This is a genomic window from Kitasatospora sp. NPDC002227, from assembly GCF_040296285.1.
Taxonomy (GTDB): domain Bacteria; phylum Actinomycetota; class Actinomycetes; order Streptomycetales; family Streptomycetaceae; genus Kitasatospora.
Map to the genome: position 1 here is coordinate 1 of NZ_JBEOWY010000063.1, position 42,664 is coordinate 42,664.

Here is a 42,664-nt window from a genome sequence, read left to right on the forward strand (position 1 = left end):
ATCCCGTGACAAAGAAGTGACGAGGCCGTCCTCGGAAGGGTGACCCCTGATCGGGGGAACCCACCGCCGCACAGCTCGAAGCTGTCCAGATAAACCACGTAGATGCGGTCGCGCCACTGCGGGGCGGAGAGGTTGTCGCCGTCGCCGATGTGCGCCGAGTTGAGGCTCGCGACCTGGTGCTGGAGGCCGAGGTCGCTCATCGCCGAGACGAACGCGCGGAAGAGCTTCCACCGCATGACGAAGTCGGGGACGTTCTCGAGGATGACGAACTTGAAGCTGCCGGCGCGGGCCTCCACGGCCCTGACGGTGCACCAGGCGGTGACTCGGGTCTTCTCGAACGCTTCCTTCGGGAGCTGCTTGAAGCCGTGCTCGTCCTCGCCGAAGAGGTCGAGCTGGTTGTTGTCCGGCGGTTCGGTGGCGTTGCCACCGGCGGGGCTGAGCTCCGTACAGATGGGGCTGGCCCACAAGCCGTCTGCCTTGGGCAGGTAGCGCATGCGCATGTCGGCGACGTCGCTGAGGAGGTGGTCGGCTTTGGGGTGGTTGGCGGCGTGGGTCTGCAACGCCAGGCTCCAGTGGTTCACTCCGAGCAGCAGTTCCATGCCGGATTCCACGAGGCCGGTGCTGCTGCCACCGGCGCCGCACAGGAAGTCGATGACGGTCAGGGACATTGGGTTCTCTCTCCAAGAGGCCATGGGTGCCCGGCCCGCGAGGGCCGGGCGGGGTGGTTCAGCGGGGGTGGCCGGTTCGCCGGCTTCGGCGCTCTGCGACGGCGTCGCCGATGGCCAGGGCCGTCCAGGCGAGCGCACTGAGCGCGGCCACCGTGAGTAAGGCCAGGTCGGTGGTCACGGCTGCTCCGCGTTGGCCGGGCAACTCCTGGCGCCGGTGAGGCGGCTCAGGTTGATCAGCAGACCTGTGGTGTCGCTGGTGCGGCGGGCTTCCGTGATGGCGGCTACGGCCTCGTCGCGCTCGGCGTTGGTGGTCGGGTGGGCGACGAGGCCGTGGCATCGGCGCGCCTGGGGCTCGGGCTCAGCCATGGTCGGTGTCCGCGCCGGTGGCGAACTCGGTGGCGGTGACGCCGAGGAGGAGCAGGCTGTCGCCGCGCCGCCACATGCTCCGGGGCCAGTCGCGGCTGGGGTGCGCCCAGATCCGGTGCCAGCCCTCCTTGTAGGCGCTCTCGTGCTCCACGGTGTAGGCGTGCGTGGCGTACTCGCGTCCGACGTACGGGCGCAGCGAGGGGGTGCGGGGCGTTCCGTCGTCGGTGATGTGTTGGCGCTTGACGACGGCGGGCTGGATGGTGCTGCGCCACGACTCGGTCAGTCCGCGCACTCCCAGGTAGCCGTCGATGGCCGCGAAGAGCGGGGAGCGGAGCTGGCGGTTGAGGCAGTCACTGCCGGTGAGGGTCGAGTCGTAGATGACGTCGGAGATGGTCGGGTTGTCGTCGTGGTGGCGGCGGACGTGCCAGCCCTTGACCTGACTCGGGTCGCTCGGCAGGTCTTCGTCACTGGCGATCACCAGGTGGCTGCCGTCGGGCAGGGCGACCTCGATGAGGTTGTTTCCTCCGCAGACCTCGAAGTCGGTGACGAGGCCGCGCTCACGCAGGGGCCGGATGATGTGGCCGTAGGCGTTGAAGAGGCGGAGCCAGTCAGGGTCGTCGACGCGGCGGTGGTCGGGCATGGGGGCGAGGCTCACGGTGTTCTCCAAGAGGTTTTGATCCGAGATATTCATTGAGTTGTCGCCTACTTTCTGGCGGCTGGATCCACTTCCGGGCAGGCCGGCGGGCACCGCCTCGGCGGAACCGCTCCCCGCCCGGCGGGGCACCGTTCCGGCCGACGGGCCCGACAGTGATCCAGCGAGCGAGACCCTCTCGCTTATGTCTTAATTTTATATGCTCAAGGTCATCCACTCCACCTGTTTCGAGAACTTCACAAAGTTGTTACCTACTTTTGTGAGCGGCTTCGCGCTTCCGCTGCCACCGCGCGCGCCCGCTGCTTGGCCGCTTGGAGGGCCTGGGCGCCCTTCTCCGCCTGGTCCCGCCGCGCATCGGCCTCGGAGTGCCACCTCTCCCAGAACTGCCCCTCCTGGGCCCTCTCGGCGTCCTTGCGTTCGGCTTCCTGCTTCGCGCGCTGGGCTCTCGGGCTGGTGCCGCACGCCCGGCAGTTCTTCGCTGTCTTCCGGTGCGTCGGGCAGCCGTTCGGTTTCGCAGCAGGAGGACCGATCGTGTCGTCAGCTGCGGGAGCGGGCTCCCCCGTGGCGCCAGCCGCGGGGGTAGGGGGGTGAGGAAGAGCAGAGGAAGGAACAGGAAAGGACAGGGTTCCACCGGTGGAACGTGCTGGGTTCCGCGCGTGGAACTCGTTGGGTTCCACCGGTGGAACATCCGCTTCGTCACCTGGTGGGTTCCCGTGGTGGAACCCACCAGGTTCGGGGTGCTCGGCGCGAGCTGCCGCCTTGCGAGCCTCAACGTCCGCATAGGTGCGGGCCGGCGCGGACGGGGCCGCCCGCTTCACGCCCTTCCGTGCCTTGGCGGCGTTCTTGGGTGCCGCGTCCGCAGCTGCCTGCCGGGCCTTGAGCTCCTCCGTGCTGGGGATGCTGGGCAAGCCCAGCGGGAACACCCGGAAGAGCGCGGCCCGGCCGGGCCGCCCGAGCTCCACCCGCTCGACCAGCCCCTTCTCCACCAGCTCGGTGACGATGGTGGTGGCCCGCGTGCGACCGACCCCGGTCCACGCTCGGAGCCGGACCATGCCCGGCCGGGCAAGTCGCGACTCGTCGTCGGCGCTGTCGCAGATCTTCATCAGCGCCAGCTTCTGGGTCGGGTTGACGACGTCCTCCGGCAGGTACGCGGCGACGATCATCAGGTGGATGCTCAACAGGTCCCCTCAGCAGTTCGAACGTGCACTTCCCCGGTCCCCGGGAGGGGTCACTCGCGGAAGGGGACGATGCGGATGGTGCGGGGACTGCGGCGGCTGGTCTCGCGCATCGGTACGGCCAGGCCCGCGGCGGTGAGGATCTTCACCATCTTCGCTTCGTCCGGCATCTGGGGGATGGCCAGACCGGCATCGTCGAACTGCTCGATCATCTTCGCCAGGTCCGGCTTCTCCACCGGGTTCCCACCGCTCCACTTGAGGACGTTCGGCCCGTACCGGCCTTCGGCGGACGCGTCGACCATCTTGCGCACCAGGTCCTTCACCCGCTTGCTGGCGGAGAACGGCCCGTGCGCTTCGACGTAGTCGACCAGGGCCTGCTCCACGTCCTTGTCGTCGTGGATCAGCGTGGTCTGTACCGGCCGCCCCGGTGCTGGCAGGCCCCAGCAGGCCGAGGCGAACGGGCAGAAGTCGCACACCGTATCCAGACCGGGCCCGTTGAAGTCCCGGCGGCCGTCCTCCGGGCTCTTCGTCTCCGCGACGCGGTCCAGCCACCAGCGGGCCTCTTCGGCGCGCTGCGGGTCGAAGTCGATCTCCTGGACGTGCTCCTCGCCGTTGTCACGGCAGATGAACCGCAGGCGGATCTGGCGGACGTCGACCGGTCCGAGCCGGGCGAGGACCCGCTGCCCGTCCCGGTCCTCGAAGCCCTGGGTCCGCACAAGGTCGGCGTACAGGTGGACTTGGCGCAGCTCCGCTTCGGTGGCTTCGTAGCGCAGTACGTCGTCCCACTTCCAGACGGTCTTCGTCTTGATGTCCTCGACGGTGACGGCGTCGGCGGGTGCCTTCGGGCGCAGGCGCGTGGGCAGCTTGCGGGCGGTCGCGCCGTCGAGCTGGACGATGTCGACGCTGCCGCTCACGGCGGTATCGGCGACCTTGCGCTCGACGAGCCAGCCGAACTCCTGCTTCGCGGCGGCGGTCAGACCGGCGTGGATGTAGGTGCCGAGGATCGCGGCGGGGCTGACGACATGGTCGGTGCGCGGGTGGCCGTGGAGGATATAGGCGGCACGGCGCTCGCACACGGTGTCACTGGCGCCGAGCCGGGTCTGGCGCGATCGCGGCCGGCGGGAGTCGGCCAGGTCGGCGGCTGTCCAGATGGACGGCGCTGAGTGGGCAGGCGAAAGGATCATGAGTCTCTTCTCCAAGAGGTCGAGGATCCCGGCCGCTCGGGCGGCCGGGCCCCTGGGGGTCAGCCGTCGGCGGGTTCGTCGCCCGCGAACTCGGCGTCCGCCGCACGCTGGGCGGCAGCGCGCAGCTTCTCGGCGTCGCCGGGAGGCTGGTCGTCGAGTTCACGCTGCGGCTCGGCGAGCTTGCTGACGCGCCGCCTGATGGCGGCTGCGACGGTGCTCGCTTCCTGCTCGGTAAGGCCGGACTTGTCCGGGCGCAGGTCGCGCCACAGCTCGGCGAGCACGTCCTTGTCCTTGGCGGCCTCGACCTTGGCAAGCCACGGCTTGGTGCGGTCTCCTGCGAGCTCGGGCATGACGCGCGGCTGGGACTCCACCGAGCAGCCCATCCGGTTGAACACGAGGTCTTCGATGCTGAACTCGGGGATCTGGAGAGGGCGGCGCGGGTTGACGGCCATGCGCAGCGAGCGGACCTTGACGACCTCGGTCTCCTGGCCACGGCGCATCCGCACCCACACGGTGCAGTCGAAGCCGAGGTCCTTGTGACCGACGACCTTCCACTCCTTGCGGCCTGTGATCGGGTTGCCGTTGTCGTCCACCGCGCTCACCTGCTTGCCGCGCGCGAGGACGATCACGATGCCGGGGAAGGTCCGCAGGTAGTACATGACGGCCGACCACCGGTCCACGGCGTCGTTCCACAGGTTCATCGCGACGTCCACGGCCGCGTCGGGGTCGGTGGCCAGTGCCTGGCTGTTCTTGCGGGTGCGCCGGGCTCGTTCCTGGGTCCAGTTGGTGAGCATCCGCCACAGGGCGCTGACCGAGTCGATCGTCAGGACCACCGGCGACTTGCGCTTGGTGGCGGCTTCACGGGCCTCGTAGTAGACGGCCTGGATCTGTTCGAGGATGTCCCGGTAGGTGCCGTCGTGCTCGATGATCTCGTAGTTTGCACCGGGGATGGCCGCGTACTCGTCGGCGCTGCCCTCGTCGAGGTCGATCCAGTACATCTGGCCGATGAGCTCGGAGGCGCTGAACTGGGCGGCGCTGTAGGTCTTGCCGGCGCCTTCCTCGCCTTCGATCAGGACGAGAGGGAAGGGCACGATGCCGGTGGGCTTCCTGCTCTTAAGTTTGGGTGGCACGGTTCTCTCTCCAAGAGGTCGTGTCGCTTCAGGCCGCGCGTAGGGCGCGGGTTTCGAACAGCGGCTCCCAGTTCGGGTGCCGCTCCAGCAGCAGCCGGACGTAGCGGCTGCGCCAGTTGTTGTTCAGGCGGAACTCGTCGCCGCGGGTGGCCTGGCCGTAGCGGTATCGCAGGAGCTCGAAGAGCATCCCGATACTGATTCGCTGCCAGCCGTTGTCGACGCACTCGGCGGTCCGGCGCTCCAGCTCGCGCAGCACCCACGGGTTCAGCGCATGGAAAGCCTCGAAGCGGGTCTGGATGGACGCGTTCGGCTCGTGGTCGGGGAAGACCAGGTGCTCGATGTCCTCGAGGCCGGGTAGGCGTGGCTGCTGGTTGCCGGGCATGACGATTCCCCCTCAGAAGGTGCACAACCTTGCGCTAAGTTGTCACCTATCTTTGACGCAAAAGGTGGGATTGATCAAGGCGTATCAGCCACACCCGCCCTCCGCAGGGCCGCCGTGGGGCAGTCGTCGGGGTGATGAAGAGCGCCACAGCTGCACAGCAACTTGGGTATCTGCGGCTCGACTTGGCGCAGTTCGCCAAGGAGGGCAGAGGCACGCCGGCGCACCCCCTCGCCCTCCTTGGCGTGACTGTCGAGCGCGTCGATCACCACGCGGAGGTCTCGCCCCCTGATGGTGACAACAGGACCGATGCCCGGCCGGAAGTTGATGCGCACAGCCACCTCCATACAGCGAGACCCTCTCGCGTTATGGCTTAATTCTATGCGCCTTTGTTGGAGTTGTCCACTGCCCTACTCGCCCGGGGCAGCCTTCTTGGCGGCCTTGCCGCGCGGGAGGATCTTGGAGCCCGGCCCCTCATAGGTGCCCTCTCGGAGCTCCTTCACCACCGTCATGTCCGGCTTCCACACGCGAGCGAGCGGCTTGTGCCGCACCCGCTCCAGCTCGGCCGACGCCCAGGGCCTCGCCGTCGGATCGTCGGCCACGAGCTCGGCTGCGGCAAGAACCGTGTCGAGGAGCCACAGGTGCGAGCCGGACAGATGCCAGTCCCCCGCCGGCCAGGCGCCGCGCTTCTGCGCCTGGTCCACGAGCGTCCCGTGCTCCAGTCCGAAGATCGCCATGACCTCCTGCTGGCCGGCCAGGGCCGGCAGCTTCGCCACCTCCGACTCCCACTTGGCCGGTTGCTGCGACGCCACGAGAGCATCGAGAGCGGCCTCGTCGACCGGCTTCGAGCGGGTGGTCGTCTCGCCGAACCTCCGGACGAAGTCGAGCAGCCAGTAGGGCGAACCGGAGATGATCCGCGCGTGCGAGTAGTCCAGAACGCCGCGGGTCACCCACTCGGACACCCGCGCCGCCGTCACCCCGTAGACGGCTCCGAACTCGCTCTTCCCTGCCAGCAGAGGCTTCACGCCACGCACCGTCCCGTCGTCAGCACAGCAAGCTACAGCTTGATTCTATGCGCAACGCAGGGCCATGAGATTGGAGCGCGGGCTGGTAGCCTGGAGTTCTCCAAGAGGTCAGGCCCCCACCCGGTGACGGATGGGGGCCTAACCCTCTTCTGCGGGCGGCTACATGAGCTTGCGACCCCTTTCGGCGCGCCCTCTGCATCGAGGGCGGGTTACTCGTGGGCGACGCAGCCGCTGCACTGCCTGGCCCGGGTACGCCGTGCCTTCGCCCCCGGGAAGGCAGAGGTCAGCGTGTGGGCGGAAGCTCGGCCTTGTCCTGCGGGTACTGCGGTGGCCGGGCGTAGCCGAGCAGCCAGCCCCACCCCGGGGACAGGTGCACTTCGGCGAAGCGGAACACGCTGTAGTAGACGAACCCGGCGAGCGGGGCGAGGACGCCGGCCAGCGCGGCCGGGTCGAGGTCGAGGCCGATCCGGGCCGCGAGGACCACGAGCCAGCCGACCAGCGCCGGGATGCCGGTGCGGATGAGGGAGACGTACACGGGTGCCCTTCGGTTGTCAGGGCCTGGCCGTCGGCGACGGCCAGGGCGAGCGGGTGGAGCCAGGGGTGAAGCTCGCGCCCAGGTCAGGTGATGGGTGCCGTCCACGCGACGGCCCAGGTCACGGGCCCCACAACGCCGTCCTGCTCCAGCCCCTTGTCGGCCTGGAACTCGCGGACGATCCGCTCCGACTGCGGGCCGTACTCGCCGTCGACCGTGATCGTCCACCCACGCTCGGACAGGCGTCCCTGGATGGTCCGGACGTCGCCGCCTTCGGTGTAGTTGCGCAGGTACCGTCCCGGCCAGGCCGGGTAGGACTGCGGCGGAGCCGGAGCCGGGCCGGTACCGCCCGGGCGCGGCGCCCCGGCCTGCACCCACCGGTAGAGCGGGCCGCCCGGGCAGTCCGTGGCGTAGCCGTCCCGGTGGCCCCGGATCTCCTCGCCAGCACCGCCGTCGCGGCGCAGCCACTCGATCGCGTCACGGACACCGCCCAGCTGGGCGTCCGTCGGGATGGTCAGACCCTCATCGCCGACCATCGCACACACCGAGTAGTGCTGGGAGTTGAGGCCGGGCCCGTTGGCCGCCTGGAGGTGGTGCACGCCACGGCCCTCGAAGACGAAGCCGTGCGGGCAGACCGCCGCCGAGTAGGCGATGTCGATGTACTTCTCCTGCTCGTTGGCCTGATGGGATACCTGGAGGTCCCGCATCCGACCGGCGCACCGGCCGTGCTGGTCGGCCCCCGCGAGGTCGGCCGGCACGGGAGTGCCCTCGTAGTGGACCTTCACCCCCTGAGTGCCACTGATCGGGGTGAAGTCGTCCTTCGGCGGGTGTGCTCCCCACTGGGAGCGGGTGACGAACTGCAAGGCTGCGCGTCCTGCTTCTCCCCCGCGCCTGCCTGGGATGGAACGAACTGCTGGGCGCTCCTACGGAGCAGCGCCCTTCGAGATGAGCCAGACCTGAACAGCGGCGACGGCCAGCGGGGCGACGAACGCCCCGACCGCCCAACGCCGTTGGACCACAGCTCGAGCCTCGGTCTCCTCCCGGAGATGGGTCTCGGCTGCGAGGTCCCGCTCGACCACGCTGACGCGCTGCTCCAGCACACGTCGGTCGGCGAGGTAGACGTCCTTGGTCACGACCTGGTCGAACCGGACCGCGAGGTCACGGAGTTCGCCGCGTAGGTCATCACGGAGCGCGGTGATCGCGTCGCGCTGGTCTTCGCGCATCCGCTCCAGCCCACGCTGCAACTCCCACAGGGTGGGCTCGGAGCTCGGCGGGACGGTCACGGGCGTTCTCCTGCTCGACGGCCCCGCGCCGCTGCAACGATCTTACGGCCAGAGCCGTCCCGGGCGAAAGGGAGGCGGTACGTCGTCACAGCTGAGCAACCAGGCGCAGCTTCAACCGCCTTGACGTGATCACGGTGTAAGCGATCGGTAAGGGGGTTCCTCCAAGCTAAGCGGCGCGGCCCAGGCATTCGGCCAGGGCCGCGAGAGGCGAATCAGCCACCGGAAGGACCATACAGATGAAGAAGCTCGCCATAACAGCGCGCGTCGTCACCGCCCTCGCGATCGCCGCTGGCGCATCTCTTGCCGGTGTCAGTTCCGCCAGCGCCTCCACTGGCGGCGGCTGCCGCGCCTGGGCCGTTCCCGTCGCCAACGTCGGCGTTCAGCCCTGCATCAGCGCCAGCGGCACCAACATCAACGCGAGCCTCTACCTTTCCGGTAGCCGCCCCCTCTACTCGGCCTGGATCGACCTGTACGTGTTGAACCCGCAGAACAAGTGGATCTTCGTGGCCGAGAAGAACGAGTACTGCCACGGCGGCGCCGCTGGTAACTGCTCTGACCTGAACAACGTCACCTTCGGCTACCAGCCTCCCGGCGCGTACCTCGTGGAGGAGGGCTTCCACACCTCCGACGGTCTCCAGTCCGGAGGCTTGCAGAGCCCCATCCAGTACCTGAACTGAGCCACCGGCAAGCGCCGACCGCCGGGTTGCGCCGCACGGCGACAGCGCCGGCACAGCCGCCGATGAGCCGGGCCCGGCGAGAGCGGTCGGGGACTGTCAGTTCACACAGGACCAGTGGGTGCTGCCGAAACCGACAGGCGCCGACCGCTCCGCTGGCGTCGCCGGGCCTCCCGGGCAGCTACCGCCGGGAGGTCAGGCGCCGATCAGCGGCGTGCCGTCTCATCTGGAGCGTCTGCCGACGGTCAGTCGATACATGACCAGTGGGTGCTCCCGAAGGACACCCAGCCGCCCACCGGCGCGGTGGAACCCCAGAGTTCGATGTTGCCGTTCGGGTTGATGAAGAGCTGCGCTCCGACTGCCTTACTGGTGGCCACCGCGAAGAGCTCCCCCATCTTCGGTCGGCACGCCGGGTCGGGGATGGTGCCGAGCACGCCGGTTGCAAGCGTGGCCGGCACTGAGACGATGCCGCGCAGTGAGACTGTGCCGTCCGGCATGCGCCGGTAGCTGACGGTCTGCCAACCACCGAGCTGGGTGATGCCGCTGGCGAGGCTGACCGGCTTCCAGGCGCTCACCGTGAGCGCCTTGTCGGTGAGGGTGTATGTGGTGGCTCCGTTGCCGTCGGCGGGGTAGAGGGTGAGCTGGATGTTGCGGGAGTCGCCGCCGATCCAGACGTTCGGGGCGTAGGCGTCTCCGGTGCCCATCTCGATGTGGCCGCGTCCCGAGGAGGTCGGCGAGTTCAGGTCGAGGTAGGCGGTGCCGCCGGAGAACGTGGGGCTCTTCAGCTGGAGCCGCCCGGCCTTCGGCTCGGCGAAGATCGTGCCCGGGCTGGTCTCGGCCGCCATGCCGGTGTAGAGCAGGACCGCGGGCATCTTCGTGCCGCTGATCGACGAGATGTCGGGGTTGACGACGACCCGGGCGCCGGAGATGCCGGTCTGGACGATCCCACCGGTCACGGTGCCGCCGGAGATCGTGACGCCGGTGATGGTCTTCCCGTTGATGGCGTCCGCGCTCAGCTTGCTGGCGGTAACGGTGCCGTCGGCGATCTGCACTTGGCCGAGCACGGGCCTGGTCTCGCAGTTGTCGAAGAGTACGGACCCGGTTGTGGCCTGCCAGCTCTCCGCGACGATCGCCGCGCTGACCGCCCCGGCGGGCGCGGTCACCGTCGCCGTGAGGTTCTGCCAAGTGGGCCCCAGGACTGGGGTGGTGGTCTGGGCTGCGTTGTAGGCGAGCACGGCGCCGGTCGCGTCCGTCCACCTCGCGTAGAGCTTGATGGCGCCGCCGCTCCAGTCCACCGACGCCTGGTAGTCGAACCGCAGCAGCAGCTGGTCACCGGGCCGCACCGGCACGGTCGCCAGCGTGAGGCTCCTCGCCGTCGCTGCCGGGGCCGTCGCGTCGACCCGCAGGGACCGGGCCGAGCCGTTGCCGGTCTGTGCGATGGACCAGGACGGGCCGCCGCCGGCCGCGAGCGCGGCACCGACCGGCCCCTCGAAGCTGCCGTCGGGGATGTAGTTGTTGACGGTGCCGACGGCGAGCACGTCGGCGGTGATCGCCCCGGCAGCTAGCTGGGCGGCCGTGATGCTGTTGACGGCGATCTTGTCGGCGGTTACCGACAGCGCCTTGATCTCCCGGCCCGTGATCGCGTCGGCCGCGATCTTCCCCGCCGCGACCGCGTTGGCCCCGATCTTGGTGGCGGTCACCGACCCGGCCGCGAGCAGCGGTGCGGTGATCGTCCCGGCTGTGATCTGCCCGGCGGTGACCGCGCCGGCGGCGAGTCGATCGGTGGTGACCGCGCCGGCGGCGAGCTCGGCGGTGGTGACGGACCCGGCGGTGAGCTCCCGGGCGGTGATGGTGTCGGCCGCGACCGTGCCCGGGGTGACGGAGTCGGCCGCGAGCTTGCCGGCGACGACGGCAGCTTGGCCGATCTTGGTGGCGGTCACGGCGGCGTCCGTTATGGCGGCGCTGTCGATCGCCCCGGCGGCGACCTTCGCCTCCGTCACGGCCTTGTCGGCCAACTGGAGTTCGCCGATGATCCCGGCGAGGACCTCGTCGGCGACCACCTTGGCCGGGCCGGCGCTCGCCTTCCCGGAGGAGGCGGACGCCTTGCCGGAGGTGGAGCGGGCCACCAGCAGGGCGGTGATGGGGACGCTGGTGGGGACGAGGACCCGGCCGCCCTGCGGGGACTCGATGGTGGCCACCAGCGTGGCGGGGCTGGGCGTGATGTCGGCGGTGAGTCCGGCGTGGACCTCGACGCGGGCGAAGTCCAGCGGGCACACCTGCCCGTCGAGGAAGCCTCCGTCCCAAGTGACGGCGACGCCGCCAAGCGCGGGCAGGGCGCTCGGCGTCGTGGGCGGAGGCGGGGGTGGGCCGTTGACGATGGTGACGGCGGTGGTACCGTCGGGCTGCTGGCCGATCACGGCCCGCAGCCGCCCGTCGGAGGTGACGGTGAGCGCGCCGTCGTCGACGCTCGAGTGCGACAGGCGGGAGGAGCGGGCCAGTTCGGCGACGATCCGCTCCAGGTCGGCGATCCGGCGGACCAGCTGGCCGGTGGGGGTGGACACAGTCACTCTCCGGTGGTGTAGGGGGCCGACAGCTGAAGGACCGCGGTCTCGCGGCCGCCGTCGGAGGGGCGCAGCGTCCAGGCAGTAATGCGGCGCCACCCGTCGAAGTCGGCCCATTGGTCGTAGATGGTCACCCGCACGTCGTCGCCGATCTGCCAGGAGCCGATCGGGGCGGCGGGGTGGTCGGCGACGGTGATCTCGGCGGGCCCGGCCGCTTGCTGGCGGCGGGCGCGTTCGGTGCGCACCCGGGCGGCGAGCCGGTCCCGGCTCCGCTCACCGGGGGCGTCAAGGACGTACTCCATGCGCAGCCGGGAGTCGCGGACGGCGTCCACGGTACGGATCTTCGCGGAGCCGTCGCCGGCGCCGAGGCCGACCACGACCTGTGCGTAGGCGTCGCCGTCAAGGACCAGCGGCACCGGCGCGACGATGTTGACGCCGCTGGTGAAGCTGAGGTCGGTGCGGCGGCTGCCGAGGCGCGGCCAGCCTACGATGACGGTGCGCTGCGGCCGGCCGTCCACCCACCGGGTTCGCTCGGTCCACTCCGGACCCCGGTCGACGGCCGTCATGTCCCGCACGACGCCGGCCAGCACCGGCGCCTCCCACTCCTTCGTGGCGTACGGCTGCTCGGTGGTGCCGACGGTGACCTCGGTGGAAGCGGCGTCGACCCGCACGTCGAGGCTGCCGTCGGGCACGTTCTGGCAGTAGTCCCACACGTCGCGGATCACCTTGGCCGGATCTGCTCCGACGTAGGGGCCGCGCCCGCCGAGGTTGCCGTGCAGGTCGTGGCGGCGGGTCAGATAGGAGGAGTAGCCAGAGGCTTCGAGCGGGTAGCGGCCTCCGACCGGGCGGGCCTGCCAGATCAGGCCGCCCCACATCAGCTGGTCGTCGCGCTCCGCGTACAGCAGAGCCTGGCCCTCGCCGGGCAGTTCCAGCGGCAGGCGCGGCTCGACCACCCCGGACAGACGGCCGGGGCCGTTGAGCTCCGGTCCGAACTCCACCTCGCCGAGAGGCAGGTTCCAGCTGAGGATCTCCCCGGTCAGGGCGTGCTGGACGATGTACCGGTACGACGCCACCGGTCAGTACACCCCTTCCTCGAACTCGACGTCGGCGACGATGGTGGTGGCGACGTCGGCCTGGAGGAGACCCTGGCCGCCGTCACCCGGGGAGCGGGTGATCAGGCTGCGCAGCGTCTGCACGGTGTCGCGGTGGTCCGCCGGGATGTTGAGGGTGTCGGCGGATACGACGTTGATGCGCTGGGAGTAGTCCATCGCGCTGTCGATGACGACCGTCTCTCCCGTCAGGGCGCCGAACTGGAAGCCCTGAAGTGCCCACACGCCGTTGCCGATGACCTGCACCGCGTTCAGCTGCAGGATGATGCGGGTCTGTGTCGCCCAGTCGGGAATCCAGATCCGCCACTGACTGGCCAGCGGCCACGGCGTGTTCTGCCCCGCGGTGTAGTTGTCGTCGCTCTTCGGAAAGCCCGTGAAGATCCGGCGAGAGCGGCGGGGGTTGGCGATCGAGCGCAGGTCGGTGATCATCGCGTCGGTGACCGTCTGGCAGTTCGGCGGCAGGGTGATCCGAGCGAGCGGGATCGCGGTCATTCCCTGCGGCGGGGTGGTGGCCGTCGCGGACACGTTCGGGATGACCTGGAAGTAGCCGATCTGGTCGACGGCGGGGTTGCGGCTTCCCTCGTACTCCGGGTCCTCAACACGCAGCACCAGTAGGTCCGTTCGGCCCGTGCCGGCGGTCGGCGCGACCTGCACGGCGGCGTCGCCAATGTTGTACTGGGTGTAGCAGCCCTGCCCGAACGTGGCGCCGCGCACGATCGCCGAGCCATCGCCGACCCGCACCGCTGCACCCGGCGTTGCGGTCGGCCTCACCTTCAAGTCGTTGCCCTCGGTCACGCCCTGGGATCCGCGCGCGAGATCGCGCACCATCATGCGGAACGCCCGCGCGGGGTGGGTGCCGCCGTGGACCATCATCGGGGGCTGAATGAGTGTCATATCTGCCTCACAGGCTGGTATAGGAGTCGCGCCAACTCATCTGGAGCCGGGCTGTGTTGGTGTAGTCGGTGGCGGTCCACCGCAGTTCGGAGCGGCCTGGCGGCACCCGGAGGCGATCAAGCCGCGACGAGCTGGTGAGCTGCCCGGCCGCGTTGCCGGTGCCGTTCCGCAGCACCGTACGGGTGCCCGGCCGGGTCTCGATCTGCACGAACTCCCCAGCGCCGAGGGACAGCTGGAGCTCCAGCGCCTGGCCGGTCTCCACGACCCACAGCCTTGGATTGGTGACAGGTCCTGCGATCCGCACCGACGGCCAGGACGGCCGGTCGCCGCCGTGCAGGAGCCAGCCCGGCCGGGTGTCCGGGTTCGCGACGCCGGTGGTCAGCGGCGCCACCAGCGGAGCCGTCACGCCCTCGCGGGTGGTGGAGACGTCCAGCGACAGGGTGACTCCGGAGGTATCGTCGGCCGCCCACCACGGGTCGGTCGCGGAGAACTCGATCTCGAACGGCAGCCAGCCGTGGACTGCGCGGGAGACGCTCACCGCGTCGACCAGGCGCACCCGGCCGTACAGGCGCCGCGCCGCCCGGCCGGGCCGCCGGGCCCGCAGCACCGCCAGCGCCCCCGGCCGCTGCGTGATCCACGCCGCCGACGACGTGACCTCGAGCTGCGCGAGCCGGTCCAGCACCGCGCCCGGATCGCCCGGCACGCGGATTCCGCCGATCAGGCGTAGCACCCGCGCCCCGTACAGGTCCTGGCCGGTGAACAGGCCGTCCTCACCGGGGATCTCGACCGCGTCGGTGCGCAGCGGCGGCAGGCCGATCCCCTGGATGTCCTCGAGCAGCACGTCGGTGCCGGTGCCCATGGCGATGCCGCCGAGGTCGAACTGCCAGTCCCTCAGGTCGATGCTCATGCCCGGCCACCTCGCTGGACCGCGCGCAGGCCGCGCATCACCGCGTCGGCCACCGAGTCGGGGCCTAGGTTGCTGCCGGTGACGGTGATCGGCATCTGCCCGACCAGCGGGCGGGGCGCGGCGTCGCGCACCACGACGACCGTCGGCGCCCCACTGCGGGCGGCGACGAGCTTCACCAGGCCGGCCGCACGGCCACCGGCGGCGATGCCGGTACGAGTGGTGGAACCAAGGACAGCACCGTCGGCCAGCCGTATCCCGGGCAGGTGGCCCTGCTCGGGCCCGTACACGACCCGGCCGCCGAACCGGGCCGCGGTCTCGGCGAGGATCGCCTTCGACCGTGCCCGCTTCGACGAGCCGAGCGGGATGTACGCCTCTCCCTGGGTTTCCGGCTCCGCCCACACCCGCCAGGCCCCGGCCGGGGCGATCTGCGCGACGTGCTGCTCTCGCTGCCCGGCGATGCCGCCGGTGGCGAAGAACGACAGCAGGGAGCCGTCGGCCTGGCGCTCCATCTCCTCCCGGACCCGGTCGCCTTGGCGGCGGAAATACAGCGGGATGGTCACGGACTCCGGAGCGTTGACGGACACCTGGATGGTCTTCTGGCCGGGGATGGCTCGCACCGAGGCGCCGACCGAGTCCAGTGCGGCCTGCACCTTGGCCATGTCGCCGGACAGCAACGCCTTCGTCAACGACTGCGCTGCCTCTGCGCCCTTCTCCTTGGAGACCTGCGCGATCAGCGCAAGCATCGCCGACCACTGGTCGTTCGCGCTCGCCCCGGCGTCCTTGAACGCCCCGACCACCCTGGTCAGGTCGGGTGGGGTGATGGGCTGCTTGCTGCCCCAGATCGTCTGCAGGGTCGTCAGCGCATTCTCGATGTCGCCGGCAAGCAGCGCGTGCGCGAAGTTCTGGGCGGCGTCCAGGCCCTTGGCCTGCGCGACCTGGGTGACCAGGCTCAGCCCGACCGCCATCTCGGTACGTGCCGACGCGGTGCCCGAGCGGACGGCCTTCGTCATGTCGTCGACGGCCATCGTCTGCATGACCTTTCCGAACGCGGCGGCGTCGTTGGTCTGCGCGGCGGCGGCCCAGGCCCGCGCGGTGGCGTCCCCGTAGCGGGCGGCGATAGCCGGCAGCTGCTCCAGTCCGGCTTGGAAGGTGTCCTGGCTCCGGGCGGCGTCCTCGGCGACGATCGCCTGCAGCTCGTCGGCGACCTGCTTCTTCCCGGACTTCAGCTGCTTCACCAGCTCGTCGAGCATCGGCGCGGCGCTCACTCCAAGCGTCGCGAAGTGGCTGGTCAGATCGCCGTACCCAGCGATCGCCAACTCCGACAGGTTGTTCTGGAAGTCGCGCTGCGCCTGAAGCTGGCGGCGCAGCTCAGCGAGGTAGTCGTCCAGCCCGGCGCGGGTAGCCTGCACCAGGCCGTTCAGCTGCTCAGCTGCGCCGGTCTTTCCGTTCTTAAGGTTGGCGACGAGATCACGGGCAAGTCCGGAGCTGGCGGCGCCGAGCTCGCGGAAGTGGTCCGCGAGCGGGCCGTACCCAGCCCGGGCGAGCTCGTCCAGGTCACGCTGGAAGTCCCGGGAGGCGCTGGCCTGCTGGCGCAAGGCGTCGGTGTACTGGCCGATGCTGGCTTTGGCGAGGTCGATCTGCACGCCGCTGGCCTTGGTGGAGGCGCCGGCCCTGTCCTGGGCAGCCTTCCACGCCTCGGTGGGGCTGACGATGTCGCCGATCGACCTGGCGAGCGCCTTCATCTCGTCGGTGTACTTCGGGGCGCCGTTCTTGTCGGTGGGGATGAGCTTCTCCAGCGTCCACAGACCGCCGGGGCCGCGCACCACCCCGTCGATCTTCGACTGGACGATGTTCATCGCGTCCGCGTACTCGGCTGCGGCCTTCACCGCCGCCGACCAGGACTCCGAGCGGTCCTTGAGGACCTTCTTCGCCTGGTCGAAGCTCGTGTCGTAGGCGCCAAGGTTGGCGTCCCAGGACTTCATCTTCCCGAGGTCGAGCTTGTCGTTGAGGGCGGCGAGCTTGTCGCCGCCGTTGACCAGGGCGTCCACGACCTCGTTCAAGTCGAGCCCCGCTTTGCGGAGCTTGGCCATGTCGTCGGAGTTGGCGAGGCTTTCCGCCAGGGCGCGCAGGCCGGCGCCGGTGTCGTGCTCCTCCCGTTCGCGGCGCAGCGCCGCGGTCAGGTCGTCGGTGACGGCCTTCGCCTGCTGCTTGCTGGCGGAGTACGCGGCGTAGCCGAGCACACCGATCGCGAGCAGCCCGGTCAGGCCGGACACGGCGAGGCTGGTGCCGCGCAGGACGGCGGGCAGCACGGAGCCGCCCGCCGCCGCGTCGGCCGCAGCCGCACGGAACGCGGCGAGCTGGGCGCTGATCTGTGCGAGGCCGGCCCGTCCGATCAGTGCGGCGGCGCCGATGGCGAGCAGCACCCCGACGCCCTCCTTCACCGGTCCGGGAAGGTCACCGAAGGCTCCCGCGACGATCCCCGCGTCGTGGGCGAGCTCCTGGAGGACCGGCAGCAGGACGCGGGAGACGTCCATCCCGGCGGCCGTCGCCCGGTTCTGGAAGAGCTGCCACTGCCCGCTCACCGTGTCCATCTGGAGGGCGTACGCCTTCTGGGTGGCCCCGGCCCGCTGTACCTCGGTGTTGATCGCCTGGAACGAGTCGGCGTAGTTCTGGCCGTCGGCGGCGGCCAGCGCGAGCGCGGCCCGCGTGGCCCTGATGTCCTTGAACAGCTGCACGGTCGCTTCGGCTTGGCCGCCCGTCGCCTTGTTGATCTTGCTCATGACGACGTAAAGGCCGTCCTGCTGGACAGCACTGGCCGCCGACTCGTAGCCCAAGTCGCCTATGAGTTTGCCGAGTTCGGTCGTCGGCTTCATCAGCCGGGTCATCAGCATGTTCAGCGCGGTCGCGGACTCGGCCGCCGGGATGCCCGCTAGGGTGATCGCCGCCAGCGCCGACGACATGTCGCTGAAGCTGATGCCAGCGGCGGCGGCCATGGGCACCACGTCGCCGAGCTGCTGCGCGAGCTCCTCGAAGCTGATGACGCCCTTGTTGACCGTCTGGAACATGATGTCCATTACGGAAGCGGCGGCGGCGGCCGGCAGGCCGTACGCCTTCAGGACCCCGAGCAGTGCCCGAGCTGCAACCTCCGTCGTCGTCAGTCCGGCCGAGGCCCCCTGGGCCGCGACCCGCAGGATCGTCATCGCCTCGGCGCCGTCGAACCCGGTCGAGACGACCTGGTAGAGGCCCTCCGCCAACTGCCGTGCGCTCTGCGGAAGTTCGGTCGACATCCGGACGATCTGGTCGGCGAACGCCCCGACGCTGCGCCCGTCGATCGCCTTCGAGATGGTGAGGACGTTCGCCATCTCCTTCTCCAGGGCGATCGACCCGGCCACTCCAGCGGCCAGGACCGCTCCGAGCAGCAGCCCGCCCTTCACGAACCCGGCGACCCGAGCGGCCGTCGCGGCCTCCCCGGCAGCCGCCGCCTCACTCTGCGCCCGGGCGACCGCCGTGCTGGCCGCGACCGCCCGCTGCGCCGCCCGCTCCTCCACCGACGCCTGTGCCGAGCGGGCCTGACCGGCAGCCGTGGCGGCAGCAGCTGCGGTGGTGCTGGTGCGCTCGGCGAGAGCTGCCGCCCGGGCGGCAGCGTCTTGCGCCGTGACGGCCCGCATCGCCTGGGCGGTCTGCGCCTGGCCGGCGCGCACGGCCGATGCGGCAGCAGCCTCGGCCGTGCGCTGCGCGGCGGCAGCACCGGCCCCGGTGGCAGCCTGAGCGCGAGCCGCCATCGTCTGCGCCAGCTCCTGCGCCCGAGTCGCACGGGTCGACGCCTCGACGGCGGCTGTCTGCTCGGCCTGCGCGCGGGCGGCGGCCGACGCCGCCACCGCCTGGGCACGGCCTGCCCGCTCCGCTGTCGCCGCCGCCGTGTTCTCCGCAGTGGCAGTGCGGTCCAGCGCCGCCGTCACCGCCGCCTGCGACTTGACGGCCTGCGCGGCTGCGGCGGCCTGCGCCTGCCCCAGCCGCTCTGCGGCGGCCTCCACCCGCTCAAGGGCAGCACGCGTACCGTTCAACTGGCCATCGAAGGAACGCAGCTGCTGCGCACCTCCGCGAAGTCCGGCCGTCAGACCGGCCAGCCCCGCCTGGAGCTGGACATACAGGGTGTAGGCGCCGGCCACGCCGGATCACTCCGCTCTGGGCCGCAGCCCGATCTTCACCCCACGCCCGTCAGGCCCCCGCGGGACCTGGTCCTGCTCCATCTCCACCAGCTCGCACCCCGGACAGCGGTGCGTCTCGGCCACGTACGCGAACCGGTCCTGCTCCCACTCCTGCGCCCTGGTGCCACAGCTCTCACACAGCTGTCGCCGGTACGCGGCGAATGCCATCGCCTTCGCTCGGTCCAGCGCCGACCAGCGTCCCGACCCCGCGCCCATCAGCTGCGAGTGCGGGATCCGGTACCGGTCGGCGAGCTCCATCTCCGCCCTGAACTGCGGGTCGGAGATCAGCCTTTTCCCAGGTCGGCCCGCAGCTTCTGGTTGGGCAGCAGCGCCGCCGTGAACAGGGCCTTCGCGTCGGGGTCCGACCACTCGTCGAGCAGCTCCTGCGCCTCGGCGGCGCTCATTCCCTCGACCTCGGTGCCGTCCTCGTCCCGCTCGACGTGGCAGGCGGAGATCAGCGCGGCCGGGAAGCTCTCGGGGTTGTACTCCATGCCCCGGTCGGCCTGCTCCTCCGTCGGCGGATGCTCAAGCAGCAGCGCCTCCCATGCGGGCCTCGGCAGCGCGCGGAACGTCAGCTCCACCGTCACCTCCGCGAGCCGGTGCTCCGCCGTGGCCAGCACGGATCGTGCGATCACCACCTGCGGCTGCTGCTCCACCCACCCGTCCTGCTCTGCCTCCGGCACACTGGCGGCCCCGGCAGCGGCCCGGGCCTGAGCCCGGGCGGTCACCAGGGCGATCGTCGCGTCCGTGACAGCCTGCTTCGTGGTGTCGTCGTCGCAGAAGGAGACCGGGCGCTCCGGCAGCTTGCGGGCCTTGAGGCGGGCCATCTTGGCCCGCCAGTGCGCGTCCCGCTGAACGGCGGCGGGCGGCGGCTCGTGATGGGTCGTCATCAGGTTTCCCCTCAGCCTGCTGCGGCGGCCGGGATCGCCGCGTCCAGCGTCGGCACGTCCGTGATCGCGAACGAGACCTTGAACTTCGCGGGCTCGGTGCCGGTGCTGTAGCTCGGCGCGCGGGAGCCGACCCGCACTGGGAAGATGTCCATCGACTTGGACTGCGGGATGTCGCCCTTGCGCAGGATGACGACGTAGCCGACGACGTCCTTCGACAGCAGCGTCTCGACCGTCTCCGCCGCCAGGTCCTCGTAGAAGGTGAGCGAGCTGCTGGCCGCTTTGTCCTCGCCGGGGATGCTGGTGCTGAACCGCGACCCGAGGTCCGGGGTCTCGATCGGCGAGTTCTCCAGGGACCAGCCCTCGACGTCGGACACCTGCCGGGACAGGTCGACCGCGCTCTTGGTGAGGTCCGAGCCCGGGCTCAGCTCAGCCCGGGTCGGGACGTTGGTCGCCGCCGCGATCGTCTTGAGGAACAGGACCTTGGTGATACCGCGGCGCATGAACCGCTGCTGCGTGGATGCCACGCTTGACTCGCAATCCGGGAACACGGCCGACCCGGATGCACCGGAGACCCGTCCCCTGGGCAGACCGCCCACCGGCGATCAGGGAGTCAGCCCGAGCCGGCGGCCGGGCGTCCGTGCTTGGGTCTCCACGGTGAGGCACTGCGAGGCGGATCAGGTGTCCGGCGTGGTCACATGCAGGATGATCCGCTGCACGTAACTGTATACGCCGCTCACGACGGTGACCCCGTCCTCCTTGTCGACCTCTCGCCCCACGATGGTGTGGCCAGCCACCGGGATTGCCGTGGCGAACGCCCCGGTCTTCGTCCTGGCCAGCAACGCCGACCGGACCTTGTCGCTCATCCACTCGGCCTGCTCGGCGGTCGTGCCGATGCTGGTCACCTGGTAGAGCATTCGGGCGTCCCCGTCGGCGTCACCGAACGGAGGCCCTGAGCTGGTGCCGCCCAGCGGGTAGAGCACGCAGTACGGGATGGTCGCCCCAGTCGGTTTGTCGCCAGCGCCCGGCGCGGTGCCGTACCCGCAGCTTCGGCCGGTCGCCGAAGAGAGAGCTCCCTGCACGGCGAGAGACACAACTCGTCCCTGCACAGCCATGGTTACTCGTCTTCCTCTCCGTTTTCGCACTCGTCCTCAGCGGCTACGCGATCGGCGGTGATGCGACCGGCGAGGTCCATGTCGGCGTAGCGGATCATCCCGGCCCTGTCCCAGGCCGGCATGTCGGCTGGCGATGCCTCCACGTAGAGTCCGAGCTGGCCGTCCTTTTCGTCGAGGACCTCGATCACGAGAACGGCGCGGGAGAGCAGACCCGCGCCGTGTGCTTGCAGGACTCGGGCAACGGCCTCGTGGATGTCGTCCGTGAGCTGGCTCATCGGCCCACCTCGGCGATCCGCCCCATGGCCGCGAGGAACAGCGGCGCGACTCTCTCAACTGCTGGTCCAACGTGGGGATATGGCGGCTGATGGAAGACTCGGCCGATGATGTCGGGCCCGACGAATCCGTACTCGAGGCGCCCTGCCTGCGGCTTCGCGGTACCGACGACGGCCTCGACCCCTGCGGCGGTGACCTGTAGTTCGTGGGTCCAGCTCCGCCGGTAGTCGCCTGTGGGCGCGTTGGGTCCGGGCCGCCCGGATGCGTTGGCCTTGATGGCCGTCTCCAGCAGCATGGCGTGGTGCCGCACGACGGACACGGCAGCGGGCAGCAGTGCGGCCGCCCGTGCTTCGAGCTGGGCCGCGATCTGGGCGCCATTGCTGTAGGCCCCGGCCGCGGGGTGGGCGTTAGGGTGCGGGTTCGCTGCCATCAGTCCACCTTGTCCAGGGCTGCCCAGTTCCCGGCTGCCCACTCCGTTAGCTGCGCGAGAAGCGCGCGGGTGTATTCGCCCGGCCCGCCATCCAGCAGGTCGTGGCGTCCGAGAACAGCCCGCTCCAGCTCGCCGGCGTCGATGGCTCCCAGGAAGGCAGCTGCGGCCGGGCCGGGGTCCGGCGGCTCACCGACGGCCACGCGCGTCAGGCCCTCCCATTCGTCCGAGGTGGTCGGCTGGAGCAGGATGGCCAGTTCCGGTAGCTGTCCGGCTCGGTGGCTCAGGGGGTACGCCTGGACCTGCGATGCCACGTCGCGGCCGTCGATCTCCAGGTGCGCGGTTGGTCCGTCGGCCACGATCCGGACATGGCTCGACTCATCAGGAAGGGTGGGGGTCATGGTCCGACCCTAGGAGCCGCGACGGACAGTAACGGGCGGCGCAGTTAGGGCGGGGTGATCTCATCCAGCCGGGTGATCCGGGCAACCTCCACCGTGCTGGCCTCGGCTGGGTCGAGGACCTGCCAGACCCTGCCGACGGTGCCAGCCGTCGGTGACGCAGCGACAGTGACCTCCAAGCGGTCGCCGCGCTGGGGCAACGGAGCCGACAGAGGCGTGACTAGCCCGTACCAACTCGCTGCATCGTCAACCCACTTCGCGCCCACCAGGTGCTCGACGGTGGACAGGCCGTGCGAGGAGAGGACCGCGCCAGGTCCTTCCCAAATGGTCGATGCGGGCACGGGTCCGACCAGACCCGTGTCAATGTCCAACGCCGCTGTCCCTGTCGGCCGGGAGATCCGGACGCGGTCCACCATGATCGTGGTCTCTAGGCTCTGGCGGACCGCATCGAGGTCCGGCGGCGTGCTCACGCGGTGCCTCCCGACTTCTGGATACGCATCCACGTGGTCCGCAGCACCTCGACAGTGCCGGTCTCGCCCGGGTCGAGGACTGTCCAGACCCGCCCGATCGCGGCGCTGTCCTCGCTGCGCACGACGGTCACGAGGTCACCGGTCGCGGCCACGGGCGCGGACAGCGATGTGAACAGGGTGTAGCGGGCGTCGCCGTCGTCGCGGTACGGCTGTCCTTCGAGCCGCAGCACGATGCCGGGGCCTCCGGCAGGGCGGTGCGCGCCTGGGCCCTCGTACACGGTGACGTCGGGCCCAGGCACGTACTGTCCGGTGGTGGGGTCGAGGACCATCGGTCCGGGTCGGTAGATCCGGACGGTGTCGTTCAGGAGCTTGCGCTCCACCAGAGTGGCCAGCGAGGCTGGGAGGATGCTGTTCGAATCAGTTGGGGATGTGGGGCTGCTCATGATTCGAGCGTAGGTAGCGTGTCGGACACATCCCGGCCTCTGGTCGGTTAGTGAATCGGGGCCAACGCAAGGCGTTCGATGCGGGCCGCGAGTTCGGGATCGCTGGCGGTCCTTCCCAGGCGACATGCGGTGAGAGTTTGCACCGAGTTCGCCTCGACACCGCGCATGCTCATGCAGAGGTGCTCGCCTTCGGCGTAGACCGCAACGTCGTCGGTGCCGGCCTGCTTGGCGATGTCCTGCGCAACGGCCTGTGTGATTCGTTCCTGGAGCTGGAGACCGTGAGTGTGGACGCGCAGTTGGCGCACCAGCTTGGACAGGCCGAGGACTTGGGCTTGCGGCACGTAGGCGATGGAGACGGTGAGGTGGAACGGCAGCAGGTGGTGCTCGCACAAGCTCCAAGCACGGATGCCGCGCAGCATGACGAAGTCGCCCTGATTGCTGGTGTGGTTGAAGGTGGTGCCGAGGGTGCCGGGGTCACGGTTGAGGAACTCGGTCCACCATGAGGCAACTCGGCGCGGTGTATCGATTAGTCCTTCGCGGTCTGGGTCCTCGCCGAGGGCGAGGAGCAGCTCGCGGGTGAGGCTCTCCACGCGTCCGGTGTCGACGGGCCGTCGCGCGGGCGTACGTATGGAGCTGGCCATTGGGGCTCCTTCGAGAAGAGTTGGGCTGACACCTCTGCCGGAAAGGGCGGCTTGTATCCGCGACGACCTGTTTTCAGAGCTGGGTCGCGGCGGGGAGGCGGCCAAGGATGGGCAGAGCTGTGAATGCCTCGGCGTAGGTGGTGCCGATTCGGGCACCCCAGAGGCGGCCGAGATGTTCGGCCATGGGCCCGAAGTGGCTTTCGATGGGTTGCGAGGCGTGCTGCCGCAGTGCCTGCATCTTGGTGCCGAACGTGGCCGTGGTGTCCACGATCGTGTCGGCTCGTACCGGGCCGTCGAGCGTGAGTGAGTTGTAGGTATCGCAGGTGTATAGCCGCTGGGGGTGTCCGGTGCTGATGACGGCGTCGGGCAGTGCGGCGAGGACCGCTTCGCTGATTCTCCGGTGGTCCGGGTGGACGTCACGGACGGGGTGGGTGACCACGACGTCGGGGCGGAGGTCGATGAGGAGCTGGTGGATCTCTGTGGGGTCGAGCAGCTGGGCTTGGTGCAGGCGCGCGCCGAGCACCTTCGTTCCGGCCGCTGCCTCGGAGTCTCGTTCGGCGCTGTGGAACGGGACGGCGACGGTTACCAGTGCGTGGGCTGCATGGTGGGCGAGGGTGCCGCCTGCCCACAGTTCGGCGTCGTCGGGATGCGCGAAGACCGCCAGGACGGATCCTGGGGAGGTGGCGGTCACCAGAGCCCCAGCTTCTCGACGACTTCGCCGGCCTTGGGCATCCTCGGCGTGGGCTGGCCGGTCGGGGTGAGCGGCACGTCGAGGTCGCGGTTCATCTGGATCATGGAGTGCCAGCGCAGTACGTCGGGCCAGGCCGCCTTAACGGCGGCGCCCTTGGCTCCGGTGAGGCGGTCGGAGGCGAGCAGGTCATCGAGTTGGAGGCCGTCGGCGAGGAACGCGGCGGCGGCCTTGGGGCCGATGCCCTTGACGCCGGGAATGTTGTCGGCGGGGTCTCCGGTCAAGGCCCGGTAAGCGGGCCATTGATCGGGGGTGACGTGGTAGCGCGCCGCGACTTCATGAGGGGTGATCAGGCGGTGGGTGGCCTTCCTGGACCGGTTGATGATGTGGATGCTCTCGGAGAGCAGTTGGTAGTAGTCGGCGTCGCGGGACATGATCCGTACCGGTCGGGTGGTGGCGGCCTGGGTGGCTAGGGTTCCGATCACGTCGTCGGCCTCGGCGTCGTCGATCTCGACCCACCGGATGCCGATCAGGTCGAGTCCGTCCTTGACCGGCTGAAGGAACTGCAGGGGTTTGAGGGCTTCGGGGGTGCTCTCCCGGTTGGCCTTGTAGGAGGCGTCCTCGGTGCTGCGTTCGGCGATGCCCTGCTGGCCGTCGAAGACTGCGATGACCTCGGGGGCTGGCACGTCGACGTCGTCGCGCAGGGTCGCGCCGAGCAGCGCGAAGAAGGCGAAGAGACCGGTCAGCTCGCGGGTCTTGTCGCGGGAGAAGATGGCGGCGGGAAATCCGAAGGTGCCCGCCCACAGGACGTTGAAGGCGTCAACGAGAAGCAACGGAGCTGGCGTTGCAGGCTGGGTGTTTTCGGGCATCACGAGACCGCCTCTATGAAGAGTTCAGCGATCCGGTGGGGGGCGAAGTCGCCTGCGCGCCGGTACACGGCCTGTGTAGTCGCGCCGTACAGTATGGCATCGTCCAGTAGGGCGGTTGCGGTCTTCAGGAGGCCGTGGGGTCCGGAGTCGTGGTCGGTGAGCAGGTGTTCGCCGTGGCCGGTGGGTTCGATGAGGTCAGGCAGATTGCCGACGCGGTAGGCGATGATTGGCGTGCCGACGCTCATGGCTTCCAGGGCGACGAGGCCGAAGGTCTCCTTGTGGCTGGGCACGATGACCGCTGCGGCGCCGGCGAGCCAGTTGGGTACGTCGGACCAAGGCAGGGCGCTGCGGAGGCTGACGTTGGGGCAGTGGTCGGCGAGGTGTCGGCAGCGGTCCAACAGGTGACGCTGGGAGCCGTCGTGGTCCTCGAACCCGGCGGATGCGAGGGCGATCTCCACAGTGCGGTCGAAGGCGGGGAGGGCCTCGAGGAGTTCGGCGACGCCCTTCTCTGGGCCGAGGCGCGCCAGTACCCGGATTGGGGCGGTACGTCGAAGTACCTCACGGCGGGCAGCATCTGGTGCGGGGCCAGCGGCCGGGTCGCTCATCAGGGCGTTGGGGACGACCTGGCCGAGCACGGCCCAGTCGATTGCGTGCTGCTGAATGGTGGAGGAGGGGAAGAGGATGCGCGTCGCGCGAGCGACGGCGGGTCCGGCGTCGACGATGTGCGGGGGGACGTGGACTGCGAGGGCCCGGCGGACGTGGCCGGGGATCTCGCCGCGCAGGCGGCCAAGGCCCCACAGGGCATCCGTGAACAGGACGGTGTCGATGCGGTGGCGCAGGACCATGGCGCGGATCTGTGCTGAGAGTAATCCGTCCTGAAGGGTGACGGCCCGGCGGAGGGCCTGGTCGTCACACGGGAAGGTGAGGCCCTCGATAGTCAGGTGATCGACAGTGACTCCGGGCAGGAGTTCGGAGTCGATGTCGGGTTGCGGAGCGGCGGTGGCGATAACAGGGCGGTGGCCGCTTTGGGCGAGGCCCAGGGCAAGAGCGGCGGTGGCTCGTTCGATGCCCGCGGGCGCGTCGGGTGCCCAGGAGACAAGGACGAGCAGCACACGCCGGGATGTGGCGGTCTTGGTCACGGCGTCGCCACCTTCTTCGGTACCGGCAGCTGCCGTGTATCACCGTCGTGGCTGGCCTCCCAGGGGAAGACCACCCAGTTGTTCACGTCCCAGATCCATCCGTCGGGGCCCTCGGTGCAGCCCGCGTTGCGGCACAGGGCCAGCGTCTTCGGGACGGCCGAGCTGCCGAGCTTCGGGCCCAGAGCGCGGGCGACGGCGGTGAAGGTGGCGCCGGAGCCAGCGATGTCGTCGACCAGGAGCACGGTGCCGTCGAAGCGGTCGGGCAGATCGTTGGACAGGACCACGCTGACGTCGCCGGTGGCCTGCTGCCAGGGCTCATCCGTTCGGTTGTGCCGGGCGGTGACGTTGTACAGCGGGACCTCGAGGCAGTCCGCGATGACAGCGGCCGGCCTGGTGCCGCCGTTGGCGATCCCGATGACGGCGGTCACCGGTGGATCGAAGCTGGCGGCGGACTCGGCCAGGAGGCGGGCGCCGTCGTAGCACTGGTAGCGGGTAGGGGCGTAGGGCGCGCTTCGGGTGAAGAGCCGCCGCCCGCCAGTGGGCTGCTGGGCGGTGTCCGTCACGCTGCACTCCCGGTCGTGGGCAGGTGCAGGTCCTCGGGTCCGGTGACGGGCAGGAAGGCACTGATGCTGGTCGCGCCGCCCGTGTTACGCCAGGCGTAGCCGTCCGCGCGCAGGACCGTGAAGCCGTCGGCGCTGCCGCGGGTGCGCAACCGCACTCGCACTCCACTGGGGACGGTGAGCGCGTCGAAGGTGGCACGGGCCTCATCGTCGGTGAGCATCTGCTGTTCGGCGATGGCCTTGCCTTCACCGATGGGCAGCATCTGCAGGAACGTGACGCCGCCGACGCCAAGCTGTGCGGCCAGCTCCAGGAGGGCCTGCGCTTCGTGGTGAGTGGAGCGCATCAGCACCATCTGGAACTGGACTCGGATGCCCTCATCAACTGCGGCCTGGGTGCCGGAGATCGCACGAGAGTAGCTGCTCTCTCCGCGCCAGGCGTCGTGGGTGGACTCGGTGCCGCCGTCCAGGGAGACACGGATGGCGTCGAGCACCGGACAGCTCGGCGGCGCGACGGGCGAGGTGCCAGCCGTTGGTCGTGCAGCTGACCACCGCCCGCCCGCCGGCGCGGATCGCATAGGCGAGGTCGGGCAGGTCGCGCAGCAGCAGCGGTTCGCCGCCGGAGATGTCCACGCCCAGGACACCGGAGGCGGCGATGTGCCCGGCCAACGTGCGCCGCTCCTCCGCGGTGGACTCTCGCACGCCCTTGTCGTCCAGGCAGTGCGGGCAGGCGAGGTTGCAGCGCACGATCGGCGAGAAGCACATGCTCAACGGCGCTTTCGGGTTGAGCTGGCCGGGTCGAACCTCGGGCCAGTCTGCGACCTCGTGCTCGTCAAGGCCGACACATCCCAGCGGTACGGGTCGCGGGGGCAGGTGGTGGGAGCCGACTGCCGGGTCGTGGACAACGGTCGTGCCGTCGATGTCGGCGGCGGCAAAGGCGCGGATCATGCGGTGATCACCTCGGAGTCGGTCAGGAGCTTGTCGGTGGCGGTGGCGAAGTCGTGGCCGCGCCCGCTGGGAGCAGGCCGGGCGAGCAGAGCGCGGTAGTGGGCGAGAGTGGCGGGCCAGGCGGTGAGCTTGGTCTGCCACTGGGCGGCGGCATCCGGCGGGTCGAGGTGGTAGCCGACGGCCTGGCGCAGAGGGACGACCAGGCAGCCGGCAGCGATCAGCGCGGCGCCGAGGTGGGTGTCCTCCATGCCCCAGCCGATACGGCCGAACTCCTCGTCGAAACCCCCGACGTCCACCAGTCGATCGCGGGGTACGCCGAGCAGCGCCGTGACGGCCATCCGAGGCAGGTCCCAGTCGTAGTAGAACCGCCCGTACCCGAGGTTCTGGAAGTCGTCGGTGGCGTCCAGCGGTCGGCCGTCCAGCGGGTCGGTGAGGGTGATGCTCGAGTACGGCAGCGCGGTGTTGGTCGGCGGTGTCCAGGTGACGCGGTGATCGGCGGCCAACTGCGGCGGCACCTCGGGCATCACCGGCCCGCCGGGCCCGCCCTGATGGGGAAGGTTGTGGCGGAAGCCGGCCAGGACGGCGTCAGGGCAGGCGCGGGCTGCGAAGTCGGCGAGGACGTGCCTGGGCAGCACCATGTCTGCGTCGACGAACAGCAGGTTCTCGGTCTGCGCGAGGCGGGCGCCGACGTTGCGGGCCGCTCCCGAGCCGGAGCGGGACGCCAGCCGAACGGCGGTGGTGACAGCGGGATGGCGGCGGGCGATCTCGAAGGTCGTGTCGGCGGAGGCGTCGTCCACGACGATCACCTCCACCGGCCCGGCCGTGTGCTGAACCGCGAGCGCGTCCAGCACCGTCGGCAGGGCGTAGGCGGTGTTGCGGGCCGGAAGCACGACCGACAGCGGGCGGCTGGCGACGTGCGCCGGAGTGGGCTGGTGCCAACCGAGACCGGTCCGGCCGTAGAACGCGCTGGTGACGTGGCTGTGGTAGTTGGGGCGGAGCTTGAGCGAGTCGGCGAGCGTGCCGGTCACGGCCACCTCCATTCGTCGAGGACGGCTGTGGCCTCGGCCCAACCGTGAGGGTTGTGGACCCAGTGCAGGCTTGGCCTGGCCGGGTGGGCGAGCAGGTCGGTGAGCAGCACGAGGTAGGCGGGTTCCAGGACGAGTAGGACCCGCTCCGGGATGCCTGCGATCTGGAACTCGCGTTCCAGCTGCGCGGCGACGCGCGGGCGCAGCTGCTCGGCGCGCGAGATCGTCAGCTGGCGGTCGTAGGGCGTGAGCGGCGTGTCGGCGTGGACGAGGCCGTGTTCCGCCGACAGGAACCTGATCCGGTCCCGCGCGTGCCGGTGGCCAGCGAACCGTGTCTGGAGGTGCGGGGCAATACCGCCGGTATATCGCTCCAGGGCGGGCAGCGGCCTGCGCTCAGGTGCCTTGCATCGGGAGCACCCCGCGATCAGCAGGTCAGTGATCACGCTGCCCTCACCACCCGCACGCCGATGCCAGGTGAGCCCAGCTCAGCCGGCGCCGCATTGAGGAACGTGCACCGTGCGTACAGCGGCAGGGAGTTGTAAGAGCCTCCACGAATGACGTAGCCATCACCGATGGTCGGGCTAGAGGTCCACTCCCAGCAGGTGCCGCCCATGTCGAGCAGCCCAGTCGGCGTCGCCCCGTCCGGGTAGGTACCCACCACGGTCAGGCGCCCGGCACCACCGCGCAGATTCGCCCGCACGGGGCCCGGTTCCTCATCACCCCAGGGGTAGAGCCTGCGGTCGGGCCCGGCCGCGGCCCACTCCCACTCCGAGGAGCGAGGCAGCCGACCGCCGAGTTCAGCAGCCAGCCGCACGGCCTCCTCGTGGGCGAGGCCGGTCAGAGGGAGCGCGCTGCTCCCCTGCCTGGCCTGGGCCCAGGTGACCGGGGTGGCCGTCCATTCAAGGTCAGGCACCGCCACGCGGCGCTGCCGGTCGCCGAACAGGCAGGTGCCGCCTCGGATCGGCAGCCACACCACCTGGTGGCCTGGGGTCATCTCCATGGCGTCGCTCCCTTCATCCGGCGATCAGGAACAGGTCCTCGGCGTTCGCGCCGCTGCGGATCTGGCTCTTGTCCGGGTGAGGCTCCAGGCCACACCGGGCAAGGGCCCCTTCGACGGCGGCCATCGCGTCGCGGGCCTGCGCCTCGTCCAGGCAGAACAGGCAGTAGTTGTCGGCGAACCGCACCACTCTGTGGCCGCTCAGGGCCACGTCGGCTCGTGACAGCCGCAGGTTGATCAACGTGGGCGCCAGCGCCGTGCCCGGCACAATCGGGTAGGGCAGCGGCTCCAGCACCCGGCGGAAGTAGCCGAGGAACGTCCCGTCGGCGACGTACTCGGCCAACCAGTCGGTGACCTCGGCGGCACTGGACCCGGCGGAGGTCTGGCGCACGTCCACGTCGGCCACCCACCGACAACCGGCCTGGAGGTGCCGGTCGGCGTCCCGCAGGGCAGTGATCCGGTTCCGTCCGGCGCGGTAGCCGGACACCCAGTCGGCGAACGCCCGTTGCTCCAGCACGGGTTCGATGGCGTTGCGCATGGCCCGCTGCACCACCCGGTCGGCGACGGTGGGGATCACGGCGGTGAACTCCTTGCCGGTGTAGGCAGTGATCGTCACCTCCCGGATGGGGGACGGCTGCCAGGTCCCGTTCCGCAAGGCGGTGGCGAGGACGTCCAGTCGGTTGCGCATGCCGGTGCGGAACTCGGCCCACGTCATCCCGTCGCCGCCGGGCGCGCCGGCGCGCCGCATGCAGGCCCGCGCCGCGTCCTTCAGGCGACGGACGTCAACGAGATACGGCATGAGCGAATGTGCCCTCGAGGCAAGGAAGTTGGGTATAGTAGGCGATGCCTGAGCGGCAGGAACGATCCCGCTCCCCCTGTTGTCAGCTTGGCCGCTATCCCACACGCGCGGCCTGGGGGAGCCTGTGGAACGACGGCCCCGCTCAGGCGCTCTTGTGTCAGCGTCCACTCTCGTTCTCCCAGATGAGCGTGTGGAGTCGGGCGCTGAGGTTCCAGCCCCGCGCGAGCACGGCATCGGCCAGGTTCCTCATCCCGTCCAGTACGGCCGCGCTGCACGTGCCTTCTGGCATCACCCAGACCGGCGCGAGCCCGAACTGATCGACTAGTGCGGCGACTTCGTCCAGTTCGCTGAGGTCGTGCACGACGAACTTGAAGCGGGTCTTGCCGCATCGGGCCAGGGCACGGAGAGCCTTCGGGCTGGTCCTTCGATCGCCGGGCGCGGCGAAGCCCGCGAGCTTCGGCGAGACGTTGAACGCCTCCACCCGCTCGACCAACTCGGGCAGCGGCATGATCGTGCCGTTCGTCTCGATCTCGACCCCGTAGCCACCCAGGAGGCGCAGCAGCGGTAACAGGGCGCGCTGCTGCATCAGCGGCTCGCCGCCGGTGACGACCAGGCGCTTCCCCGGCCGGTTCGTCAGCCAGTCGGCGATCTGCTGGGCGGTGTAGTGCTGGGCGACGTCGGCGGGGTCGAAGCGCGTTCGATCCCAGGTGTCTGGGGTGTCGCACCGCGGGCAGCGCAGGTTGCAGCCCCACAGGCGCAGGAAGTGCGTGATCTGGCCCGTGCTGGCGCCTTCGCCCTGAAAGGTGGGGCCGAACCGCTCTCTCACGAGCAGCGGCCGCTCAAGAGCCGGCGGAAGAAGCAGGGCGGGGGCGGTCACCGTGCCACCTCGAATTCGGCCATGGACGTCGGCGTCTCCGACACTCGGACTGCCAACAGCTGGCCGGGGATGATCGGCTCGACGTTGTCGATGAACCAGGCGGCCAGGTACTCAGCCAGGTTCTCGGACGTCGGCACGATCGGCAGGACCTCGTTGAGCACCCGGTGGTCGAGCACTCCGTCGATGTACGCCTTGACCGGGGCGAGGTCTCCGAAGTCCGTGACGAACCCGGGCCCGTCCAGTTCCTTCGCGGTGAGGAGGAACTCGACCTCGTAGGAGTGGCCGTGCATGCGCGCGCACTGGTGGCCGGGCGGCAGACCGGTGATGAAGTGGGATGCCTCAAAGCGGAACCGCTTACCGATCCGGTGGCGGCCGCGCACGGGCGTCACCGGCCCTCTCCGGTCGCGTACTCGGTCGGGTCCTCGACGCCGGCCACCTCGAACGCCTCGCGCCGCTCGGTGCACGTCCCGCACGTGCCGCAGTGCACTGGGCCGCCCTTGTAGCAGGACCAGGTCCGCTCGAACGGTACGCCGACCTGGACCCCGACAGTGACGATGTCGGCCTTGGTCAGGGCCAGGAACGGCGCGATGAGGTCGAAGCCTTCCGCGTGGAACCCGTTAGTGGCCGCGCGAGCGGTCTCGGCGAACTGGTCGAAGAACTCGCTGCGGCAGTCCGGGTAGATCGGATGGTCACCCGCGTGTGCGCCGAACGCCACGGCGTCGGCCCCGGCGGCCACGGCCGCGCCGACCGCCACCGACAGCATGATCATGTTCCGGTTCGGTACCACCGTGGCGCGCATGCTCTGGTCGCTGTAGTGCCCGTCGGGCACCTGCACCGCCGTGTCGGTCAGTGCGGATCCTCCGAGAAGCCGACCAACGCTGGTCAGGTCGACCACTTCGTGGCTGGCATTCAGAAGTTGGGCGACATCTCGGGCATGGTCCAACTCCTTGCGGTGACGCTGCCCGTAGTCGAAGGACAGCAGCGTCATGCGGCTCCCCAGACTGGCCAGCCAGTACGCCACGGTAGTGCTGTCGAGTCCACCGGATGCGATCACCACGGCGTGGCCCGGCGGCGTTGCGAGCTTGATCATCTCCTACGTCCCTTGCTGTAGTCCTCCGTTGCCGGAGGGCGGAGTGAGTCCGTCGCCCCAGGGGCGACGGCTTGCTGGAGGTGGCCGGAGTTCCAGCTACCGCGCGATTTGGGAACCGTGATCGCGGGAGGCAACCACAAAGCAGGCCTCCTGACCTTCGGCCCCCCGATCATTCGTCCGGTTCGTGGCCGGCTGCGATGGGGTCAGCGAAGGAACTCCCGGCTTCGGCGCCATCAGCAGCGTCCTGGCGAGAGCCAACCCCGCGCACGCTGCGCGAAGTTGCTGAAGCTGCACAGCCGGGAGGGCACTGCGCAGTCGGCTCGTCGCCTCCAGGAACGTGGCGCATCGGGCGAGAACCTGGCTGGCAGCGGCGGCCGCAGGGTGGTGGCCGTGCCAATCGGTCACTCGCAGCGCGAGGACGCTGCACTCGTGAGCCAGCTCGCCGATGCCGGGGTCCTCCTCCACGAGGGCCCCCCACCAGTCGAGTTCCGCCGCCACGTACATCACGGCCCGTGCTCGGGAGAACCTCGGAAGGCCACTGACCATAGTGGGAACGGGCCACTCGTAGGCAGCCTGTGGTACTGGGATCCTTGGATCGGTCGCATCCGTAGCGTCGTGCAGGACTACATCGACCACGCTGACTCCCGCCCTGCGTGCACGGGCGCCAGCTCCGCGCCGGACTGCGCGATGAACACGTAGGCCGCCTGGTCGTCCGAGAAGCCAACCGAGTACGGCTCCCCGCTGCGAAGAGCGTCCATCGCGATCTCCGACTCCTGGTGATCAGTCAGCCAGAGGATTGGCGTTACGGCGTGATCAGGGTCCAACTGATCGACGAGCTGCGTCACGCGCATCTGCATCCAGCGAACGGCCCGCCGGGCGTCAGCCGTGGGCTGCGAGCCGAAGAGAATTGGCTCTCCATCACCGTGCCTATAGGCGACCGCGTAGCACCAGAACGCCGTTCGAGACTGGTCGAGTGTCCGGAGACTGGCGGGTGGCGGCCCCACCCGCAGACCGCCAGTGGGTGCACCGGCCGCCGGCTTGCCCGCTCGCCGACCGGGAGGTCGGGTGGCATGCTTCGCCCGGCGACGCCCCCCGCCGAAACCCAGCGCCTTCCGCACTAAGCCCCTCACGCCGCTGCCCCCTGCTGCCCGCTGCGCTGCGGCAGGAGTACTGGTCGCCAGGAGCCGAACCACAGCGCACAGCGAAGTCCGGTTCTCACGCGACCGCCTCCTGATGACGCAGTACCCGTGCCCACACGATCTTGCTCTCCTTCGTCGTATTTACGTCCATCTCAGCGGCCATCTCCCGGACCAACATCAGTCCCCGTCCGTGCTCCCGGTCCGGGTCAGCCATGATGTGAAGCGCCAAGTCCGGGCGCTGGTCCTGAACTTCAAGGCGACAGCCGTCGAATCCGCCTTCGATCCGGACACGGACCAGATCTCCCGGCTTACTCGCGTGACTGACAGCGTTGGTGATCAGCTCCGAGAAGATGAGGAGCACCTCGGCCAGCCGATCCGTCTCCGACCAGCCCCAGGCGCACAGGACCGTTCGAACTTCGCGACGGGCAGCAGGCACCGAGCCGGGGGCGGCTTCGAATGCCCGCTGCCACACGCGCAGTTGCTTCTCAGCCGCCATGGTTGCCACCTCGATCGCTCCGATCTTGCGGGCACTGGAATGCCTCCACGGGCTGCTGCCATGCAGGAAGGAGGTCCCGGCGCCAGACTTCGATCACTGTGCGTCTTGAGACAGAAACGCTACGCTTTGCATCGGACCAAAAGGACTGACTGCCAGTACGGGTAACTCCGCATGGTTGGTGCGAGGTTGGAGCAACGTGGCGGCTCGTAGCGGGGCCCCGGGCCTCGAAACACTGACTGGCAGCAGCCTTGAGCCTGCAAAGCGGCCCGGGGCCGTCTCCGGGCACCTGCTCAAGGAGATTCGAACACGCATCGGCGTCTCGCAGGACGACCTGGCGGAGCTTCTGCAGGTCGACAAGAGCACGATTCAAGGTTGGGAGTCGGGTCGCCGGGCACTGAACTCCGCGCGCGCCGGATCACTTCGCGTCCTCAAGCGCAACCTGCTCCGCTTAGGGGGCGACCCTGCGCTTCTGCTCATGCTCGACCAGGCGCTCGACGCAGACAGCGTCATCTCCTTCGTCGTGAACGCGCCTGCCCTCCACCATGCCGACGATCACCCCCTCGCGAGCTGGGTCCTCACCCGGGACACCACCCACATGCTGGCCTGGGCGCTCACCGGAAACCCTCCCGCGTCTCTACCCACGACAACGAAGCTCCCCCGGCGTGGCCCCACCCCGAGTTCTCCCCGCCTACCCAACGACGAGTTGGGCACGTTCTTCAGCCAGATGCGCCGCACCGCCGAACTCGCGCAACGGTCGGGCGACGAGGCCGCGCTTCTTCGCCGGCAGGCGCTCTACCTCTGCTCGTACGACAGCTCACCCGACACGGCCGCATGGCTTGCCGAGATACGGCGTCGCCCGGAACAAGCCCGTCCACGCGGCTGGTCACCGGACTGGGCCGACGCTCGCTCCGTCGCAACATCGCTTACCCGGCACGGGGACCAAGCCGCACTGACCGCATTCATCGAGACCGGCATGGACGACGAGATCGGTGAAGCCGCGAACCTGAACTACTGGGCCTACTGGCTCGGGATCGACTCACTGCCTAAGACCAACGACCAATTCATGATCGCCACCCCGGCCCAGTCCTGGGACGCCCTTGCCCTCCTACGCGGACTCACGGACAGACTCAAGCCGGGACTCGCCGCAGTCGACCTCAACATCCACTCGGTGTGGGCTCTGCTGGCACTCCGTGGTGGCCTCCTGGCCGCCGACCCCATCCTCAATCGGACTCTCCAGGAACAGGTCACGGTCCTCCTCGACTCCGACGGAATCTCGGCACAAGCGCGGCGGGAGCTCACATCCGTGCACTACGGTCTGAGACTGACCACCTGATCTTCAGGAAGGACGAGTTCAGTGAATGACCGTCAGGAAGCCGAAGGCACCGTCAGCTATCTGCTGGAGGCGGGTGCCCTCAAGCGCGCGAAGCGCGCCGGGTGGTGGATCGCCGGCATCAAGGATCCCGAGACGATCGCCGAGCACTCCTGGCGAACGGCCGTTGTCGGCGCGGTGCTCGCCATGATGGAAGGCGCCGACCCAGCGCGGGTCGCGCTGCTCTGCACGTTCCACGACACCCAGGAAACTCGTATCGGCGACATTCCCTGGATCGGCCGCCGGTACATCCAGGCCGCGTCGAACGAGACGGTGACCGCCGACCAGGTGGCCGACAGTCACCCCGCCGTTGCCGAGGGGATCAGCGCGATCGTCCACGACTACGAGAACGGTGACTCCCTGGAAGTCCAGGTCGCGCACGACGCGGACAAGTTGGAGTGCATGCTCCAGGGGCTCGAATACCTCCAGCAGGGCTACCCCGCTGCCCAAGAGTGGGTGGACAGCACCCGGGCGAAGCTCAAGCTCCCGTCGGCGATCGCCTTGGCCGATGCCGCACAGACCATGTCGCTGGCCGAGTGGCAGCGAACCTACCTGCGGTAGTCACTGCACATCAGGTCGTGGCCCGAACGCCCGTCGGCAACGCGGGTGGGAGGTCGGCCAGTCGGCGGCGTCGTGCACGGTGCGCAGTGTCCGGGCTGCCTTGTCAGGATCGCCGTGGGACGTCCAGCCGCAGTCGGGTCCGTCGAAGACCTCGACGAACTTCACTCCCTGCTCTCGGGCTTGGTTGAGGGTGCCTGCGTTGTACGCCACCGCGCTCTTGGCCAGCACGGCGGCCTCGGCCCAGGCGCGGACTGGCACGCGAGCACCGTTGCGATAGACGACGTACTCGAGCTGGGTGCTCGCGGCCAGCCGCTCTGCAAGAGCCCGGGCGGCCTGCCACGCGGTGACGTTCCCCGCCGCGAGCAGCGGAACCTCGCGGCGGGCAGCGGCGCGGGCCGCCCGGTAGAAGGCATCGGCCATCCGACCGGTCTGCTGGCTGCGAGAGAGGAAGTCAGCGTAGGAATCTGCAGCGAGCGCCTGGAGCGCGTCATGGTGGATCAGCGTCCACACGAAACGGCTGCCCGTCACAGCTCCAGCAGCTGCCGCCCCCTGCTCGTACAGGTGCGGAAGCTGCCGACTGACGAACTGCACCGCCTCGTCGTCCACATCCCGCCGGAACGCCTCGATGGCCTGCTTGAACTCCTCCAGGGTGGCCAGGATGTGAGACGCCCGCCGGTTGTCCGCGAACGCGGCGATCACGGCGGCTTGGCGTGCGGCGAGCCGCTGCCAGGCGTCCTCGAGGACGGCGGCGACCCGGTGGGCCACCTCCTCGGCGCCGCCGGGCACCAGCGGCGGCCAGTCGTACGGCACGGCGGGCTACCGGGCGCGTCGCGTCGGTACGAGGGCGGTGACGTCCAGGTGCGGGGCCGTGTCGTCGGCCGGAATCTCGTCGGGGCCGGGGTTGGCCTGGATCGCGGCGAGCTGCCGTTCCAGGCCGGTCAGGTTGGCGGTCTGGTCCATGGTGACCACGCCGTCCACGACCAGGCGCAGGGGTTCCGCGAGCAGCTTGGCGCGGCGCTCGGCCAGCACCTCCACGGCGACGGCGCGGGCGCTGCGCAGGCGTTCGTAGCGGCCGGCGAGCTGCTCCGGGTCGGTGGGGCCGAGCTGGGCGAGCAGCCAGGCCCGCACGGTGTCGTCCATGTGGGTCTCCTCTTGGGTGCGGTGAGGCCCGGCACCGTGCGGTGCCGGGCCTCGACGGGCTACTCGGAGTCGCTGTCGTTTCTGTCCGGCGCCTCGTCGGGTTCCCAGGCGTCGGGGTGGGTGATCAGCGCGGCGACCTCGGGCTCGGGCTCGTCTCCGGGTTGGAGGATGATCCGCTCGCGCGTGGTGGGGTGGTCGAGGTGGACGGCGGTTGCCAGGCGGGCGCCCATCAGAGGACCTTCGCCACGATGTGGGCGTCCGGAGTGTGCAGCACGGGCATGCCGACGGCGGCGCCCTTGGTCCAGATCTGCACCGGGTCGTCCTGCACGCCGCGGGTGATGATCACGCCGGGCGCGTCCTCGCGGTCGATCTCCGGGTTGCTGCCGCGCGACAGGACCAGGGCCTCGGCCGTGATGCCGAACTGCAACTGGCCCCACTTCGTCCGGTCCGGCGGCAGCATGATCCACCGGTCCTCGGGCAGGACCCGAGTCGGTGCCCCGTCCACCCGGACCTGCGCCTTGTAGAAGGTGATCGGCGGGAGGCCGTAGTTGCCGCGCACCACGTTGACCTGCTGCGGCGTCAGGGTCGCGGTCGGCGTGTTCGACGGGTTCACCGACCCGTAGTAGGCGGCCCGGTAGGAGTTGTTCTTCGCCAGGAAGCTGAACGCCTTGCGGGAGGTGAGCACCATGGCGGGCTCGGGCGCACCGAGGTCGTCCAGGTACTGGATCCAGGCGAGCTCGTCCGCGATCGGGTCGGAGGTGGGATCGGACCACGGCTTCGCGGCGGTCGGCATGTTCCCGGCGGGAACACCGAAGTCCACCTCCAGGGTCAGGCCATTCTCCCCCGCGAGCGTGAACTTGCCGTCGAGGAGGACATCGCCGGCGGCGAGCTCCAGCCGGGAGCGGATCGCCTCGACGTGGCGCTCCACGTCGTCGTAGAGGAGCTCGATCAGCCGGTCCTGGTCGGCGCCGTGGGACTGCTCCAGCAGGATCTGCTCCTGCTCGCCGACGACGAGCTTCTGGCCGAGGGGCGGCAGGAAGCCCTCGCGGGCGTTCTCCCACGCTTGCCGGTCAGCGAACGGCACGGACGCGTCGTAGGCGCGGTACTTCGCGGTGTTGACGTAGCGGCCGTTGTTCTTGATCCGCCACTTCACCTCGCGCGAGACCAGCGTGGGGAACACGCTGTCGGTCAGCAGGAAGTCGGCCGGGCTCGGGATGGCGCGGGCGAAGGCGGTCAGGTCGTGGGCGGTGACGCCCTTGATGAGGTCCTGGATGGTCATCGGTCAACTCCTCTCAGACGAAACGGATCTGCGGGCCGGTCACCGACGGTGTGACCTTGGTGGTGTCGATCCCGCCGGGCACCTTCGCGGCCTTGACGACGCCGTGCCACAGGAGTGCGGCGGGCACCTTCGGCTGGCCAGGGGCGAACAGGGCCTCGGCGAAGACCAGGCCGGCGAGGTTCTGGGTGCCGTCGGCGGCGGCCGGGTTGAACGGTCCGTAAAGGCCGCTCGCGGTGATCTTCCCGACCGGGACGCCGGACACGACCCGGCTGTACGGCTGTGTGGTGTCGGTGGACACCTGGTAGTGAGTGCCTGCGGTGAACTTCGAGATGTCGAGGGTGATCGTGTCGATACTGTCGGTGCCGTGCAGGCTCGCGAGCCAGCTGCGGTCGGCGGTGTAGCTCGCCGAGCTGCTGATCGGCTGGATGGTCAAAGCCCCTCCAAGGGACGGAAGGCGGAATGGTCGCGTCTCGCACTCACCAGCCGGTGGTGCCGTCCACGAGGAGGGGCGTGGTCCCAAAGGCCCGGGTGACCGCCGGGTCAGGAAGGCAGGAGGAGGTCTGGAGGTACCCGCGCCGCTTGGCCATCTCCAGCCCAGCGGAGCCGGTGGCCGGGGCCTGGCCGCGGGGCGGCGGTCCCCCAGCGGGAGCACCACCGGGAGCGGGAGGAGCCGTCACGGGCGCGGCCGGTCCGAACAGCTCCGGCCGGCGGGTCTTCAGGGCGGCTGCGGCGTCCCTCACTGCCTGGTCGTCGGCGTCGTCCGCCACGTCGAGAAGCCGCTCCGCATCAGCGAGGCCGTCGCCCGAGGCGCCGAGGCGGGCCAGCGCGGTCTGCCGGACAGCGGCACGCAGCCGCGCCTCGGCAGCCTGCTCACGCAGCTGAGCGGCCTGCTCGCGCTGATCGGCGGCCTGCTCGCGCCGCTGGACCTCGCTCAGGGCGGCCTGCTCTGCGGTGCGCTGCGCCTCGACCCAAGCCGCCAGGGCGGCTGCGTCGGCGAACCCGAGGTCGGAGACGAGCTTGCGGACCGCGGCGCGCTCGCCCTGCGACTTCTCGCGGGCCAAGAGGCGAGTCAGGGTGTCCTGGGTGATCAGGGTGCTGCCCGGGTCCGGGAGCGGCGGTGCGGGAGGCAGCGTCGGATCGGCTGCCGGTAGGGGCGGCTGGGGAACGGCGGTCATACGGATTCCTCCAGTACAGCGCCCCCGCGCCGATGATCAGTGTACTCAGCCGTTCGGCTGCCAGCAGGCTTCCGAGATGCGCCCACCCGGCGGCGACTGCACGCTGTGGTGGTGAGCATCGTGGTGGTCCTGGAGCTCGACGAGCAAGGCTCGGCGCCCAGCTCCCTGCCCGGCGGGGAGCCGGACGACACCAACATGGTCCGACAGGTACACGCGGCCCCGAGTGACCCCGACGTGCCGAACGACCCCGGATCGACCACCCTGTGCGGTCTCGACACGGCCGGGATGCTCACCGAACCGTGGTCACCAGACCGACCCGGATCACGGTGGTACCCACCGCACTGGGCCAGGCAGATCTGCTCAGCCTGCGACGCCGCGGTCCGATCCGTCTGAACTGGACAATGCCCGGAGGTCCAATGGATTGGGATGCCCTCGTCGGAGGTCTCGTCGGTGCCGCTGTAGGCGCAGGGATTCCCGCAGTTGCTGGCTACCACCAGCTTCGGCGAGCCCGCCAAGCAACCGATGCTGAAGCGTTTGGCCCGGCATTGCTGCTGCTTGACCAGATCCATCCTGACCGTGTGTCAATGAACGTCAGTACGGACCCCACTGTTGAGGATGCAAAGTGGGTTCCACTTGCGAAACAAGCGCAAGTGGCTCGTGAACGGCTGCTTGTAGTCCGCGCTGGCCACCCCCGACGGCGCGTCCGGGACAAAGCCGGAGACGCCGAGGTCAAGCTCGCCAACGCCTACATATCCTCGCGGTGGCAGGCAAGCGACATGGCGCAACACAAGGGCAGCTTGGAATACCGAGAGACTGCCCTTGGCAACCATGCCGAGGCGGTAAAAGCGGTGACCGATCTGATCAACGCGAACTTCAGCCGTTGGTAGTGGGACCCACCGCAGCGGGACTTACGGCCCAGCTGGCGTAGCCGCTCGCGGTTTGGTCAACTCGGGCATCGGTACCTTGGGGATCTCGGTGCTGGCCTTTGGCAGGCCGAGGTATTCGCGGACTGCGTCGTTGTCGGCGGTAGCGTCTGCGAGCGCGACGGCAGCGACGAAGGCGCGGGCCTGGATGCGCTTCACTTCGGCGGTGGCGTCCTCGATCGGGTACCCGGCGTCGGAGAGCATCCGCACCGAGGTCTCCAAGCTGAGCACTCCGGCCTGGAAGCCCTTGGTGACCTCGTCCAGTACGGCGGCACGGTCGGTGGGAGTGTGCGGCCCCCACACCAGCCTGGCGGGCAGCGTCTCCCCCGCCGGCCAGCCGTCCGCGTGCCCGGCCTGGTGCAGACGGCACACCATCTTGAACAGCAGGGCGTACTTGTGCGCACGGGCAAGGCGCATCGCCGAGACCAAGGCGTCGAGCGGGCCCAGCGCGAGTTGCAGGGCGTAGCCGGACGGCACGGCCGACGGGTCGAGGGTGCCGAGCCCGGAGGAGGTGAGGCGGCTGTTGCCTGCCACCCGGTCGAGGAGGTGGTCGACGCGGGCGCGCAGCTCGGCCAGCTGCGCCGACGTGTCGAGGGTGTCCATGGAGCCGCCTTCGGCCAGCGACCAGACGGTGCCGGCGCGGACCTGGAGCGGCAGGGTGGCGCCGGTGGTGCGGTCCTTGGGCAGTCGCACACCCGACAGGCCGATGATCGGTGTGCCGGTGGTCGCCGAGGCGGCGGCCGAGTCCGAGTCCGTCGCGGCGAGTTCGTCGAGCGTCTGCATGACCTTGGCGATGCTCGGCTGTCCCCAGTGCTCGCCGGCGTCGGGGATGGTGTTGGTGACGTGGACGACCGGCAGGAAGTCGATCATCAGGTCGAGGGCCTGGAGAACCTCCCCGTCCGAGCGGACCCGATAGGCGGCCTTTGCCGACGGCAGGTTGTAGACGTCCTCGCCCGCCTTCAGCTCGTCCAGGAGCCACTCGGCGTCGGTGAGGTAGCAGGTGACCCCAGACGGGCGTCCCGGCGCCCACGGGTAGGTCCGCGTGATGCGGCCCGTCGCCGCGTCGAGCTGATCGCCAACGATCAGCACCCCGTCCCCGCCTTCGCCCTGGGCCCACTCCCGCATAGGGAGCCCGGCCTTGGACCGGCCTGGCCTGGTCGCCGGGCCGATCGGCCCCAGCTCGTAGGTGATCCGGCGCAGCCGAGCCTTGAGACCCCGCCGTTCGTCAGCGGGCAGCTCCCACGCGAAGTGGACTCGCGCCGGGCACTCCGCCGCGTCGACCTCATCGTCCGTCCACTCCGGGAAGTAGAACCCCGCGTCCATCATCCGCAGGGTCGGGCGGCCCTTGGCCGGCTCCCACGCCAGCGTGTACACCGCGTCCCCGCTGCGGACTGCGGCCCGCTCTGCCTGCTGGATGCGCAGCGGCAGGAGCTCCCTCTCCGCCCACTCACGAAGCCGCCCCTGCAGCCCGAGCGCCCGCTGCGCGTCGGCGGGCTGCTCCCCGCTCCCCTGATGCTCGGCGCCGGGGACCACGATGGTCTGCTCGCTGCCGAGCATGTAGCCGAGCGCGGTGTCGATCAGCTTCGAGGCGTCACCGAGCTCCCGCCGCTCAAGGCCGCTCTCGTCACCGGAGATGGCCGCGAGTTGCCCGGCCTGGTTGTTGTCGTACGCGGCGAGCAGCTTGTACGCCTGAAGGCGGCGAAGATCCTCCGGCGGCACCCAGCTGGCGGCCAGCTCCCCGAACGGGCCTGAGCCCCGGCGGATCGGGTTGGCCATCACCGGCTTGTAGTTCAGCCAGCTCCAGGCGTCGATGACGAGATCACGAAGGCCCACAGTGCCCCTCCGGCAGTCGGCCCCACGCCCGTGATGCAGCCTATCTGCGGCCGCGAGTAGCCCGAACGGGCTACTCAGTTCCAGAGCCCCGGAGTTATCCACAGGTTTCAGCAAAGCGGGCGCACGCCGATCCGCTCGCCCTTAACGTGGAACCCGCAGTGACGCAACGTCATGTCGCACCCTCACCAAGCCAGCGAGCAGGAGAGGGGGTGAGTGGAATGATCAAGTTCTTGGCCGTCATGACCAAGAAGGCGAGGACGTTATTGAAGTTCCACCCTGCGGCTGGACACTCTCCGTCTACGCCGCGAGGGTGTGGCCTTGCTGGTGCCGCTGGCGGATCTCGAGTGGCGTGAGGTAGC

Annotated in this window: 53 protein-coding genes; 4 read left to right on the forward strand and 49 right to left on the reverse strand. The window is 69.8% G+C overall.

What is annotated here, in order from left to right:
- From ABT095_RS34475 to ABT095_RS34530, 12 genes are all read right to left on the reverse strand, one after another.
- Window positions 1–668: DNA cytosine methyltransferase (locus tag ABT095_RS34475; RefSeq protein WP_350533521.1), on the reverse strand; the 668-nt coding region annotated here is incomplete at its 3' end.
- Window positions 669–842: 174 nt separating this feature from the next.
- A complete protein-coding gene (locus tag ABT095_RS34480) occupies window positions 843–1,034 on the reverse strand; it encodes a hypothetical protein (protein ID WP_350533522.1) in 192 nt (63 codons plus the stop codon).
- Complete coding sequence (locus ABT095_RS34485) at window positions 1,027–1,689, reverse strand: hypothetical protein (protein ID WP_350533523.1); 663 nt, start codon at window positions 1,687–1,689, stop codon at window positions 1,027–1,029. The genes ABT095_RS34480 and ABT095_RS34485 overlap by 8 nt, the downstream gene beginning before the upstream one ends.
- Before the next feature lie 248 nt (window positions 1,690–1,937).
- Entirely contained in the window at window positions 1,938–2,864 is a 927-nt protein-coding gene (locus ABT095_RS34490; protein ID WP_350533524.1) for a hypothetical protein, read from the reverse strand.
- 50 nt (window positions 2,865–2,914) lie between these two features.
- Complete coding sequence (locus ABT095_RS34495; RefSeq protein WP_350533525.1) at window positions 2,915–4,045, reverse strand: PD-(D/E)XK nuclease family protein; 1,131 nt, start codon at window positions 4,043–4,045, stop codon at window positions 2,915–2,917.
- Between the two features lie 59 nt (window positions 4,046–4,104).
- Window positions 4,105–5,175: an AAA family ATPase gene (locus tag ABT095_RS34500; RefSeq protein ID WP_350533526.1), complete on the reverse strand. Its 1,071-nt coding sequence runs from the start codon at window positions 5,173–5,175 to the stop codon at window positions 4,105–4,107.
- A gap of 28 nt (window positions 5,176–5,203) precedes the next feature.
- Window positions 5,204–5,557 (reverse strand): hypothetical protein, encoded by a 354-nt coding sequence (locus ABT095_RS34505; protein WP_350533527.1) that lies wholly within the window; start codon window positions 5,555–5,557, stop codon window positions 5,204–5,206.
- Window positions 5,558–5,631: 74 nt separating this feature from the next.
- Window positions 5,632–5,889, reverse strand: a complete 258-nt coding sequence (locus ABT095_RS34510) for a hypothetical protein (protein ID WP_350533528.1) — start codon at window positions 5,887–5,889, stop codon at window positions 5,632–5,634.
- 75 nt (window positions 5,890–5,964) lie between these two features.
- Window positions 5,965–6,579: a hypothetical protein gene (locus ABT095_RS34515; protein WP_350533529.1), complete on the reverse strand. Its 615-nt coding sequence runs from the start codon at window positions 6,577–6,579 to the stop codon at window positions 5,965–5,967.
- Between the two features lie 283 nt (window positions 6,580–6,862).
- Window positions 6,863–7,114: a hypothetical protein gene (locus ABT095_RS34520; RefSeq protein WP_350533530.1), complete on the reverse strand. Its 252-nt coding sequence runs from the start codon at window positions 7,112–7,114 to the stop codon at window positions 6,863–6,865.
- 83 nt (window positions 7,115–7,197) lie between these two features.
- A complete protein-coding gene (locus ABT095_RS34525; RefSeq protein WP_350533531.1) occupies window positions 7,198–7,974 on the reverse strand; it encodes a peptidoglycan recognition protein family protein in 777 nt (258 codons plus the stop codon).
- 60 nt (window positions 7,975–8,034) lie between these two features.
- Window positions 8,035–8,394: a hypothetical protein gene (locus tag ABT095_RS34530; RefSeq protein ID WP_350533532.1), complete on the reverse strand. Its 360-nt coding sequence runs from the start codon at window positions 8,392–8,394 to the stop codon at window positions 8,035–8,037.
- Window positions 8,395–8,630: 236 nt separating this feature from the next.
- Here ABT095_RS34530 and ABT095_RS34535 point away from each other — a divergent pair, with 236 nt between their 5' ends.
- Entirely contained in the window at window positions 8,631–9,071 is a 441-nt protein-coding gene (locus ABT095_RS34535; protein ID WP_350533533.1) for a hypothetical protein, read from the forward strand.
- Between the two features lie 242 nt (window positions 9,072–9,313).
- On the opposite strand, the gene ABT095_RS34540 is transcribed toward ABT095_RS34535, so the two are convergent.
- From ABT095_RS34540 to ABT095_RS34685, 30 genes are all read right to left on the reverse strand, one after another.
- Entirely contained in the window at window positions 9,314–11,629 is a 2,316-nt protein-coding gene (locus ABT095_RS34540; protein ID WP_350533534.1) for a hypothetical protein, read from the reverse strand.
- A 2-nt stretch (window positions 11,630–11,631) separates the two neighbouring features.
- Window positions 11,632–12,702, reverse strand: coding sequence for a hypothetical protein (locus ABT095_RS34545; protein ID WP_350533535.1), 1,071 nt, complete (start codon window positions 12,700–12,702; stop codon window positions 11,632–11,634).
- 3 nt (window positions 12,703–12,705) lie between these two features.
- Window positions 12,706–13,632, reverse strand: a complete 927-nt coding sequence (locus tag ABT095_RS34550; protein ID WP_350533536.1) for a hypothetical protein — start codon at window positions 13,630–13,632, stop codon at window positions 12,706–12,708.
- Window positions 13,633–13,639: 7 nt separating this feature from the next.
- Window positions 13,640–14,539, reverse strand: coding sequence for a phage distal tail protein (locus ABT095_RS34555; protein ID WP_350533537.1), 900 nt, complete (start codon window positions 14,537–14,539; stop codon window positions 13,640–13,642).
- A complete protein-coding gene (locus tag ABT095_RS34560) occupies window positions 14,536–18,708 on the reverse strand; it encodes a phage tail tape measure protein (protein ID WP_350533538.1) in 4,173 nt (1,390 codons plus the stop codon). Before ABT095_RS34560 ends, ABT095_RS34555 begins: the two co-directional genes overlap by 4 nt.
- 6 nt (window positions 18,709–18,714) lie before the next feature.
- Entirely contained in the window at window positions 18,715–19,005 is a 291-nt protein-coding gene (locus tag ABT095_RS34565) for a hypothetical protein (RefSeq protein WP_350533539.1), read from the reverse strand.
- Window positions 19,006–19,031: 26 nt separating this feature from the next.
- Window positions 19,032–19,637, reverse strand: coding sequence for a hypothetical protein (locus tag ABT095_RS34570; protein ID WP_350533540.1), 606 nt, complete (start codon window positions 19,635–19,637; stop codon window positions 19,032–19,034).
- A gap of 11 nt (window positions 19,638–19,648) precedes the next feature.
- Window positions 19,649–20,161: a phage tail tube protein gene (locus ABT095_RS34575; protein WP_350533541.1), complete on the reverse strand. Its 513-nt coding sequence runs from the start codon at window positions 20,159–20,161 to the stop codon at window positions 19,649–19,651.
- Between the two features lie 150 nt (window positions 20,162–20,311).
- Window positions 20,312–20,539, reverse strand: coding sequence for a hypothetical protein (locus ABT095_RS34580; RefSeq protein WP_350533542.1), 228 nt, complete (start codon window positions 20,537–20,539; stop codon window positions 20,312–20,314).
- Window positions 20,540–20,751: 212 nt separating this feature from the next.
- Entirely contained in the window at window positions 20,752–21,024 is a 273-nt protein-coding gene (locus ABT095_RS34585) for a hypothetical protein (RefSeq protein WP_350533543.1), read from the reverse strand.
- Window positions 21,021–21,452 (reverse strand): hypothetical protein, encoded by a 432-nt coding sequence (locus ABT095_RS34590; RefSeq protein WP_350533544.1) that lies wholly within the window; start codon window positions 21,450–21,452, stop codon window positions 21,021–21,023. Before ABT095_RS34590 ends, ABT095_RS34585 begins: the two co-directional genes overlap by 4 nt.
- Window positions 21,452–21,850, reverse strand: coding sequence for a hypothetical protein (locus tag ABT095_RS34595; protein WP_350533545.1), 399 nt, complete (start codon window positions 21,848–21,850; stop codon window positions 21,452–21,454). The genes ABT095_RS34590 and ABT095_RS34595 overlap by 1 nt, the downstream gene beginning before the upstream one ends.
- A gap of 44 nt (window positions 21,851–21,894) precedes the next feature.
- Complete coding sequence (locus ABT095_RS34600; protein WP_350533546.1) at window positions 21,895–22,317, reverse strand: DUF6093 family protein; 423 nt, start codon at window positions 22,315–22,317, stop codon at window positions 21,895–21,897.
- The gene (locus tag ABT095_RS34605) at window positions 22,314–22,760 is read right to left on the reverse strand and encodes a DUF6093 family protein (protein ID WP_350533547.1); all 447 of its coding nucleotides are present in this window, start codon (window positions 22,758–22,760) and stop codon (window positions 22,314–22,316) included. The genes ABT095_RS34600 and ABT095_RS34605 overlap by 4 nt, the downstream gene beginning before the upstream one ends.
- A gap of 47 nt (window positions 22,761–22,807) precedes the next feature.
- Window positions 22,808–23,401: a GTP cyclohydrolase I gene (folE, locus tag ABT095_RS34610; RefSeq protein WP_350533548.1), complete on the reverse strand. Its 594-nt coding sequence runs from the start codon at window positions 23,399–23,401 to the stop codon at window positions 22,808–22,810.
- A 73-nt stretch (window positions 23,402–23,474) separates the two neighbouring features.
- Window positions 23,475–24,092 (reverse strand): PIG-L deacetylase family protein, encoded by a 618-nt coding sequence (locus ABT095_RS34615; protein WP_350533549.1) that lies wholly within the window; start codon window positions 24,090–24,092, stop codon window positions 23,475–23,477.
- Window positions 24,089–24,922: a 5'-3' exonuclease gene (locus ABT095_RS34620; RefSeq protein WP_350533550.1), complete on the reverse strand. Its 834-nt coding sequence runs from the start codon at window positions 24,920–24,922 to the stop codon at window positions 24,089–24,091. The genes ABT095_RS34615 and ABT095_RS34620 overlap by 4 nt, the downstream gene beginning before the upstream one ends.
- A gap of 35 nt (window positions 24,923–24,957) precedes the next feature.
- Window positions 24,958–26,097, reverse strand: a complete 1,140-nt coding sequence (locus tag ABT095_RS34625) for a glycosyltransferase family 4 protein (protein WP_350533551.1) — start codon at window positions 26,095–26,097, stop codon at window positions 24,958–24,960.
- Complete coding sequence (locus ABT095_RS34630) at window positions 26,094–26,660, reverse strand: phosphoribosyltransferase (protein WP_350533552.1); 567 nt, start codon at window positions 26,658–26,660, stop codon at window positions 26,094–26,096. The genes ABT095_RS34625 and ABT095_RS34630 overlap by 4 nt, the downstream gene beginning before the upstream one ends.
- The gene (locus ABT095_RS34635; RefSeq protein ID WP_350533573.1) at window positions 26,657–27,148 is read right to left on the reverse strand and encodes a hypothetical protein; all 492 of its coding nucleotides are present in this window, start codon (window positions 27,146–27,148) and stop codon (window positions 26,657–26,659) included. Before ABT095_RS34635 ends, ABT095_RS34630 begins: the two co-directional genes overlap by 4 nt.
- On the reverse strand, window positions 27,036–27,602 hold the full coding sequence (locus ABT095_RS34640) for a radical SAM protein (protein WP_350533553.1): 567 nt from the start codon (window positions 27,600–27,602) through the stop codon (window positions 27,036–27,038). Before ABT095_RS34640 ends, ABT095_RS34635 begins: the two co-directional genes overlap by 113 nt.
- On the reverse strand, window positions 27,599–28,630 hold the full coding sequence (locus tag ABT095_RS34645) for a glycosyltransferase (protein ID WP_350533554.1): 1,032 nt from the start codon (window positions 28,628–28,630) through the stop codon (window positions 27,599–27,601). The genes ABT095_RS34640 and ABT095_RS34645 overlap by 4 nt, the downstream gene beginning before the upstream one ends.
- Window positions 28,627–29,070 (reverse strand): DUF6884 domain-containing protein, encoded by a 444-nt coding sequence (locus tag ABT095_RS34650; RefSeq protein ID WP_350533555.1) that lies wholly within the window; start codon window positions 29,068–29,070, stop codon window positions 28,627–28,629. Before ABT095_RS34650 ends, ABT095_RS34645 begins: the two co-directional genes overlap by 4 nt.
- Window positions 29,067–29,627 (reverse strand): formylglycine-generating enzyme family protein, encoded by a 561-nt coding sequence (locus ABT095_RS34655; protein WP_350533556.1) that lies wholly within the window; start codon window positions 29,625–29,627, stop codon window positions 29,067–29,069. Before ABT095_RS34655 ends, ABT095_RS34650 begins: the two co-directional genes overlap by 4 nt.
- A 13-nt stretch (window positions 29,628–29,640) precedes the next feature.
- Complete coding sequence (locus ABT095_RS34660; protein ID WP_350533557.1) at window positions 29,641–30,423, reverse strand: RNA-directed DNA polymerase; 783 nt, start codon at window positions 30,421–30,423, stop codon at window positions 29,641–29,643.
- A 157-nt stretch (window positions 30,424–30,580) separates the two neighbouring features.
- Window positions 30,581–31,300 carry a 7-carboxy-7-deazaguanine synthase QueE gene (locus ABT095_RS34665; protein WP_350533558.1) on the reverse strand — a complete coding sequence of 240 codons (720 nt, stop codon included), beginning with the start codon at window positions 31,298–31,300 and terminating at the stop codon, window positions 30,581–30,583.
- A complete protein-coding gene (locus ABT095_RS34670) occupies window positions 31,297–31,689 on the reverse strand; it encodes a 6-pyruvoyl trahydropterin synthase family protein (protein WP_350533559.1) in 393 nt (130 codons plus the stop codon). Before ABT095_RS34670 ends, ABT095_RS34665 begins: the two co-directional genes overlap by 4 nt.
- Window positions 31,686–32,390, reverse strand: a complete 705-nt coding sequence (gene queC / locus ABT095_RS34675; RefSeq protein ID WP_350533560.1) for a 7-cyano-7-deazaguanine synthase QueC — start codon at window positions 32,388–32,390, stop codon at window positions 31,686–31,688. The genes ABT095_RS34670 and queC overlap by 4 nt, the downstream gene beginning before the upstream one ends.
- A 623-nt stretch (window positions 32,391–33,013) precedes the next feature.
- Window positions 33,014–33,235 (reverse strand): hypothetical protein, encoded by a 222-nt coding sequence (locus tag ABT095_RS34680; RefSeq protein ID WP_350533561.1) that lies wholly within the window; start codon window positions 33,233–33,235, stop codon window positions 33,014–33,016.
- 370 nt (window positions 33,236–33,605) lie between these two features.
- Entirely contained in the window at window positions 33,606–34,025 is a 420-nt protein-coding gene (locus ABT095_RS34685) for an ATP-binding protein (protein ID WP_350533562.1), read from the reverse strand.
- 196 nt (window positions 34,026–34,221) lie between these two features.
- On the opposite strand from ABT095_RS34685, the gene ABT095_RS34690 reads away from it, so the two are divergent.
- Together ABT095_RS34690 and ABT095_RS34695 are read left to right on the forward strand one after the other, a co-directional pair.
- The gene (locus ABT095_RS34690; RefSeq protein WP_350533563.1) at window positions 34,222–35,358 is read left to right on the forward strand and encodes a helix-turn-helix domain-containing protein; all 1,137 of its coding nucleotides are present in this window, start codon (window positions 34,222–34,224) and stop codon (window positions 35,356–35,358) included.
- A gap of 21 nt (window positions 35,359–35,379) precedes the next feature.
- Entirely contained in the window at window positions 35,380–35,955 is a 576-nt protein-coding gene (locus ABT095_RS34695) for an HD domain-containing protein (RefSeq protein ID WP_350533564.1), read from the forward strand.
- Here the strand turns inward: ABT095_RS34695 and ABT095_RS34700 are convergent, their stop codons facing one another.
- Genes ABT095_RS34700 through ABT095_RS34725 form a run of 6 tightly spaced genes read right to left on the reverse strand, consistent with a single transcriptional unit; the run spans window position 35,956 to window position 39,549 of the window.
- Window positions 35,956–36,765: a phage minor capsid protein gene (locus ABT095_RS34700; protein WP_350533565.1), complete on the reverse strand. Its 810-nt coding sequence runs from the start codon at window positions 36,763–36,765 to the stop codon at window positions 35,956–35,958.
- 6 nt (window positions 36,766–36,771) lie between these two features.
- The gene (locus tag ABT095_RS34705; protein WP_350533566.1) at window positions 36,772–37,095 is read right to left on the reverse strand and encodes a hypothetical protein; all 324 of its coding nucleotides are present in this window, start codon (window positions 37,093–37,095) and stop codon (window positions 36,772–36,774) included.
- A gap of 59 nt (window positions 37,096–37,154) precedes the next feature.
- On the reverse strand, window positions 37,155–37,325 hold the full coding sequence (locus ABT095_RS34710) for a hypothetical protein (protein WP_350533567.1): 171 nt from the start codon (window positions 37,323–37,325) through the stop codon (window positions 37,155–37,157).
- Window positions 37,325–38,374 carry a major capsid protein gene (locus tag ABT095_RS34715; protein ID WP_350533568.1) on the reverse strand — a complete coding sequence of 350 codons (1,050 nt, stop codon included), beginning with the start codon at window positions 38,372–38,374 and terminating at the stop codon, window positions 37,325–37,327. The genes ABT095_RS34710 and ABT095_RS34715 overlap by 1 nt, the downstream gene beginning before the upstream one ends.
- 13 nt (window positions 38,375–38,387) lie before the next feature.
- Window positions 38,388–38,807 carry a head decoration protein gene (locus ABT095_RS34720; RefSeq protein ID WP_350533569.1) on the reverse strand — a complete coding sequence of 140 codons (420 nt, stop codon included), beginning with the start codon at window positions 38,805–38,807 and terminating at the stop codon, window positions 38,388–38,390.
- Between the two features lie 43 nt (window positions 38,808–38,850).
- Window positions 38,851–39,549: a hypothetical protein gene (locus tag ABT095_RS34725; protein ID WP_350533570.1), complete on the reverse strand. Its 699-nt coding sequence runs from the start codon at window positions 39,547–39,549 to the stop codon at window positions 38,851–38,853.
- A 299-nt stretch (window positions 39,550–39,848) separates the two neighbouring features.
- On the opposite strand from ABT095_RS34725, the gene ABT095_RS34730 reads away from it, so the two are divergent.
- On the forward strand, window positions 39,849–40,436 hold the full coding sequence (locus ABT095_RS34730; RefSeq protein WP_350533571.1) for a hypothetical protein: 588 nt from the start codon (window positions 39,849–39,851) through the stop codon (window positions 40,434–40,436).
- A gap of 21 nt (window positions 40,437–40,457) precedes the next feature.
- Here ABT095_RS34730 and ABT095_RS34735 read toward each other — a convergent pair whose 3' ends face one another.
- Complete coding sequence (locus ABT095_RS34735; RefSeq protein ID WP_350533572.1) at window positions 40,458–42,305, reverse strand: hypothetical protein; 1,848 nt, start codon at window positions 42,303–42,305, stop codon at window positions 40,458–40,460.
- Window positions 42,306–42,664: the final 359 nt, after the last annotated feature.

Bases quoted from the DNA above. Each gene is read 5' to 3' on its own strand.
- ABT095_RS34685 (WP_350533562.1), bottom strand. From the start codon at position 34,025: ATGGCGGCTGAGAAGCAACTGCGCGTGTGGCAGCGGGCATTCGAAGCC.
- ABT095_RS34605 (WP_350533547.1), bottom strand. From the start codon at position 22,760: ATGAGCAGCCCCACATCCCCAACTGATTCGAACAGCATCCTCCCAGCC.
- ABT095_RS34585 (WP_350533543.1), bottom strand. From the start codon at position 21,024: ATGAGCCAGCTCACGGACGACATCCACGAGGCCGTTGCCCGAGTCCTG.
- ABT095_RS34655 (WP_350533556.1), bottom strand. From the start codon at position 29,627: ATGGAGATGACCCCAGGCCACCAGGTGGTGTGGCTGCCGATCCGAGGC.
- ABT095_RS34570 (WP_350533540.1), bottom strand. From the start codon at position 19,637: ATGACGACCCATCACGAGCCGCCGCCCGCCGCCGTTCAGCGGGACGCG.
- ABT095_RS34535 (WP_350533533.1), top strand. From the start codon at position 8,631: ATGAAGAAGCTCGCCATAACAGCGCGCGTCGTCACCGCCCTCGCGATC.
- ABT095_RS34595 (WP_350533545.1), bottom strand. From the start codon at position 21,850: ATGACCCCCACCCTTCCTGATGAGTCGAGCCATGTCCGGATCGTGGCC.
- ABT095_RS34555 (WP_350533537.1), bottom strand. From the start codon at position 14,539: ATGAGCATCGACCTGAGGGACTGGCAGTTCGACCTCGGCGGCATCGCC.
- ABT095_RS34480 (WP_350533522.1), bottom strand. From the start codon at position 1,034: ATGGCTGAGCCCGAGCCCCAGGCGCGCCGATGCCACGGCCTCGTCGCC.
- ABT095_RS34550 (WP_350533536.1), bottom strand. From the start codon at position 13,632: ATGACACTCATTCAGCCCCCGATGATGGTCCACGGCGGCACCCACCCC.
- folE (WP_350533548.1), bottom strand. From the start codon at position 23,401: ATGGCCAGCTCCATACGTACGCCCGCGCGACGGCCCGTCGACACCGGA.
- ABT095_RS34505 (WP_350533527.1), bottom strand. From the start codon at position 5,557: ATGCCCGGCAACCAGCAGCCACGCCTACCCGGCCTCGAGGACATCGAG.
- ABT095_RS34715 (WP_350533568.1), bottom strand. From the start codon at position 38,374: ATGACCATCCAGGACCTCATCAAGGGCGTCACCGCCCACGACCTGACC.
- ABT095_RS34495 (WP_350533525.1), bottom strand. From the start codon at position 4,045: ATGATCCTTTCGCCTGCCCACTCAGCGCCGTCCATCTGGACAGCCGCC.
- queC (WP_350533560.1), bottom strand. From the start codon at position 32,390: ATGATCAAGCTCGCAACGCCGCCGGGCCACGCCGTGGTGATCGCATCC.
- ABT095_RS34660 (WP_350533557.1), bottom strand. From the start codon at position 30,423: ATGCCGTATCTCGTTGACGTCCGTCGCCTGAAGGACGCGGCGCGGGCC.
- ABT095_RS34565 (WP_350533539.1), bottom strand. From the start codon at position 19,005: ATGGAGCTCGCCGACCGGTACCGGATCCCGCACTCGCAGCTGATGGGC.
- ABT095_RS34590 (WP_350533544.1), bottom strand. From the start codon at position 21,452: ATGGCAGCGAACCCGCACCCTAACGCCCACCCCGCGGCCGGGGCCTAC.
- ABT095_RS34710 (WP_350533567.1), bottom strand. From the start codon at position 37,325: ATGGGCGCCCGCCTGGCAACCGCCGTCCACCTCGACCACCCCACCACG.
- ABT095_RS34725 (WP_350533570.1), bottom strand. From the start codon at position 39,549: ATGACCGCCGTTCCCCAGCCGCCCCTACCGGCAGCCGATCCGACGCTG.
- ABT095_RS34705 (WP_350533566.1), bottom strand. From the start codon at position 37,095: ATGGACGACACCGTGCGGGCCTGGCTGCTCGCCCAGCTCGGCCCCACC.
- ABT095_RS34640 (WP_350533553.1), bottom strand. From the start codon at position 27,602: ATGATCCGCGCCTTTGCCGCCGCCGACATCGACGGCACGACCGTTGTC.